At 69.8% G+C, this 57,671-nt stretch carries 48 protein-coding genes (1 of these 48 running past the window's edge); 17 read left to right on the top strand and 31 right to left on the bottom strand.

Going from position 1 to position 57,671, the window contains the following annotated elements; all coding sequences use genetic code 11:
• On the top strand, positions 1 to 605 hold the 3' portion of the coding sequence (locus AUC47_RS00240; protein ID WP_096713238.1) for an ABC transporter permease. Its footprint begins 223 nt before the window's first position; only the last 605 of its 828 coding nucleotides appear in the window; its start codon lies beyond the left edge, outside the window; it ends in the stop codon at positions 603 to 605.
• Between the two features lie 19 nt (positions 606 to 624).
• Here the strand turns inward: AUC47_RS00240 and AUC47_RS00235 are convergent, their stop codons facing one another.
• The 4 genes from AUC47_RS00235 to AUC47_RS00220 form a co-directional block, all read right to left on the bottom strand.
• Entirely contained in the window at positions 625 to 1,737 is a 1,113-nt protein-coding gene (locus AUC47_RS00235) for a fatty acid desaturase family protein (protein WP_306453238.1), read from the bottom strand.
• A gap of 158 nt (positions 1,738 to 1,895) precedes the next feature.
• The gene (locus AUC47_RS00230) at positions 1,896 to 2,180 is read right to left on the bottom strand and encodes a hypothetical protein (protein ID WP_143740674.1); all 285 of its coding nucleotides are present in this window, start codon (positions 2,178 to 2,180) and stop codon (positions 1,896 to 1,898) included.
• Between the two features lie 174 nt (positions 2,181 to 2,354).
• Positions 2,355 to 3,320, bottom strand: coding sequence for a dioxygenase family protein (locus AUC47_RS00225; RefSeq protein ID WP_096713235.1), 966 nt, complete (start codon positions 3,318 to 3,320; stop codon positions 2,355 to 2,357).
• 88 nt (positions 3,321 to 3,408) lie between these two features.
• Positions 3,409 to 4,554 (bottom strand): low temperature requirement protein A, encoded by a 1,146-nt coding sequence (locus AUC47_RS00220; protein ID WP_096713423.1) that lies wholly within the window; start codon positions 4,552 to 4,554, stop codon positions 3,409 to 3,411.
• 355 nt (positions 4,555 to 4,909) lie between these two features.
• On the opposite strand from AUC47_RS00220, the gene AUC47_RS00215 reads away from it, so the two are divergent.
• Together AUC47_RS00215 and AUC47_RS00210 are read left to right on the top strand one after the other, a co-directional pair.
• Entirely contained in the window at positions 4,910 to 6,442 is a 1,533-nt protein-coding gene (locus tag AUC47_RS00215; protein ID WP_096713234.1) for a sugar transferase, read from the top strand.
• Between the two features lie 4 nt (positions 6,443 to 6,446).
• Complete coding sequence (locus AUC47_RS00210) at positions 6,447 to 7,613, top strand: glycosyltransferase (protein ID WP_096713233.1); 1,167 nt, start codon at positions 6,447 to 6,449, stop codon at positions 7,611 to 7,613.
• A gap of 16 nt (positions 7,614 to 7,629) precedes the next feature.
• Here AUC47_RS00210 and AUC47_RS00205 read toward each other — a convergent pair whose 3' ends face one another.
• Complete coding sequence (locus AUC47_RS00205; protein WP_179297463.1) at positions 7,630 to 8,220, bottom strand: arsenate reductase/protein-tyrosine-phosphatase family protein; 591 nt, start codon at positions 8,218 to 8,220, stop codon at positions 7,630 to 7,632.
• A gap of 143 nt (positions 8,221 to 8,363) precedes the next feature.
• Between AUC47_RS00205 and AUC47_RS00200 the strand changes: the two genes are divergently transcribed.
• Genes AUC47_RS00200 through AUC47_RS00185 form a run of 4 tightly spaced genes read left to right on the top strand, consistent with a single transcriptional unit; the run spans position 8,364 to position 13,551 of the window.
• Positions 8,364 to 9,542, top strand: coding sequence for a glycosyltransferase (locus AUC47_RS00200; protein WP_096713231.1), 1,179 nt, complete (start codon positions 8,364 to 8,366; stop codon positions 9,540 to 9,542).
• A gap of 57 nt (positions 9,543 to 9,599) precedes the next feature.
• Positions 9,600 to 11,021, top strand: a complete 1,422-nt coding sequence (locus tag AUC47_RS00195) for a polysaccharide biosynthesis tyrosine autokinase (protein ID WP_096713230.1) — start codon at positions 9,600 to 9,602, stop codon at positions 11,019 to 11,021.
• On the top strand, positions 11,018 to 12,340 hold the full coding sequence (locus AUC47_RS00190; protein WP_096713229.1) for a lipopolysaccharide biosynthesis protein: 1,323 nt from the start codon (positions 11,018 to 11,020) through the stop codon (positions 12,338 to 12,340). Before AUC47_RS00195 ends, AUC47_RS00190 begins: the two co-directional genes overlap by 4 nt.
• A complete protein-coding gene (locus tag AUC47_RS00185; RefSeq protein WP_096713228.1) occupies positions 12,337 to 13,551 on the top strand; it encodes a hypothetical protein in 1,215 nt (404 codons plus the stop codon). The genes AUC47_RS00190 and AUC47_RS00185 overlap by 4 nt, the downstream gene beginning before the upstream one ends.
• Before the next feature lie 126 nt (positions 13,552 to 13,677).
• Here AUC47_RS00185 and AUC47_RS16965 read toward each other — a convergent pair whose 3' ends face one another.
• The 4 genes from AUC47_RS16965 to AUC47_RS00165 all read right to left on the bottom strand — a co-directional run bounded on the left by AUC47_RS16965 (position 13,678) and on the right by AUC47_RS00165 (position 21,879).
• Positions 13,678 to 19,266 (bottom strand): PKD domain-containing protein, encoded by a 5,589-nt coding sequence (locus AUC47_RS16965; RefSeq protein ID WP_143740673.1) that lies wholly within the window; start codon positions 19,264 to 19,266, stop codon positions 13,678 to 13,680.
• Positions 19,267 to 19,518: 252 nt separating this feature from the next.
• The gene (locus AUC47_RS00175; protein WP_096713226.1) at positions 19,519 to 20,166 is read right to left on the bottom strand and encodes a hypothetical protein; all 648 of its coding nucleotides are present in this window, start codon (positions 20,164 to 20,166) and stop codon (positions 19,519 to 19,521) included.
• A 62-nt stretch (positions 20,167 to 20,228) separates the two neighbouring features.
• Positions 20,229 to 21,146 carry a glycosyltransferase gene (locus AUC47_RS00170; RefSeq protein WP_096713225.1) on the bottom strand — a complete coding sequence of 306 codons (918 nt, stop codon included), beginning with the start codon at positions 21,144 to 21,146 and terminating at the stop codon, positions 20,229 to 20,231.
• Complete coding sequence (locus AUC47_RS00165; RefSeq protein WP_096713224.1) at positions 21,136 to 21,879, bottom strand: CDP-alcohol phosphatidyltransferase family protein; 744 nt, start codon at positions 21,877 to 21,879, stop codon at positions 21,136 to 21,138. The genes AUC47_RS00170 and AUC47_RS00165 overlap by 11 nt, the downstream gene beginning before the upstream one ends.
• A gap of 125 nt (positions 21,880 to 22,004) precedes the next feature.
• Between AUC47_RS00165 and AUC47_RS00160 the strand changes: the two genes are divergently transcribed.
• Entirely contained in the window at positions 22,005 to 24,218 is a 2,214-nt protein-coding gene (locus tag AUC47_RS00160) for a glycosyltransferase (RefSeq protein WP_096713223.1), read from the top strand.
• The gene (locus AUC47_RS00155) at positions 24,215 to 25,876 is read left to right on the top strand and encodes a polysaccharide deacetylase family protein (protein WP_096713222.1); all 1,662 of its coding nucleotides are present in this window, start codon (positions 24,215 to 24,217) and stop codon (positions 25,874 to 25,876) included. The genes AUC47_RS00160 and AUC47_RS00155 overlap by 4 nt, the downstream gene beginning before the upstream one ends.
• 47 nt (positions 25,877 to 25,923) lie before the next feature.
• Here the strand turns inward: AUC47_RS00155 and AUC47_RS00150 are convergent, their stop codons facing one another.
• Positions 25,924 to 28,539, bottom strand: coding sequence for a right-handed parallel beta-helix repeat-containing protein (locus AUC47_RS00150; protein WP_096713221.1), 2,616 nt, complete (start codon positions 28,537 to 28,539; stop codon positions 25,924 to 25,926).
• Positions 28,540 to 28,742: 203 nt separating this feature from the next.
• Positions 28,743 to 29,957, bottom strand: coding sequence for a glycosyltransferase (locus tag AUC47_RS00140; RefSeq protein ID WP_096713219.1), 1,215 nt, complete (start codon positions 29,955 to 29,957; stop codon positions 28,743 to 28,745).
• 125 nt (positions 29,958 to 30,082) lie between these two features.
• On the opposite strand from AUC47_RS00140, the gene AUC47_RS00135 reads away from it, so the two are divergent.
• Complete coding sequence (locus AUC47_RS00135; protein ID WP_096713218.1) at positions 30,083 to 30,541, top strand: adenylyltransferase/cytidyltransferase family protein; 459 nt, start codon at positions 30,083 to 30,085, stop codon at positions 30,539 to 30,541.
• Positions 30,542 to 30,554: 13 nt separating this feature from the next.
• Here AUC47_RS00135 and AUC47_RS00130 read toward each other — a convergent pair whose 3' ends face one another.
• Positions 30,555 to 30,947: an SIP domain-containing protein gene (locus AUC47_RS00130; RefSeq protein ID WP_096713217.1), complete on the bottom strand. Its 393-nt coding sequence runs from the start codon at positions 30,945 to 30,947 to the stop codon at positions 30,555 to 30,557.
• Positions 30,948 to 31,050: 103 nt separating this feature from the next.
• Here AUC47_RS00130 and AUC47_RS00125 point away from each other — a divergent pair, with 103 nt between their 5' ends.
• The 3 genes from AUC47_RS00125 (at position 31,051) to AUC47_RS00115 (ending at position 33,798) form a co-directional block, all read left to right on the top strand.
• Complete coding sequence (locus tag AUC47_RS00125) at positions 31,051 to 31,314, top strand: glutaredoxin family protein (RefSeq protein WP_096713216.1); 264 nt, start codon at positions 31,051 to 31,053, stop codon at positions 31,312 to 31,314.
• Positions 31,315 to 31,382: 68 nt separating this feature from the next.
• Positions 31,383 to 33,149 (top strand): aldehyde dehydrogenase family protein, encoded by a 1,767-nt coding sequence (locus AUC47_RS00120; RefSeq protein ID WP_096713215.1) that lies wholly within the window; start codon positions 31,383 to 31,385, stop codon positions 33,147 to 33,149.
• Positions 33,150 to 33,168: 19 nt separating this feature from the next.
• On the top strand, positions 33,169 to 33,798 hold the full coding sequence (locus AUC47_RS00115) for a hypothetical protein (protein WP_096713214.1): 630 nt from the start codon (positions 33,169 to 33,171) through the stop codon (positions 33,796 to 33,798).
• Positions 33,799 to 33,825: 27 nt separating this feature from the next.
• On the opposite strand, the gene ypfJ is transcribed toward AUC47_RS00115, so the two are convergent.
• Entirely contained in the window at positions 33,826 to 34,710 is an 885-nt protein-coding gene (ypfJ, locus tag AUC47_RS00110; protein WP_096713213.1) for a KPN_02809 family neutral zinc metallopeptidase, read from the bottom strand.
• 66 nt (positions 34,711 to 34,776) lie between these two features.
• Here ypfJ and AUC47_RS00105 point away from each other — a divergent pair, with 66 nt between their 5' ends.
• Positions 34,777 to 35,766, top strand: coding sequence for a malate dehydrogenase (locus AUC47_RS00105; protein ID WP_096713212.1), 990 nt, complete (start codon positions 34,777 to 34,779; stop codon positions 35,764 to 35,766).
• A 52-nt stretch (positions 35,767 to 35,818) separates the two neighbouring features.
• Positions 35,819 to 36,295, top strand: a complete 477-nt coding sequence (locus AUC47_RS00100; RefSeq protein ID WP_179297462.1) for a recombinase family protein — start codon at positions 35,819 to 35,821, stop codon at positions 36,293 to 36,295.
• 12 nt (positions 36,296 to 36,307) lie between these two features.
• Here AUC47_RS00100 and AUC47_RS00095 read toward each other — a convergent pair whose 3' ends face one another.
• The 13 genes from AUC47_RS00095 to AUC47_RS00040 form a co-directional block, all read right to left on the bottom strand.
• Positions 36,308 to 36,442 (bottom strand): methionine/alanine import family NSS transporter small subunit, encoded by a 135-nt coding sequence (locus tag AUC47_RS00095; RefSeq protein ID WP_096713211.1) that lies wholly within the window; start codon positions 36,440 to 36,442, stop codon positions 36,308 to 36,310.
• A complete protein-coding gene (locus AUC47_RS00090) occupies positions 36,439 to 38,061 on the bottom strand; it encodes a sodium-dependent transporter (RefSeq protein ID WP_096713210.1) in 1,623 nt (540 codons plus the stop codon). Before AUC47_RS00090 ends, AUC47_RS00095 begins: the two co-directional genes overlap by 4 nt.
• 70 nt (positions 38,062 to 38,131) lie before the next feature.
• On the bottom strand, positions 38,132 to 38,602 hold the full coding sequence (locus AUC47_RS00085) for a TY-Chap domain-containing protein (protein WP_096713209.1): 471 nt from the start codon (positions 38,600 to 38,602) through the stop codon (positions 38,132 to 38,134).
• Positions 38,603 to 38,605: 3 nt separating this feature from the next.
• On the bottom strand, positions 38,606 to 39,085 hold the full coding sequence (locus AUC47_RS00080; RefSeq protein ID WP_143740672.1) for a DUF6301 family protein: 480 nt from the start codon (positions 39,083 to 39,085) through the stop codon (positions 38,606 to 38,608).
• 69 nt (positions 39,086 to 39,154) lie between these two features.
• Positions 39,155 to 40,054 carry a hypothetical protein gene (locus tag AUC47_RS00075; RefSeq protein WP_096713207.1) on the bottom strand — a complete coding sequence of 300 codons (900 nt, stop codon included), beginning with the start codon at positions 40,052 to 40,054 and terminating at the stop codon, positions 39,155 to 39,157.
• On the bottom strand, positions 40,051 to 40,251 hold the full coding sequence (locus tag AUC47_RS16500; RefSeq protein WP_143740671.1) for a hypothetical protein: 201 nt from the start codon (positions 40,249 to 40,251) through the stop codon (positions 40,051 to 40,053). The genes AUC47_RS00075 and AUC47_RS16500 overlap by 4 nt, the downstream gene beginning before the upstream one ends.
• 227 nt (positions 40,252 to 40,478) lie before the next feature.
• Positions 40,479 to 44,582, bottom strand: a complete 4,104-nt coding sequence (locus AUC47_RS16615; protein WP_096713206.1) for a WXG100-like domain-containing protein — start codon at positions 44,580 to 44,582, stop codon at positions 40,479 to 40,481.
• Positions 44,583 to 44,586: 4 nt separating this feature from the next.
• On the bottom strand, positions 44,587 to 44,919 hold the full coding sequence (locus AUC47_RS00065) for a hypothetical protein (protein WP_096713205.1): 333 nt from the start codon (positions 44,917 to 44,919) through the stop codon (positions 44,587 to 44,589).
• Complete coding sequence (locus tag AUC47_RS00060) at positions 44,916 to 45,356, bottom strand: WXG100 family type VII secretion target (protein ID WP_143740670.1); 441 nt, start codon at positions 45,354 to 45,356, stop codon at positions 44,916 to 44,918. Before AUC47_RS00060 ends, AUC47_RS00065 begins: the two co-directional genes overlap by 4 nt.
• Before the next feature lie 53 nt (positions 45,357 to 45,409).
• Entirely contained in the window at positions 45,410 to 45,703 is a 294-nt protein-coding gene (locus AUC47_RS00055) for a WXG100 family type VII secretion target (RefSeq protein WP_060928559.1), read from the bottom strand.
• A 108-nt stretch (positions 45,704 to 45,811) separates the two neighbouring features.
• Complete coding sequence (locus tag AUC47_RS16960) at positions 45,812 to 46,474, bottom strand: FHA domain-containing protein (protein ID WP_096713203.1); 663 nt, start codon at positions 46,472 to 46,474, stop codon at positions 45,812 to 45,814.
• Between the two features lie 167 nt (positions 46,475 to 46,641).
• A complete protein-coding gene (locus AUC47_RS00045) occupies positions 46,642 to 50,979 on the bottom strand; it encodes an FtsK/SpoIIIE domain-containing protein (RefSeq protein WP_096713202.1) in 4,338 nt (1,445 codons plus the stop codon).
• Positions 50,976 to 52,004: a hypothetical protein gene (locus AUC47_RS00040; RefSeq protein ID WP_096713201.1), complete on the bottom strand. Its 1,029-nt coding sequence runs from the start codon at positions 52,002 to 52,004 to the stop codon at positions 50,976 to 50,978. Before AUC47_RS00040 ends, AUC47_RS00045 begins: the two co-directional genes overlap by 4 nt.
• Positions 52,005 to 52,078: 74 nt before the next feature.
• On the opposite strand from AUC47_RS00040, the gene AUC47_RS00035 reads away from it, so the two are divergent.
• Both AUC47_RS00035 and AUC47_RS00030 read left to right on the top strand, forming a co-directional pair.
• The gene (locus tag AUC47_RS00035; protein WP_096713200.1) at positions 52,079 to 52,738 is read left to right on the top strand and encodes a hypothetical protein; all 660 of its coding nucleotides are present in this window, start codon (positions 52,079 to 52,081) and stop codon (positions 52,736 to 52,738) included.
• Entirely contained in the window at positions 52,722 to 53,432 is a 711-nt protein-coding gene (locus AUC47_RS00030) for a hypothetical protein (RefSeq protein WP_096713199.1), read from the top strand. Before AUC47_RS00035 ends, AUC47_RS00030 begins: the two co-directional genes overlap by 17 nt.
• A 20-nt stretch (positions 53,433 to 53,452) precedes the next feature.
• On the opposite strand, the gene AUC47_RS00025 is transcribed toward AUC47_RS00030, so the two are convergent.
• The 5 genes from AUC47_RS00025 to AUC47_RS16490 all read right to left on the bottom strand — a co-directional run.
• Positions 53,453 to 53,812, bottom strand: coding sequence for a hypothetical protein (locus AUC47_RS00025; RefSeq protein WP_096713198.1), 360 nt, complete (start codon positions 53,810 to 53,812; stop codon positions 53,453 to 53,455).
• Between the two features lie 10 nt (positions 53,813 to 53,822).
• A complete protein-coding gene (locus AUC47_RS00020) occupies positions 53,823 to 54,593 on the bottom strand; it encodes a hypothetical protein (RefSeq protein WP_096713197.1) in 771 nt (256 codons plus the stop codon).
• Positions 54,594 to 54,620: 27 nt separating this feature from the next.
• A complete protein-coding gene (locus AUC47_RS00015; RefSeq protein WP_256999372.1) occupies positions 54,621 to 55,340 on the bottom strand; it encodes a hypothetical protein in 720 nt (239 codons plus the stop codon).
• Between the two features lie 5 nt (positions 55,341 to 55,345).
• Positions 55,346 to 57,013 (bottom strand): serine/threonine-protein kinase, encoded by a 1,668-nt coding sequence (locus AUC47_RS00010; RefSeq protein WP_096713195.1) that lies wholly within the window; start codon positions 57,011 to 57,013, stop codon positions 55,346 to 55,348.
• Positions 57,010 to 57,671 (bottom strand): FHA domain-containing protein (locus AUC47_RS16490; protein ID WP_143740669.1); only part of this gene is annotated, 662 nt, incomplete at its 5' end. The genes AUC47_RS00010 and AUC47_RS16490, both read right to left, overlap by 4 nt.

Below are 57,671 nucleotides of genomic sequence, written 5' to 3'. Positions count from 1 at the left end.
TCGCGGGCGGCATCCTGCTCTCCGGGGTGCAGGGGCTGTCCATCGAGATCGCGGTCGAGAAGAGCGACGGGACACTGAAGCGGCTCGGCAGCACGCCGATCTCCCCGGTGACGTACTTCATTGGCAAGCTCGGCGAGGTCTTCGTCACCGCGGTCCTCCAGATCGGCCTGCTGATGATCGTCGCGGTCGTGCTCTACGACGTCGATCTGCCCTCGGATGCCGAGTCCTGGGGGCGCTTCGCCTGGGTGTTCGTCTTCGGCCTGCTCACCTGCGCGCTGCTCGGCATCGCGCTGTCGGCGGTCCCCCGCTCCGGCAAGACGGCATCGGCCGTCGTCATCCCGGTCGTGCTGCTGCTGCAGTTCGTCTCGGGGGTGTACATAGCCTTCTCGACGCTGCCGGAGTGGCTGCAGAACGTCGCCGCCGCATTCCCGCTGAAGTGGATCGCCCAGGGGATGCGCGCGGCGATCCTGCCGGACTCGTTCGCGTCGGCGGAGCCTGCGGGCGACTGGCAGCTCGGCGCGATCGCTCTCGCCCTGGCGATATGGCTGGCGGTCGGCCTCGTGCTGAGCAGGGCGACCTTCCGCTGGATCCGTCGGAACGGATGACGCTCGCGAACCGCCTCCGCTACGCGCGACCGAACTGCGCGGCCGCGGGGCAGTCGAAGGGATCGCGGGCGGCGAGGCCGACACGGTTCAGGTAGTCGACGACGATCGCATACGAGCGCCCGAGGCTGGTCTCGGTGTAGTCGACGCCGTTCGCCGCGCAGTAGTCGCGCACGATCTCTCGCGCCTTCGACAGGTGCGGCCGCGGCATGCTCGGGAAGAGGTGGTGCTCGACCTGGTGGTTGAGACCGCCCATGAGCCAGGTCACCCAGCGCCCGCCGCGGATGTTGCGAGACGTGCGCACCTGCTTCGAGAAGAAGTCGAGGCGAGCGTTCGGGTCGATGATCGGCATGCCCTTGTGGTTGGGCGCGAAGGACGCGCCCATGTAGACGCCGAACACCGCCAGCTGCACGCCCATGAACGCGAACGCCATGCCCAGCGGCAGCAGCAGGAACACGGGCACGAGCACCGCGGCGAAGCGCGTCGCGATGAGTGCGATCTCGGTCCAGCGCCCCTTGACCTTGCGGCCGGTGGCGAGGTGCTTGAGGCCGAGGTAGTGCAGGTTCAGCCCTTCGAGGGTGAGCAGGGGGAAGAAGAGCCACCCCTGTTTGCGGGTGATCAGGCGCACGAGTCCTCGCGACTGCGCGGCATCCGTCTCGAGGAACGAGATCGTGTCGACCTCGATGTCGGGGTCCTTGCCCACCTGGTTCGGATTGCCGTGGTGACGGGTGTGCTTCGAGTCCCACCACGCGTAGCTGATGCCGACGATGCCCGCCGCGAGGATGCGGGCGAGGCGGAAGTTCGCCGGCCCGGAGGAGAGGATCTGCCGGTGCGCGGCCTCGTGCGCGAGGAAGGCGACCTGCGTGAGGATGATGCCGAGCGCCGCCGCGATGAGCAGCTGAAACCAGCTGTCGCCGAGGAGGATGAACCCGGTGATCGCGCCGCCCAGGGCCACCGCGACGCCCGCGGCGACGAAGCCGTAGAACCACGGCGTGCGCTGCAGCAGCCCGGTCTCCTTGATGACCTGCGACACCTGCTTGTAGGCCTGCGCCATGGGCGGGAACTCGGCGTTTCCGGAGTAGGTCTGGCGGATCGGTCCGAGGGTGCTGGTCGTGTCGACCTGTGCGAGGGAGATGCTGTCTCCTGACGATCGGGAGCCCTTGAGCTGTGGAAGCCAAGGGCGGATGCCGATCGCTGCCCTCAGGCTAACCCGGCCCGCATACGGCGCTCGGCATACGACTCGCTTTCCCAGGGCACTGCCAGAACGACTGTCAGCGCACGGTCAGACAGAGGTCACGCCCGGGCGCGGCGCGGCCTCCGGCGCAGCGCTCGGGGCAGGGCGAAAGGGAAGGTCGACGGACGCCGCTGGGGCACGTCGGCGCGCTCGAGAGCATGCCGAGCGGAGTCGAGCGAGTCGAACGAGCCGAGCTCGGTGCCGCGGTGATCGTGGGTGACGTGCGCCGAGCCGTCGAACTCGACGAAGCCGGCGAACTCGCCGTCACGGGTGGCGACGTGCACATCGGTGTCGGCCTGTTTCCAGGTCAGTGGATCGGAGGAGGAGATGGTGGTCGTGCTCATGGTGATACTCATTGCTGTGGGGCGGGCACGCGTCAGCGCTCCGCAGATCGTGAGATCGAGGGCGGCTTCCGCGCGCGTCGATGTGCGTGGTCCGTGATGGCCCTGATCAGTGGCTCCGCGGCGGCCGAGAGGGCGGCCATGTCACACGGTGCGTCCCGAGTCTAGCAGATCTGATCACCGCGCCGGGGGCTCGCCTCCGCCGCTCGGTCCTCCGGCGCCGCCGCCGGGCCCGCCGGACGCCGCCGCTCCGGCGCTCGGCGCGGTCGTCGTGTCGACCGAGACGACGAGGGTGGCGGTGTACCCGGCATCCGCGTCTCCGGTGATCGTCGCGAGCTGCAGCACGGCGGAATCGTCGCCGAACACGTTGTCGCTCGCAAGGGTCGTCTGCGCCAGGTTCTGCGCGGAGCCGCCGTACCGTGCGTCCGCGTAGACCGTGGCGCAGGTCTCCCCCGGCAGGGCCATCTGGGAGGTCGCGATGGCGTTCGCGGAGTCGGTGATGGAGTCGACGTCGGGATACACCTCGAAGTGGATGTGCGGCCAGCGACCCGAGTAGCAACCGGGGAAGATCGAGGTGAAGGAGACGTTGCCCTCGGCATCCGCCATCTGCACCCCGCGCAGATAGTCGACGTCCTCCAGGCCCGACGAGTACATCGAGTACTCGCCCTGGGCCGTGCAGTGCCACGCGTAGACCGCGACGCCGGCGAACGGGACATCGCCGTTCGCCCGGTCGAGGATCCGAAACGCGATCGTCAGGGGGATGCCGTCCGCGATCGCCGAGCCGTCGATGGAGGTCGTGATGTCCTGCCGGACGATGCCCGACTCCTCGAGCACATCCGGTCCGTTCGAGCCGTCTCCCGGATACGGGCCGGCCGTCTCATCGGGGATCTCTCCTTCGGCGGTCGACCCTGTCGCCTCCGACCCGGTCGTGGCCGATGTCCCCGCTTCGGTCGGTGCGCACGCCGCCAGGACCACGGCGCCCACACCGAGCCCGGCGAGTCCGAGGAGACCACGACGGCTGACGAGCGTGCGCAGGTCGAACGCCACGCCCTGGTCGACGACCTCCTCGTCGGCCCGGTCGAGCAGCCGGCCCTGGTAGACGGGACCATCAGGTGTCTGGACGGGCTCGGGGATGCGGCTCATGATCGGGGTCCTCTCGCGGGGCGGGTCGTCGTCGACCCCATGCTCACGGAGGATCCGGTCAGGAGGCTATGGTCGGCCTATCCAGAAGCTATGAAGCATGCGGTCCGCCATGGTGCGCGGCCGGCGGACGGAGGACGAGGACCACGACGATCGAGGCCATGACCGCCGCGGTGATCGCGACGGGGATCGGCAGCACCGGGTCCAGCAGCACCAGCACCGCGCCGAGCGGGACGACCGTGTTCACGACGCGGTCGGCGTTGTCGCGGATCGCGACCCACCAGATCGCGAGCAGGAAGAGCGCGATCGGGATCGTGACCGTCAGCGACGCCTCGACGATCGACAGATGGCTCTCGCCCGTCAGCACGTCGAGCTCGACCTCGATGCCCGCCGAGAAGGCGGCGGCCGCCGCGAAGACGAAGTAGTGCGTGTAGCCGAAGCGCAGCGATCGGCCGAACGTGGTGATGGCCCGGTGGTGCGGCGGCCAGAAGTAGATCCACCACAGCGACGCCGTCACGACGAGCGTGAGCACCGAGATCGAGATGAGCGGGACGAAGGACTCCAGCTCACGGCTCGCATCGATGATCGCGTTCGCGGAGGCCAGCAGGCTCTCACCGAGCACTATCAGCGTGAAGAGGCCGTAGCGCTCGGTGATGTGGTGCGGATGCCACGGCGTCTGCCGTCGATACTCGGCGAAGACCGGGATGCTGACCTCGAGCAGCGCGAACACGACGAACGCGATCAGCTGCAGCGTGCCGGACGGGATGAGCAGGAACAGCACCCAGAGCACCTGCACCGCGGCGATGCCGACCGCATAGCGACGGGTGGCCCCGCGCAGATCGCCGGCTCTTCGGGAGGCGCGGAGCCACTGGGCGATCATCGCGACGCGCATCACGACGTACCCGATCACGGGGACGGTGAAGTCGCCGTGCTCGAACGCGGCTGGCACGCCGGCCGCGAGCACCAGCACCCCACCCATCTGCACGATCGTCGTCACCCGGTACAGCCAGTCGTCGGTGTCGAACGAGGTGGCGAACCAGGTGAAGTTCATCCACGCCCACCAGATAGCGAAGAAGAGCATCGCGTATGACGTGATGCCGTGCACGAAGTCGCCGTGACTGAGGGCGTGATGCAGTTGCGCCGATGTGATGCTCACCGCCACGACGAAGACGAGATCGAAGAAGAGCTCGAGGCTGCTCGCCGCCCGGTGCGGCTGTGCGGGGTCGCGCGGCTGCATCGGATTCAGGAGGAAGCGGTGCGTGGAGGCGGTCGTCACGCCGGTCAGGATATCCCCGCCCGCGTCGGCGCCACGAGAGGACTGAAAACTCGTTCATCCAATCGGCGGAAATATCTTCCGCTGAGGGCGACCGATCCGCTAGAGTGATCGAAGTCTGCAGCTCCTGCTGTACGCATGCACCGTGTGGGACGGTGCGAGCACTTCCGTGATGTGGGATCACGGTTCGCGGCAGGACCCGAGGGGTCGGGTATGCAGACGATGCTGGGGACGTGGGGTCCCTGGTCTGGGGAACACTGGGGAAAAACATGTCGCACTGGGGATTTCTGCGCACATACACGGCTCACGAGGCCTCGGCATGACTTCCGTCGAGGATGCTCTGAGCATCACTCGCGCGGGTTCGGTCTTCGCCCCGGTCGCGGCCCCACGGGCCATCAAGCCGGTCACGCACACGGTGGTCACACCGCGCGTGTCCGCAACGCTGGAGCGACGCCGCCAGTGGGAGCGGCGTTATCGGATGCGACTGCGGATCTCGGATGCCGGGGTCATCCTTTCCGCGGTCGCGCTCACCGCAGCGATCCAGCTGATGACCGGTGTCGCGGGGGAAGAGGCCCTGCGCAACGGCATCCTGCTGGGTTCGCTCTGGTATCTGATGCTCAGCGCTCTGCATACGCGTGATGCAGCGCTGTTCCGCGCCAGCGCGACCGAGTATCGCGGCGTCGCGCACGCCAGCGGACTGGCGTTCGGGATCATCGCCATGGTCGCTGTCGTGCTCGGCTGGGAGTCGATGCAGCTCGTGCTGCTCGTCGGCCTCCCGTTCGGCGTGCTCACGCTGCTCGTCACCCGATGGACGTGGCGGCACTGGCTGACGGCGCAGCGTGCGCAGGGGCGGTTCGCCTCGCGCACGCTCGTCGTCGGCAATCGCGACGACGTGGAATACGTCGTCCGCACGCTCCACCCGATCGGCGCATCGGGCTATCAGGTCGTCGGCGCCACGTTGCTCGACGGCAATGCTCGGGACGTCGAGGTCGGCGGCACGCGCTTCCCGGTCATCGGCAACGTGAACACGGTGTCGACAGTGGCGGCCGAACTGGGCGCAGACACGATCATCGTGGCGAGTCGACCCGACGGCGAGCCGGACTTCGTGAAGAAGCTCAGCTGGCAGCTCGAGGGCACCGCCGCCGAGCTGGTGCTGTCGAGCCGCCTGACAGATGTCGCCGGACCACGCATCTCGTTCGCTCCGGTCGAGGGGCTACCCCTCATCCAGGTGCAGATCCCCTCGTACGAGGGCGGGCAGCACCTGCTCAAGCGCGCGCTCGACATCGCCGTCGCGACCGTCGCACTGATCCCGATCGCAGTGATCACGCCCCTCCTCGCCCTGCTGGTGAAGCTCGACTCGCCCGGTCCGCTGTTCTTCTTCCAGGAGCGAGTCGGACGAGACGGACGAACCTTCAGGATCGTCAAGTTCCGCTCCATGAAGACGGATGCCGAGCAGCAGCTCGCCGCACTCAAGGAGCAGAACGAGGGTGCCGGCCTGCTGTTCAAGATGAAGGCCGACCCTCGCGTGACGCGCGTCGGCCGCGTCCTGCGCAAGCTCTCGCTCGACGAGCTGCCGCAGTTCTGGAACGTGCTGGTCGGCGACATGAGCGTCGTCGGTCCGCGTCCCCCGCTTCCCTCCGAGGTCACGGCGTACGACGGAACGGTCTACCGCCGCCTGTACATCAAGCCCGGCATCACGGGCCTGTGGCAGGTCTCCGGACGCAGCGACCTGTCGTGGGACGAGAGCGTGCGCCTCGACCTGCGGTACGTCGAGAACTGGTCGGTCATGAACGACCTGCAGATCATGTGGCGCACCGCCAAGGTCATGGTGCAGCCCGCCGGGGCATACTGAATCCATGAGCAAGGGGAACGCCCTCACCATCGCGATGGTGGGGACGCGGGGGGTGCCCGCAGCATACGGAGGATTCGAGACGGCGATCGAGGAAGTCGGTCGCCGTCTCGCTGAGCGCGGCCATGATGTGGTCGTGTACACGCGCGGATCGGAGCGACGCGAGAAGGAGTACCTCGGCATGCGCGTCGTGCACCTGCCCGCGGTGCCCGTGAAGCAGGTCGAGACGCTCAGCCACACCGGTCTGTCGACGCTGCACCTGATGCTGCATCGACGCCCGGACGCGACGTTCGTGTTCAACGCCGCCAACTCGCCCTTCCTGCCGCTTCTCCGGCTGCGGCGCGCTCGCGTCGCCCTGCACATGGACGGCCTCGAGTGGCGTCGTTCCAAGTGGGGCCCTCGCGGCAAGGCGTACTACCGGTGGGCCGAGCAGTTCGGCGTGCGCACGGCAGATGCGTTGATCGCCGATGCTCCGGGCATCGCCGACTACTACGCGCATCAGTTCGGTGTGCCGACGGAGCTCATCCGATACGGTGCGCCCATCCTCGATGAGCCGCCCGCCCGAGGTGTGGGCGAGCTCGACCTGAAACCCGATGGCTACCACCTCGTCGTCGCACGCTTCGAGCCGGAGAACCACGTGCGCGAGATCGTGCAGGGGTACCGCGACAGCGATGCGACGCTGCCCCTCGTCGTGGTCGGTTCGGCGCCGTACAGCGCGGAGTACACGCAGGAGATCCAGCGACTGGCCGACGGCGACGACCGCATCCGACTCATCGGCGGCGTCTACGACCAGGAGCTTCTCGACGCCCTGTACGCGAACGCCCTCACGTACGTGCACGGCCACTCCGTCGGAGGGACCAACCCCTCGCTGCTGCGCGCGATGGGCGCCGGCACCGCGGTGATCGCCTTCGATGTGCCCTTCAACCGCGAGGTGCTCGACGGGGACGGATGGTTCTTCGCCGACGCCGACGATGTGGCCGCGAACGTCGCCGCCGCCGAAGGTGACCCGGACCGCACGCGAGATCTCGGCTCACGGGTGCGCGACCGAGCCCGCGGCGCGTTCCGCTGGGACGACGTGGCGGACGCGTACGAGGATCTCGCTCGACGCCTCGCCGCGGGCGACAGCGTCCACTCGACCGCGCGGAGGGCGCGCCGGCGCGCAGAGGAGTGGTGACCGTCTCGCGGACGGGTCAGGTGCGCGCCGCGAGATCGCGACGCAGCCGAGAGGCGAGGAGCCGGGCGTCGATCGCCGCCCTCTCGAGTCCCTTCCGGTGGGCGCGCGGCCCCATCTGGTGCACGTCGACGACGTCGAGCGGCTCGGGTCCGCGCCGCCACGGCAGCGACGACGGTTTCGGGAGATCGAGTGTGCCTCGCCTCGAATGGAGCGCTGCCGCGTATTCCGTGATCGAACCCGCGTCGATGGGCTGCTCTCCCAGCAGAACCGCCTCGCGCAGAGTGAACGTTCGCGAACGCGCTTGCGGACGCATCCGGGCGACGATTGAGCGCTCGTCCAGCGATGCGACGATCACGATATCGGCGACGTCGAGATCATCGGCCTCGAGCCGCACCGAGTGGTGGGTCGCCGCGGCCGGCTCGAGCCCCGAGGCGATGCGACATGCGCGATGCCCCTCGGACGCCACGGTGCCGACCGACTCCACCTCCCATTCGGAAGGCCCGAGCCCCAACTCGCCCTCGGCGCGGAGCGCCTCCTGGAAGGCCGCAGCCATCAGCGGCGAACGGCACACGTTCTGCGCGCAGACGAACAGGACGCTCTCGCTCATCTCGAATCCCATCCCCAGCAGTCTCCGTCGGCTCCCCGAATCCCGGCGGCTCACCCAGCGCCGCACCGACACGGTAAGAATGATCTCACACACCGATGGAGCGGGCTCCCGCGGATCGGATGGACGCGAGAGGGGAAATCCGCATGCGTGTGCTCGTCGTGCATCCCGGCGCTGAACTGTACGGAGCCGATCGCGTCACCCTCGAGTCCGCCGCCGGTCTGGTCGCCGCCGGTCACGATGTCGTCGCGGTGCTCCCCGAATCCGGCCCATTGGTCACCGAGCTGGAAGATCGCGGGGTGAACGTCGCCGTCAGTCGCATGTTCGTGCTGCGCAAGCACCTGCTGCGACCCCGCCACTGGCCGTCGCTCATCTCCTCGGCCGCTCTCGGCCTCATCGAGTCCTGGCGCCTGATACGGCTCCACCGCCCGGATGCCGCGTATGTGAGCACGGTGATCCTCCCCCAGTGGCCGCTCCTCCTGCGCCTGCGCGGGGTGCCGACCGTGACCCACGTGCACGAGGCCGAGTCGGACGCGCCGTGGGCGGTGCGAGCGGCACTGTACCTCCCCCAGCTGTGGGCCCATGCGGTGATCGCGAACAGTCGCTTCACCGCTGAACTGCTGAGGCGCTCTCTGCCGGCCCTCCGTCGGCGAATCACCGTCATCCTCAACCCGATCGGGGGGCCGGCTGCGCCCGCGCCGCTCCGAGATCGACTGGATGACATCAGGATCGGTTACGTGGGGCGCCTCTCGCCGCGCAAGGCTCCCGACGCCGTGGTGGGAGCAGTTGCCGCGCTCCGCGAGCGGGGTCACGACGCCCGCCTCGACATCGTCGGCGACGTCTTCCGCGGGTACGAGTGGTACTCGGCCGAGCTCGCCGAGCAGATCGATGCGCGCGGTCTCGCGGACTCGGTCGCACTGCACGGATACGACGCCGACGTATGGCCGCACCTCGCCCGGTGCGACCTCATGATCGTGCCCTCCCGCACCGACGAGTCGTTCGGGAACACCGCCGTCGAAGCGGTTCTCGCCGGCCGACCCGTCGTCGTGAGCGATCTCGCCGGACTGCGAGAAGCCGTCGACGGGTATCCGACGGCGCGGATCGCCGCCCCGGGCGACGCGGCATCGATCGCCGATGCGGTGGAGACGATCGTCGAGGGCTGGTCGAGCATCGTGACAGAGGCGCCGGGCGCGGCAGCCACTGCGTCGGACCGGCACTCGACGGAGGGCTACCACCGGCGAGTGGCGGCGACGATCCGGCGTGTGGCCGGATCAGATGATTCCGGGGCGCGGGAGGATTTCCCGCCCCCGAACAGGGGAGAATAGGGCTGGACCGGGCTTCATCGCGAGAGGGGTCCGGCCCGGCAGGGGGAAAGAGAGAACATGACACTGCAGGACTACATCGACGCGCTGCGTCGGCAGTGGATCGTCATCGTCGCGCTGACCATCATCGGCGCCGGGGCGGCCTTCGGTTACGCGCGCACGCTGCCGGCCGAGTACAGCTCGACCGCCGCGGTGATGGTGATCCCTCAGCGCGGCGACAGCACGAACGAACTCGTCCAGGGGTCCAGTTACGTCCAGAGCCTCGTGCAGACGTACGCTGTGCTCGCCTCGTCGCCTCTGGTGCTCTCCCCCGTCATCGAGGACCTCGATCTCGACGAGACCGCGACGCAGCTGGCCAAGCGGGTGTCGGTGGTGAACACTCTGAACACCGTCGTGATCGAGATCTCGGTGACCGACAACGATCGCGTGCGCGCCCAGGAGACGGCAGCCGCGATCACGGACTCGCTCATCTCGGCCGTGGCCGATGTGTCGCCGAGCGACGCCGAAGGCGCTCCCGCTGTGCGCCTCGAGACCATCGCCCCCGCTCGCGAGCCGCAGGCCCCGATCGGCCCGAACACGAGGCTCTTCGCCCTCATCGGCGCCGCGATCGGCTTCGGCCTGAGTGTCGCGTATGCGCTGTTCCGACGCGTGCTCGGCACGCGCATCAGCGAGCGTTCCGACATCGCATCCATAACCGACGCTCCGGTCATCGGCGAGATCGTCGCGTGGCGCCGCACCTACACGATCCTCTCCACCATGCTGCGCAGTCGCGACAGCAGATCAGCCGAGTCGTTCCGCGCTCTCGCTGCGAATCTCAAGTACGTCGCGGTCGACCGCGACCTGCAGGTCGTGATGATGACGTCGTCAGCACCGCACGAGGGCAAATCGTCGGTGAGCATCGGCCTGGCCGCCGCGCTCGCGGAGTCGAATCACGATGTCCTGCTCATCGACGCCGACCTGCGGCGGTCCTCGGTCGCGACCGCTCTCCAGCTGGAGGGGTCGGTCGGCGTCACATCGATCCTCGTGGGCGACGCGACGTTCGATGAGGCGGTGCAGCACTCCGAGGCGGTGAACATCGACATCATCGCCGGTGGGGCTGCTGCTCCGAATCCCGGACAGCTCATCACGTCGCACCGGCTGCGCGAACTCGTGGCCGAGGCCCGCGAGCGCTATGAATACGTCATCGTCGACAGCGCACCGGCTCTCGTCGTGTCGGACGCTCTCTGGCTGGCCGATCTGTCGGACGGCGTGCTCGTGGTCGCGCGATCGGGACGAACGCGTCGCAAGCAGATCAGTGCGGTGCTCAGCACGCTGAAGTCGACGAAGAAGGATGTCGTGGGCATCGTCCTCAACGCCGTCAAGCGCAACGAGAGCAGTCCCTACTACGCTCCCGATGCCCCGAAGCGCTTCCTGGGGCGCCCCGTTTCGCGCAAGGCGGCTCGGACCGCGAAGGAGATCGGCGGCGGCGCCGTCGACGCATGAGCGTCTTCCTCGCACTGGGGGCGAGGGCCGTGTCGATGGCCATCTCGCTGGTCTGCGGCGTCCTCACGGTGCGCCTGATCCTGGGCGGATCCGGCGTCGAGTACTACGCGCTGTATACGCTGGTGGCCTCCCTTCCCGGCTTGATCTCCTTCTCCGATCTCGGCTCGGGAGCCGTTCTCGTCAACAGCATCGCGGTCAGCGACAACCCCCGATCCGACCGTCGGATCCGCGCGCAGCTCACCACCGTAGGGCGGATCATGGTCGCCTTCGCCGGTGCCGGCATGGTGGTCAACGCGGTCCTCTACCTCACCGGCGCATGGGGCGCGATCCTGGGTGAGGCGGGCAGCATCCCCGGCGCCGATCTCGCCGCTTTCGTGTCCCTGATGATCTTCTGCCTCGGGATCCCGTTGGGGATCTGGCAGCGCGTGCTCCTCGGCCTGCACAAGAACCACCTGATCATCCTGATCCAGGCCGCACAGGGTCCGCTCAACCTGCTGCTGGTCTGGCTCCTCGTGTCGTTCGCGCCGCCGTCCGCCGGCACGTTCCTCGCGCTGTCGTCGATGGTGTCCGGATTCGTAGTCGCTGCCGCCGGGTTCGGGTTCGCTCTGGCCGCACTGGCACCTCTTCTCGGCACTGCGCTGCGAGACGTCCCGGGCGTCCGGCGCGTACCCGGCGTGCGTGTCATGCACGTGGGTTGGCCCATGCTCGTGCAGCTCGTCTCCGCACCGCTGTCGGTCGCCCTGCTCCGATATGTCCTGGCGCAGTCGGGCAGCACCCATGAGGTCGCCGAGTACGGAGCGGTGGGCCAGGTGTTCTTCGCCATCAACGGCGTCGTGGCAGCGGGCGGCCTGGCGCTGTGGCCCTTGTTCACCCGCGCTCGCGCGCGCGGCACCCTCACCCGCGGGCCGTACCTCGTCGCGGCGATGTTCGCCGGCGGGGCAGCGGTGGTCTGCGCGATCGTCTGGGCCGTGTCGCCCTGGCTGTTCGCGTTCATCACCGACGGAACGCTCGACGTCGCCGGCACGACCGTCCTCGCCTTCGGGGCGATGGTGGTGTGCCAGGCCGCCCTGTATCCGCTGGGCATGTTCCTGATGGACGAGGCCGGGATCCGGTTCCAGATGATCCCCGTGGCGCTGATGACGGTGTCGACCATCGCGCTCGCTCTGATCGTGACGCCGCCGCTGGGCGCAGCCGGGCCCGTGCTCGCGAATGCCTTCTCCGTCCTCGTGTTCCAGGTCATACCCTTCGCCGTCTACATCTCGCGGCACCGCGAACGACTCCTGGGCGGACCTTCGTCGCAGGAGGAGGCTCCGGAGTGAAGATCCTCGCCGCCCTGGCCTGCATCATCATCGCCGCGCGAGTGACGCTCGTGCAGGGCGTCACCGCGGGGATCGTCCTGAGCCTGCTTCTGCTGCCCGTCTGGATCGTTGCGATCTGGCGGATGCGCGGGGGGCGGGCGACGGTCGTGGTCGGGGGTCTCGCGATCATCAGCGGGCTCGTCCTCACAGACTTCTTCGCCGCCGATCACCCGACGAACGATTCGATGATGCAGCAGAACACGTTCGCGCTCGTCGGACTCCTCTGCGGGATCGGCGTCGTGGTGTGGGCGCGCACGATCCTGGGGACCGCTCCGACCGCGTTGGCATACGGGGTGGGACTCTCGGCCTCGGTCGTGCTGCACGGCGTCGACAGCGACAACATCTGGAAGTTCGACCTGTCCGTTCCGGCGACCGTCATCGTCCTCGCCCTCTGCATGCTGAGCCGCAAGCTCTGGCTCGAGGTCCTCGCGCTGCTCCTGCTCGGCGTCGTCTCCGCGCTGAACGACTCCCGTTCGGCCGGATCCATGCTCCTGGTCGCGGCGGCACTCGTCGTCTGGCAGGCCGTGGGCGCACGACTGTCGAAGAGCTCGTCCACGGTGCGCACTCTGGCCGTCTTCGGTTTCGTCGCCGTCATCGGGTACTCGGCACTGCAGGCCTTCATCCTCGAGGGGTGGTTCGGGCGCGCCGCCGCGGTTCGCTCGGAGGCCCAGATCGCGCAATCCGGGTCGCTCATCCTCGGGGGTCGGCCGGAACTGGGGGCTTCGACCGAGCTCATCGCGGCGAATCCCTTCGGACTGGGGTCGGGGACGATCGCGAACGGCATCGACCTCACGATCGCGAAGACCGGCATGGCGAGGCTCAACTACGATCCGAACAACGGCTACGTCGAGCGGTACATGTTCGGAAACGGCTACGAGGTGCACTCGATGCTCGGCGACCTCTGGATCCGGTTCGGATTGTTCGGGGCCGCGCTGCTCGTGGTGCTCCTCGTCATCGTCGCACTCGGCACCGCCGGCCAGGTCGCGCAGCGACGAGCGAGCGGACTCACCATCTTCCTCACCATCCAGGTCTTCTGGGACTCGCTCTTCGCTCCCTTCTTCTCCACGTCGATCGCGACCCTCATCCTGGGTGTGGCACTCGTCATGGTGCCGCGCCCGGATCGGACCGCTGAGGCACCCGCCCGCACCGACTTCGTCAGCTTCCAGCGCTGAGCCGCCAGCCGCCGACCGCGCTGGCCGAGCGCAGCTCCGCTGCAGGGGGTCAGGCATCCCTCGTCGACCGCTCCCGAGTACGCCGAAGGCCCCGCGATCTCTCGCGGGGCCTTCAGCCGTCGACGGCTACTGCTTGGTGATGCTGAGGTCGTCCCACGTGAAGACGGTGGACGGGAGCGTGGATGCTCCGGAGACCGTGTTCATGAGACCCACCGTGCCTGCGGCCTGCATGGCGGCGGTGGTGTCGGTCGCCGTGACCTGCCAGGCGGCGGGCTCGACATCCGTCGCCTTCCAGACCTTGGCGGACAGCGTCGTCGGGTTCGTGCCTGTGACCGAGAGAGCCACGTTCAGCACGGTTCCCGGCGTGTAGGTCACGCCCGGCATCAGGTACGAGCCAAGGGCGGTCTCGTCACGCAGCAGGTAGAGCCGCACGCCGCCGCCGACCTCGAATCGGACTCGAGCGGAGTAGTTCGATGCGCCGACCTGGCGGCCGATCACGGTGCCCGTCGCCGCACCGCCGGTGGCGACCTGATCGGCCGCGATCGAGACGCGGATCACTGCATCCGTTCCCGACAGCCCGAGCCGCGCCGTGCGCGTCTGCGACGGGGCCATCGAGACGAGACCCGCTGTCCCTGAGACGGAATAGGATGCTGATCCACCCTGGAGCGTCCAGGCTCCGCCGAGGTCGGCGGAGCCCCACCCGCCGGAGGGAACCGTGCGGGTGAACGTGTCGGTGACCAGTGGGGCGTTCGCCGGAGGTGCCGTGACCGCGACCTGCTTGACGATCGCGTTGGTGGCGCCCTTGTCGTCGGTCACTGTGAGGGTGACCGAGTAGGTGCCCGCCGACGCGTACGTGTGCGAGGCCGTCGCACCGGTGGCCGTCCCCCCGTCGCCGAAGGTCCACGCGTACGACTGGATCGTGCCGTCGGGGTCGGACGAGGCCGACCCGTCCACGGCGACCCCGAGGCCGGTGGCCGTCGGCGTGAACGCAGCGACCGGTGCCTGGTTCGGCGCCGGAGCGACGGTCACGGCAGTCGTCTTGGTGGCGACAGCGCCGCGGTCGTCCGTCACGGTCAGGGTGACCGAGTAGGTGCCCGCCGTCGTGTACGTGTGCGAGGCCGTCGCGCCGGTGGCCGTACCCCCGTCGCCGAAGGTCCATGCGTACGACTGGATCGTGCCGTCCGAGTCGGTCGACGCCGATCCGTCGACCGTCACCTTGAGACCCGCCGCGGTCGGCGTGAACGCCGCAGTCGGGAGCTGGTTGGGAGCGGTCGGAGCGGTCGGGTCTACCACGGCGAAGGACTTCAGACTCATGGTGGCGTTCGGCGTGGCCGAGGTTCCGCCCAGGTAGGTCAGGAGTCCGACGGAGCCGGCGGCCTGCATCGCGGCCGCGGTATCGGTGCCCGAAAGCTGCCACGACGTGGGCTCGGCATCCGCCGAGCGCCAGACCTTGGTCCGCACGGTGGTCGGCGAGGTGCCGGTCACCTGGAGTCGGACAGAGAGCTCCGTGCCGGCCGTGTAGGTGCCGGGCAGCACGTAGGAGCTGCCGATCGCGGTCTCTCCGCGGAGGATGTAGACCCGCATCGTGTTGCCCGCCTCGAACCGCACGCGAGCCGAGTAGTTGTCCGAACCGACCTGACGGCCGATGAGCGTCCACGAGTACCCGGCTCCCGTGCGGTCGACCGAGAACTTCGTCGTGATGTCGGAGTTCTTGGACGAGACGCCCGTCAGCAGCACGCTCCGCGTGTCGTAGATGTTCGAGACGATCCGCCCGGTCGTGCCGTCGACGGAGAAGGCGGCATTACCACCCGAGGTCGTCCAGGCGCCGCCCTTGTCAGCGGTACCCCATCCGGCTGCCACCGTGCGCTGGAACTGGTCGTTCGCCAGCACCGTGAACTTCGGCGGTTCGACGGCGGTCAGCTGCTTGGAGGCGGATGCCGTCCCGCCGCGGTTGTCCGTGACCATGACCGTGACCGTGTAGGCGCCACCTGCGGCGTAGTCGTGGGCCGCGGTCGGGGTCGTCGTGGTCGCCGTCGTCGCGTCGCCGAAGTCCCACGCGTACGAGACGATCTGGCCGTCCGAGTCCGTCGACGCCGAGGCGTCGAGCGCGGCAGACAGGTTGGTGATCGTCGCGGTCAGTGCTGCACTGGGCAGGACGTTGGGCGCGAGCGCCGCGGTGACCTGCTTGCTGGTCGTCGCGCTGCCGCCGCGGTCGTCGGTCACGGTCAGGGTGACCGTGTACTCACCCGGCGTCGTGTAGGCGTGCGCGGCCGTCTTGCCGGTGGCGACAGCCCCGTCACCGAAGGACCAAGAGTATGTCGCGATGGTGCCGTCCGAATCCGTCGAGGACGACGCGTCGACCGCCACGTTCATGTGGGTCGAGGTCGCGTCGAACGCGGCAGCCGGAAGCACGTTGGCCGCCCGCACCGTGACCGTCTGCGTGATGCTGTCGGTCGCACCCCGGTCATCCTTCACGGTGAGCTTCACCTGGTAGGTGCCGCCCGAGGTGTACGTGTGCGCCGCAGTCGGGCCATCGGTCGACGTCGCACCGTCCCCGAAGTCCCACGCGTAGGAGGCGATCGAGCCGTCCGGATCGGTGGAGGTCGTCGCATCGAACGCGACGGCCAGGTCGGTCGGGATGGAGCTGAAGGCCGCCGCCGGGGTCTGATTCACCGAGCCGAAGGCGCCGAGCTGGTAGTGCTCGCTGACCTGCGTCGCGGTCAGCGCCTTTCCGTACACGGCGACCTCGTCGATCGTGCCCGTGAAGGTCGTCGCTCCGGCCCATCCGCTGTCGTTGCCGACTCGCCAGTAGCCGCTGTAGTCCTGCGCGACGGTGTTGGCGTTCGTCCCGACGAGTGCGCCGTCGACATAGAAGGCCATGCCGTCTCCCGAGAGCGAACCGACCACGTGGTGCCACTGTCCGTCGTTGTACGAACCCGGCGTGCTGATGGTGAACTGCGCGTTGTTCCAGACGCCGAAGTTCAGCACGCCGTTCGGCGTCATGAAGATATGACGGTCGTTGCTGCTGCTGAGTCCGCTGTTGCTGTCGCCGAAGCCGAGGATCTTGCCGCCGGCCGTGGTCGTCGTCTTGAACCACGCCTCGGAGGAGAAGACCTGCGGTGCGACGTACTGCTTCGTCCCGGCGAGGCGCACGGTCGTCGAGCTGGTGGTCGGCGCCCAGCGCACAGCCTTGTTGCTCACACCCGAGATCGCGCCGGTCTGGTTCTTCACGAGCACGCTCGTGTTGCCGGTGTAGGTTCCGGTCGACCCGTTGATACCCGAGTCGGCGGCCGTGGTACCGGTGCCGGTCTCGTTCAGGCGCCAGTAGAGCGTCGGATCGAGATCGAACACGGACTTGCCGTAGGAGTCGGCCGGAGCCGCGGGAATCGTGCTGGTGCGGCCGCTGGCCACCCAGTGCGCGTCGATCTCCTTGCGGGTGAGCGCGCGGTCGTAGATCGCGACGTTCGAGATCGATCCGTTCAGGTAGGCGCTGGATCCGACGTTCGGCCAGGATCCGAAGTTGTCGCCGCCGATACGCCAGTAGCCGGTGTAATCCTGGGCGGACGTCGTGTCGGAGCGTTCGCCGATCTTCACGCCGTCGACGTAGAGCACCTGCCCGGCCGGACTCAGCGACGCCACCACGTGGTGCCACTGGTTGTTGTTGAAGCCGGTGCCGCTCGTGATGGTGCGGGTCGCGCCCGGGTAGACGCCGAAGGTGACGCGGCCGGAGTTATCGAGGTACACGTGACGGTCGTAGCTGCCGGAGTTGCCCGTCGCCGCGTTGCCGAACCCGAGGATCTTGCCGCCCTGGGTGCTGCCGGTCTTGAACCACGCCTCCGCCGTGAAGGTCTGCGGCCCCTGGATGCTGTTCGCGGTCCGCGCGCCGGAATTCGAGGACCCGGAGAACGTCGTCGCCGTGGCGGTGCCGACCGGACCGGCCGTGCCGCGGGTCGCGTTGGCGACGACGAGGTCGTTGCCGCCCGACCAGTCGAAGCCGGCCGCGCCGCTGCCCTCGTTGAGGGGCCAGTAGTCCACGGGCGCACTCGTGAGCACGGCGTCGTCGTAGGCGGTCGAGACACCGGCAGCCGCTGTCGTGACCGGGGTCCAGTCGCTCTGGGTGCTGTTGCCGAACGCGTCCGTGGCTTTGACGCGGTAGTTGTAGGTCGTGCCGGGCACGGCCGTGTTGTCGCGATACGACATCGCGGGGCGCGTCCAGAAGTTCGAGAGCTGGTCGGTCTCGTAGATGGGCGTCGTCATGCCCTTGTCCTGCCGGAACACCTGGTACTTGAGGCTCTGGTTGTCGCGGTCGTAGTTCGCGGTCCAGGAGAGGCGGTTCACGCCGGTCTGGAAGGAGGTGGCGCTCAGCGACCACGCTCCACCCTGGACCTGCGGGCCCTGCTTGTTGGGTGCGACGGTCTTCGTCGCGAAGCGCACGATGCCCTGCTGGCCCGCGCCGTTGACCTTGAGGAACTCACCGCCGACGAGGAGGTAGTTCCCGAATGCCGTGACCTGCCACGGTCCCTGCGACTGACCGGTGTACGTGCCCGGGACGTACTCCGGGTACCACTGGAGCAGGTCGCTCGTCGGCTGACCGGCGAAGTTGCGGTAGCCCTGCGTGTCGTTGGTGATCGCCTTGCCGTTGGGTGCCTTGGAGAAGGCGAGCGAGTGCTTGAACGAGCGCGGGTTGGTCTCGGGGAACCCGTTGACGTTGCCGCAGTAGTGCGGGTGGCCGACGACGTAGGTGGTGTCTGCGGTGGGGGCGATGTCGTAGCTGTCGCCGTGGCAGTCCTCCATCCAGACCAGGCTGCCGTCGCTCCAGTTCGCGCGGAATCCGCCCTCGAAGCCGTCCTGCGAGGTCCCGCCGAAGTCGAACCCGGTGCCGTAGACGCTGTCGCCGTCGGAGGAGAGCGAGTACATCGCGGCAGCGGTGCCGCCGTTCCGCAGGACGCTGTTCATGGCCCAGGGCAGCAGCGTGCCGGTGCTCGCATCGAGGGCGGTGATGCCGCGTCCGGGGTTGGTGGAGCCGTTGACGGAGGTGAACGATCCCGCGATGACGACCTTGGACCGGTCGGGGGAGACGACGATGCCCTTCGCACCGTAACCGCCCTGCACGTCGGCCGAGAAGTCCGTGACGGCGCCGGTGCTCGCGCTCACCGCCGCGACCTTCGTGCGCTGGGCGCCGTTGACGGTGGTGAACTCGCCCGCGAGGTAGATCGACGAGTCGGTCACGGCGACGGAGTCGACGCGCCCGTTGGTCTCGGGCGCCCAGTTCGTGATCAGGGCGCCGGTCGCGGTGTCGAACGCGGCGACACGGTAGCGCCAGGCTCCCGCAGCCTGCGAGAACATGCCGGCGACGTAGATGCGCGACCCGTCGGCGGACTTCTTGATGTCGAGGACGGTGTTGTTCGTCCCCGGGTTCCACGAGGAGATCAGGTTGCCGGTGGTGAGGTCGTAGGCGAGCAGGTTCGCGCGAGGTGTCTCGTTCGTGCCGGCGGGCGCGCCCGCGGGACGGGCCTTGCTGAAACTGCCACCCACGTAGACGGTGTTGCCGACGACCTCCTGGGCGTAGACCACGCCGTCGATCTGCACCGTCGGCAGCGCGTCACCGGCGACCGTCTCCGGCGTTCCTGCCGCCGGAGCCGTGTCCGCCGAAGCGGCTGCGGGTACGACGAGCGCGCCGACCGTCAGAGCGAGAGCGGTGACGACGGCTCCCATCAGCTGCGCCACGCGGGGGCGGCGAGCGCTCCCCTTCTCAGCCGCGACAACACGGCCACCCCAATTGATGTGCACTTTTTCTCCCCAGAGTTCTGCACTGCGCGCGTCAAGACGGCGCTTGATGAAGGCCGCCCCCCATAGGCGACCCATTCCCCTGCGCTGATCGTAGCGGCATACCGGTCACGTTGGCAAGACGCAAGTCGCGGGGATCTCTGGAGTGTCCGACCTCCGGCCGGACCGGACGGACTTCAGTCAGCCGACAGCGCCGCGGAACGCGAATGCGGGCTGCCCCGCGCGGTAGTCCACAGTCAGGGTGACGTCATCCCGCTGGTTCTCCGGAATCGTGTAGACGTAGACGCCCTGGGCCGTCTTCCCCGGTTCGAGCGAGCCCTCGAACGGAGCACCTCCGGGTCGAACCAGACCGCCCGCGGGCGTCCGATCCTCGCCGATGTAGGCGTTGACCGCGACGAATCCCAGGTCGACGGCGGCGTCGGTGTCGTTGGTCAGCTCCAGGGTGAACTGCACGGCGGGGCCGCCGATCTCACCGGCCTGCACGGCTTCGCCCTCGACTGCCGCCATCTTCACGATCCGAGCGGTGAGGCCCTCGCCGTTCTCGGCGGTCTCGTCGGGCGACACGGGCGCGAGCTCGGGCATCGTCTCGGATGTCGCCGAGGGATCCGGAGTCGGATCGGCCGCGGGATCGTCCTGCTCCGCCGGGTCCTCCGTCGCGCCGGCCGACGTCGTGGGACGAGGCGACGCGTCGCCGTCCTCCGGAGCGCCGGAGGACGTCACGGCGAAGTACACGATCACTGCGACGGCGAGGACTGCGATCCCGGCGACCCACCACCACATCGCACGACGAGGAGCTCGTGCGGTGTCGTTCGTCGACTCTTCCGTCATATTCGTTCCATCCCCTGGTGCATTCGCTCACGATCGCGGCGGTCGGGGTGGATTCTATCCCGTCACCCCCGAAGCGACCGTCTGGCGATACGGCGCCCGTCGCGCCAGCCCCGCCACACCGCTCGCAGCGGCCGCCACGGTCGGAGCAGCTGTCTGCGTCCCCCGCGGAGCAGCACCTCGCGCGCGGCCGGGACGGATGCCGTGTCCCACCGGGTCACGACCTCGGGATCGAGGAGCTTCAACGCCAGCAGCATGCGGTTCCGGACGTTGTAGTAGTAATACACCGGCGATTTCGCGTGCACGTCGGGGTCGCCGATGCCCTGCGTGCCTCCCTCGTCATGCACCGCTCTCGCATCTTCCACGAGCACGAGCGCCCCACCGGCATCCTCCACCCGCATCGAGAAGTCGACGTCCTCCCAGTAGAGGAAGTAGTCCTCGTCGAAGCCCCCGACAGCGCTCCAGGCGGCGTCGTTGATCATCAGCACCGCGCCGGTCAGCCAGCGGCGCACCGGCGCGTCAGGGTTGCGTCGTGCCCAGGCGCGTCCGTGGGTCGACCCGTCGCGCAGATCGAGGACGTGTCCTGCCGACCACGTGCGTCCTGCCCCGTCCTCGATCACCGGGGCGGCGACGACGGGAGCGGCGCCGTCCACCGCGTCGAGCAGCCTCTGCGTCGATGAGGCGTCGATCGTGGCGTCGGGGTTGATCAGCAGGAACCGGGTGCGGCCGTTCGACCGCGCAGCCTCGACGCCGCGGTTGACCCCGACTCCGAATCCCGTGTTGTCCTGCTGCAGCAGCGCGGTCCACCCCTGCCGAGCAGCGAGGCGCGACACCCGTGCGGCCTCGGCGTCGCTCGACCGGTTGTCGACCACGAACACCGCAGCGCTCGGGAGGGCGTCGCTCACCGGCACGAGGTTGCGCTCGAGCAGGTCCGAGGATCCGTAGTTGACCACCACGATCGCGAGCGCTGCGTCAGCGACCATCGGCGATTCCGCTCGAGAGTCGGCTCATCGCGCGGAACCAGCGCACGGCGGCCAGCAGGCAGAACGCGGCGGCAGCCGCGAAGAACAAGGCGTAGACGACGGCGAACACGGACGTCCACCCCCACAGCACGTACACGAGGCACACGATCCCGTAGTCGACCGGAAGGAGCAGGATGGCACGCAGAGAGCTGCCACCCCCCGACTCCGCCGCGGACGCGATTCCCTTCGACGACTTCAGCAGGTCGTTGAGGATCATGCCGAAGAACGTCGCCGTGGCGACGATCGCGAACCCCAGCGGTACGAGCAGGTAGGCGTCGGCCAGATCCGTGAAGCGGAAGATCGCGACGGCGGTGGCGATCGGCAGCGTCACGATCTTGATCGAATCGATGAAGTGGTCCAGCCACTCCCCCGCCACCGAGCCCCCGCCCCGCAGACGGGCGACCTGGCCGTCGGCCGAATCCAGCGCGTAGCCGATCGCGAGCAGCAGCCAGACGAGGATGCCGGTCCACCAGACCGGCTCGACCAGAGCCAGCACGAGGATGCCGGAGAACGTGAAGACCGCGCTGACGCCCGAGACGCCGTTCGGAGTCATCCCGAGTCGGTACGCGATCGCGGCGAAGACGCGTCCGACGGGACGGTTGACGTAGACGCTGTAGCCGGGCGCACCCTTCGCGCGTCCCTTCTGCGCCGAGGCGAGACGCCTCATGGAGTCGGCGAAGCTCTCCGTGGTCATTCGGCGTGTCCCCTCCGTCGAACCCCGCAGAGAGGGCGTCGATCACCAGATAGAGTATGCCTTGGCCGAGGGGGCACGCATCTGGGGAGCGCTGTCGACGCCTCGGCGAAGGGGAGGACCATCTCATGACCGTCGTCGACCCTCCGCGCGGAGACCGCAGGCCCCGTGTCCTGATCAGCGCGTATGCGTGCGGCCCCGACCAGGGCCCCGAGGCGACCGCCGGCTGGGCGATCGCCCGCGCGGCCGCCACGACCGGCGACGTGTGGATCCTCACCAGGGAACGGTTCCGTGAGTCGCTCTCCGCGGCTCTCTCCGCCGACCCGGCACTGGCCGCCAGGGTGACGGTGGTGCACATCGACCTGCCGGCACGGATCATGCGATGGAAGCGTCGCAGCTGGGATCTGTACTGGTACTACGCGCTGTGGCAGCGCCTCGCGGGGCGCACCGCGGCACGCCTGCACGCCGAGGTGGGCTTCGACCTCGCGCACCACGTCACCTTTGCGAACGACTGGATGCCGTGCGGCATCGCCGACCTCGACCTCCCCGTGATCTGGGGGCCGGTGGGCGGGGCGAGCCGCGTGCCCGTCCGAGCGCTGCGACGCTGGCTCGGACCTCGTGGCACCGCGACCGAGGTCGCCCGCACGATCCTCACCGCGATCCCGCGGGCGATGTGGGGTGACTCCACCGCTCGGCGGGCCGCGCTCGTCGTCGCCCAGAATCCGGACGTCGCACATCGGTTCCGTCGCGCGCGTCGCGTCGTCGTCGAGCCGAACGCGGCGTTCGCGGAGGAGATCCCCGAGCACCGGGGATCCTCGTCCGGACGGACGGCGGTGTTCGCGGGCCGCCTGCTCGCCTGGAAGGGAGCCGCGCTCGCCATCGAGACCATCGCCCAGCCCGAGGCCGAGGGCTGGCGTCTGCTCGTCCTCGGGGAAGGGTATGAACGACGACGCCTGCAACGGCTCGCGTCGACCCTCGGTGTGACGGACCGCGTCGAGTTCCGCGGCCATCTGCCGCGCGACGAGACGCTCGAGACCCTTGCGAACTCGGACGCACTGCTCTTCCCGTCGATGCACGATCAGGCCGGCTGGATCGTGGGCGAGGCGAGCTCGATGGGGCTGCCCGTGGTGTGCCTCGATCTGGGCGGCCCGCCGACGCTCGCCGACGTGAACGCGCGGGTCGTTCCCGCGAAGGCGCCCGACCTGCCGCGCAGCCTCGCACGCGCGCTCCGCGACACCGCGTCGACGCCCGGGCGGCCGCACCGCCGATGGGCGGAGGACCGACTGCCCGCCGTCGTCGCCGGCTGGTACGCCGCGGCACGGGCTGACAGGCGACGTCCGCTCGTCGTGATGGAGTCGCTCACGCAGCTGCGCCCGACCACGAATCCGTACCTCGTCCAACTGTGCGAGTCGCTCGACCGGACGCCGGACGTCGAGCTGTCGTTCTTTCGATGGAAGCGAGCGCTGCTCGGACGCCTCGATGTGTTCCACGTGCACTGGCCGGAACTCCTGGTCGGCGGGCACCGCCTGTCCGGCCGCATGGCCCGTCGACTGCTCACCGCGCTGTTCCTGCTTCGCCTAGGCCTGACGAAGGTCGCCGTCGTGCGCACGCTCCACAACCTCGAGCGCCCGTCCGACATGGCACGGATCGACCTCGCGCTGCTGGGCGCCCTCGATCGCCTCACGACGCTCACGGTCACGCTCAACGACGACACCCCGCTCCCCGCCGGTCATGCGCGTCGCACGATCCTCCACGGGCATTACCGCGACTGGTTCGCTCCACATCCGACGCCGGACGCGATCGAGGGGCGACTCGGCTACGTCGGACTCGTGCGCCGTTACAAGGGCGTGGAGCAGCTGATCGGCGCCTTCCGCGAGCTGAATGCCGCCGGAACCACGCTGTCGATCGCCGGGCGCCCTTCCACAGACGACCTCGCCGAGGAGCTGCGCGGCCTGGCCGGGGACGACGAGCGCATCGACTTCCGCTTCCGTTTCCTCGACGACGCAGAGCTCGTCGCGCGGATCTCCGAGGCCGAGCTGATCGTGCTGCCCTACCGGCACATGCACAACTCCGGCACGGCGCTCGCCGCCCTCTCGCTCGCCCGCCCGATCCTCGTTCCCGACAACGAGGTCAACCGGGCGCTTGCCGAGGAGGTCGGTCACGGCTGGGTGCACCTGTTCGAGCACGAGCTCACGGCATCCGACCTCGCTCGGGTGCGCGAGGCGGTCACTGCAGGTGTCGAGGGGGCTCCGGACCTCAGCAGACGGGATTGGGCTGCGGTCGGCCACGAGCACGCGGAGGCGTTCCGCGCCGCCCACGCCCTGCGACGGGCAGGTCGATGACCACGGCGATTCGCATCGCCGTCGCGATACCGACGTTCCGTCGTCCCGATCGACTTCGGGACCTGCTCGCGGTGCTGCCCCAGCGTTTCGACGAGCTCGAGACCCCGGCCGACATCGTCGTGTTCGTGATCGACAACGACCCGAGCCGCAGCGCGGAGAGCGTCGCCGCTGCGCCGTCGCCGGCGCGGATCGTCTACTCCCCAGAGCCGACACCCGGTATCGCCGCAGCCAGACAGCATGCGCTGGACGTCTCCGACGGCTTCGACCTCCTCGCCTTCATCGATGACGACGAGGTGCCGCATCCCCAGTGGTTGCGAGCACTCGTCGACACGTGGCGTCGCACGGGAGCGGCAGCGGTCGCGGGGCACGTGCACACCGAATTCCCCCGCGGGACCGACCCCTGGGTCCTCGCCTCCGGGCTGTTCGTCCGCCCTCGCCGCACCGACGGCGAGAAGCTGCCCGCGGCCGGAGCGGGCAACCTCCTGCTCGATCTCGACCAGATCCGTGCTGCCGGGCTGTCTTTCGATGTGTCGCTCGGTCTCTCCGGCGGAGAGGACACCCTCTTCACCCGACAGATCGTGCGGGCGGGCGGTACCGTCGTCGCCTGTCCCGCCTCGATCGCCGAGGATTCCCTCGAGGAAGGTCGCGCGACTCGCGGGTTCGCGCTTGCACGCGCCCGCCATCACGGCCAGACCCAGTCGATGGTCGAACTGCGCTTGGCGACCGGGTTCGACTCTCGTCTCGTCTCCCGCGCGCGCAACATCGTGAAGGGCGCAGGCTGGGCCGTTCGGGGCGCTCTGCTGGTCCTCCGTGGACGAGTCGCGGGCTCGCTGCCTGACCGAGCCCGCGGCGCCCGCGAGGTGCAGCGCGGTCTGGGCCTCGTCCAGGGAGCGCTCGGAGCCGGCACGCCCGAGTACGCGCGGGAGGGCAGCAGGCGTCAGCTGCTCCGCTCTGCGGCTGCCCGCGCGGCGCGGCGCGTCTCACCCCTGTTTCGTTCGGTCGTCGCCGTGCGCACCTCAGAACCTGTCGTCATCCTGACGCTCGACGACGGCCCGGACCCGGAGTGGACGCCCCGTATCCTCGACCTGCTGGCTGAACGAGGCGCCACCGCGACGTTCTTCGTGCTGCTCACGCGCACCCGCCGCCATCCCGAGCTGCTTCAGCGCATCGTCGAGGAGGGACACGAGGTGGCGCTCCACGGTGAGGACCATCGGCGGCTGACTTCGCTCAGCGCCACGGAGGTGCAGCGGATGCTGACCGAGGGGCGCTCGGAACTCGAAGCGCAGGCGGAGGCGACCGTCGCCTGGTACCGCCCGCCCTACGGCGCCTTGTCCGTGCCGACGTGGCGCGCGGTGCGCGATGCCGGCATGATGCCGGTGCTGTGGACGACGAGTGTGCTGGACGGTCGGGATGCCGCGCACGAGGAGCGGCTGCGGCGCGCGCTGTCCGGCATCCGACCGGGAGCGATCGTGCTGGCCCATGACTCGCGTGCGGGTGCCGACGACGGCGTGGACGACGGTCCCGTCACCCCGTTCGACCGCGCGGCCCTGATCGCCGACGTGATCGACTCGTACGCGAAGCGAGGCCTGACGACCGTGTCGCTCGGTCACGCTCTGCGGTCCGGGCGCCTCGTGCGCCGCATGCTGCTGGTCGGCTGACGGACGGCGCGTGACGGGCGACGGGCCCCCGGCCCCGTCGCCCGTGCTCACCTCGCGGTGACCGGGGGCCTCGGAGCACCGACCGTCGTCGCCGACGGGACACCCAGCAGCGTCGCGACCGCTCCGGGCAGTGAGTAGGTCGCCGGCACCGGGGAAGCGCCGGTCAGCTGCCAGGTCGTCGGATCGATCACCGGCGCTCCCTGCGCCAGCACCGATCGGGCGTCGCCGCCGGTGTGTCCGCGGAACTCCTCGATGGTCGTGAATCCGCGGGTGCCGCGTGGGCCGTCCGCCCAGCACGCGAAGTTCGACGGCGACGACGCCGAGGTGCGATGGTACAGATTCGCGTCCTGCGATACGCCGAAGTCGTTACCGGACCATCGGTTCGTGAGGTCCTGCGTGAGCATCGGGCACGCCTGACCGCCGTAGGAGAGGATGTTGTTCCGCACCACGACGTCGCTCGTGATCCACGGGATGAGCCCGCGCAGGCTTCCCACCTCCTGCCTCCGTTCGTCCTGCATGTACGTGATCGTGCGGCCGTTGCCGGCCATGGTGTTGTTCCACACGTCGACGTCGCCCGAGTCGAACACGAACAGCCCACTGTTGCCGTTGCCGATGATGTAGTTGCCCGCCACCAGCGCGGTCTGACTCAGCTCGATCTCGACGCCCTCGCGACCGTTCCCCTGGAACACGTTGTCGGTGATGGTGAGGTTCGAGCTCGAGACGTCGAACCACAGTCCCGTCGAGCCGACGTTGTCCGAGATGATGCTGCGCGTCACGGTCACGTCCGACGCCCGAGACATCTTCACCCCGCCGGCGACCGGCGTGTAGTTGAACCGGGCGGCATTGTTGCCGGTGACGACGGAGTTCTCGAGCCGCAGATCGTCGACGTCGTTCACGGCGATCCCGAGGAGGCCGTTGCCCGTCGCCGTGATGTTGCGGAAGACCTTGTCGTCGTTCCACGCGAAGAGTCCGACGGTCGCGTTGTCGCGGATCACCATGTTCTCGAGCGTGATGCCGTCGACTTCGGCGCTGACTGCTCCGAGCATCGCGACCGTGGTGGCGTAGCGCTGCACGCCGATGCCGCGGACGGTCGTCCCCTCCCCCTGGATCTTGATGGCCTTCGCGAGCGAACTCGCCTCGACCGCGCGTCCCGTGGGGTCGGACCCGACCACGAGCTGGCGCGAGTTCTGATCGACGAAGAACGTTCCGGCCGTCACGGCCGACCGGCTGCCCACCTGCGTGAGCGGCGCGCCGTCCACCCAGACCTGATCGGGGAACCCGGCGAGCGGCGCCGACGGGTTCACCCACCAACTCGTCTCGTCGCGCCCCTGGCTGAAGGAGACTCGCGAGTCGAAGAACGTGCTCCATGGCGCGACCCACGCACCCCCGGACGCAGCCCACCCCGTGACGGGACGCGATCCGTCGAACCACACGGCCTCACCCGGCGCCGACTGGATGGTCAGCTTCTTCGAGAACGGCACGGAGACGCTCTCGCGGTATGTGCCGCCGTGGAGCACGATCGTGGAGCCGCTTCGTGCGGAGTCGATCGCCCTCTGGGCCCCGGCAATGGGGTCGGCCGCGCCGCCGGAACCGGATGCGCGCGAACCCTCGGGCACCACGTGGATCGCCCCGGCCGGGATCGGATAGGAGGTGGTACCGACCGGCGCCGATCCTGCCGTCCCGGTTCCTGCGGGCGGGGTGGTGGGCGGAGTCAGCGGCGGCAACGTCGGTTCGACCGTCGGAGTCGGACTCGGCTCGACGGTCGGCGTCGGAGTCGGAGTCGGGCTCGGCTCGACGGTCGGCGTCGGAGTCGGGTTCGGAGCAGGCTCCTCGGAGGGGTCCGGAGAGGGCGACGGCTCGGTCGTCGGCTCCGGACTGGGCTCGGGCACGGGAACGGGCAGCGCGTCGGTGGACACCACGGTGAGGTCGTCGACCGTCACCGCCAGCGACGGGTTGCCCGGTGACATGTACGTCGTGATGCCGGATGTCCCGACCGCGCGCACCGCGTCGTCCGCTGTGTCCTCTGCAGACGTCTGCCAGTCCGGCTGCTCGGTGCCGACGATCCAGGCCCTCGCTCGGATCGTGACGGGGTCAGTGCCCACGGTCTCGATCTCCACACGCACGGCGGCACCGGCGGACACGTCGTCGAGCACGAGGAGATCCTGACGGAGCACTGTCTGCCTGTCCTGCGCGTCATATCGTGCGATCGACAGGATTCCGCGCGACTTCGTGTCGAGCCGGAATCGCGCACCGTACGAACCGTCGTCACCGTTCCTCGCCGTCACGATCGCCGTCGCGCCGTACCCGGCGTCAGGCACTCGTTCGAAGCTGAGAGTGGCGCCGACGACCCCGTCGGCCGCCCGCCCCGTCGTCGCGGAGAGGATGCTGCGGTGACCGCCGCGGAGGCGCAGGACGCCCGCCCCGTCCTTCACGGAGGCGACGTAGGCAGGGGTCGAGACATAGTCGTCACCCCAGCCCCACCGGTTGTCGCGCGTGAACGCGTCGTCCCACACCGTGGCCGGGTCACCCGTCGCGTTCGCTACGACGGGATCGTCCGGGGCGGACGGATCGGCGGTCGCTGCCGAGGCGGCCTGCGGCGCGAGAGCGAGGGCGACCACGAGGGTCGACACGACGAGGGCATGGCGGGGGAACGCATGACGCATGAAGGCACCTATCGGGAGGAGGCGGCCACCACCGAATGTCAAGATCCGGTAACGGTGGTCCTCATCAAACACACTGGTCTGAGGATCCTCAAACCCTGCTCATATTTCTTTCAGGAGATTGTCAGGTTCATCGACGAGGATACGCCGCGCACAACCCTGAGATACGAGGAAACCGCGCGACCGGTCTCCGTCGTGAATCGCTCCTAGAGCTCTCCCGGCTTCATCGCCTCCGCGTCGATCGCCTTGATCACGCGCAGCGTCGCCGTATCCGGCTTCGGTTCGGATGCCGCGTCGCCGCGCCGCGAGCGCTTCGGCGCGTAGACGACGAGCGAGTGGAACAGGAACCGCGCGAAGAAGGCGACGATGAGCGAGAGCCCGGTCGCGAGAACGCTCGAGATGTGCCAGGTCTCGACCATGAGCGCCATGAGCGGGATGCGCAGGGCCGCCTCGACGTTGTTGAACCCGAACGACGCGGCGAATCGGAGTCCGAGCCCCCGGGCGTCGGTCCGCATGTCGGCGAAGACGAAGCGCTCCTGCAGCAGGAAGTTGCCGATGATGGTCACCTCGGCGCCGATGATCGCGGCCCAGATATAGGGGACGCCGAAGGTGGTCAGCAGCCACATGATGCCGAGGTTCGCGACGGCTCCGATCGCGCCGATCAGGGCGAACAGCGACATCTTGCCGAACCGCAGCCGGGCGAGGTGCGCGATGAAGGTGGTGCCCTGACGCAGGCTCGCCTTGGACGTGCCGTGCCGCCGCTCGCCGAACTCCATCGGCACCTCGGCGATCCGCAGGTCCGTGCGAGCGAGGATCTCGAGCAGGATCTTGAACCCCTGCGGCTTCAGCGTCGGGAGGTCGAGGCGCCTGCGGTCGACGAGGAAGAACCCGGTCATCGGGTCGGTGCTGCGCGCGAGGCGGATGGGGAACATCGCACGGGTGAGCCAGGTCGCGGCGCGCGAGACGCCGAAGCGCACCGCGGTGCCGAGACCGCTCGTGTCGCCCCCGCCGACGTACCGCGACCCCGCGACGACGTCCGCCCCGCCCTCCGCATGCCGGGCCAGCAGGGCGGGGAGCAGCTCGGGCGGGTGCTGCAGGTCGCCGTCCATCACGATGCAGAGGTCGGATGCCGCGGCGCCGAGCCCTACGACGACGGCGCCGCCCAGGCCGCCGGTGTTGTCGTCTCGGTGGATGACCCGCACGGGGAGGGGCGCGTCAGCGGCGACCCGGGCGATCTCGGCGGCGGTGTCGTCGGAGCTGTCGTCGACGAAGAGGATCTCGGCGTCGTGCCCTGCGAGCGCGTCGGCGGTGCGTGCGACGAGCTCCGCGACGTTGTCGCGTTCGTTGAACGTCGGCACGATCACTGTGACCGCTGTGTGCACGGGCTCCCCCTTCGACGCGACGGCGTCGCTCTGCGGCATCCATCGTTCCACGGGTTCCTGTGCACCGTGAAACCGGTTCCTGCTACACTGCACGAATGCGACTGTGGGAGTCGCTGGGTGGATGGGGATCCGCCCTCTGGGGAACTACTTGATCTGGGGAGATCATGCAGACGCGCATCGGCTATGCCGTTGGTGCCTTCGACCTGTTTCACGTCGGGCATCTGAACCTTCTTCGTCACGCCAAGCAGCACTGCGACTTTCTGATCGCGGGCGTGGTCAGCGACGAGATGCTCCGCCAGGTGAAGGGCATCGAGCCCGTCATCCCGACCGCGGAGCGTGCCGAGATCGTCAAGCACATCTCGTTCGTCGATGACGTGTACGTCGAGACCAGCCCGTCGAAGATGGACTCGTGGCGCGACGTGCATTTCACGCACTTCTTCAAGGGTGACGACTGGCGAGGCACCGACAAGGGCCTCCGCCTCGAGCGGGAGTTCGCCGAGGTCGGCGTGGAGGTCGTGTACTTCCCGTACACCGCGCACACGTCGAGCTCGTCCCTGCGCCGCGCGCTCGACGCGATCACGGCCGGCGCCTCGGTACAGGCTCCGGCGCTCGCGACCGTCTGAGCGCCGCGCTCCCCTAGTTCGCGACGCCGAGAAGGCTCCGCGCCATGCGCGCGACGTGCGGCGGCGTGTGGGGTCCCAGCCAGACGGTCCACTGCGCCGGCGGCTCGGAGCACGTCCACTCCACGCACCAGGAGTGCACCGCGTTCGCGAGTCGCTCGCCCTTCGCGTGCTGGCGGAGGCCGTCTCCCCGCAGCAGCCACCGTACCGACACCCCTTCCGGGACGTCGATGTGTCGGAACTGGATGCGGGCGGCCGCCTCGATGAGGATCACGCCCTCGGCATGCCACGGCATGCGCGCGGCGATCGCGGCGATCACTCCCGCATCGGCGGCGTCTCCCGCGACGAGCACGGCTCCCTCGATGCGCTCCCAGTCCGGATCCTCGAGGTGCTCACTCGCCGTCGTCATGCGACCAGTCTAGGTAAGGGTTGCCTAACCTGACAACCATCGACTGCGTCAGTCTGCGTACCGCACCGGCGCCCGCTCCCCCGCGCGGACGTACCCTGGATTCATGACCTCTCCTGCAGCATCCACGATCACGATGTTCGGCGCCGACTGGTGCCGCGACTGCATCCGCACCAAGAAGCAACTCGACGAGCTGGGTGTCGAGTACACGTACGTCGACCTCGTGGCCGACCCCGCCGCCGCCGACGTCGCGAAGGAGATCTCGGGCCGCACAAACATTCCTGTCGTGCTCTACCCCGATTCCTCACACCACGTGGAGCCGTCGAACGCCGACGTCGAGGCGAAGCTCCGCGAGCTGTCGCTGATCTGACCTCGACGTGACCACTCGCGGGGCGGGTGCGGCGGCCTAGGCTGGAGTCCCGTCCGAAGGAGACGCCGATGACTTCTGCGACCACGTCCGCCTCGCCCGGTACCGATTCCGGGAAGCCCGCCGACCTCGACGACGCGGAGCGCGCCCGCCTCGACACCGCGATCGGCGAGCTGCACACCGGTGCCGCCACCTGGTCGGCGCTCACGCTGGCCCAGCGGGTCACCCTGCTGCGACAGGTGCGGACGAGCGTCGCCGCAGCGGCGGAGGACTGGGCGGTCACGGCCGCTGCGTCGAAGCGGCTCGACGGACGCCACCCCCTGCGGGGAGAAGAGTGGCTGAGCGGCCCGTACAGCGTGCTGGGAGCGCTCGATGCGTACATCGATACGCTCACCCGCCTCGCTGAGGGTCGCAACGCGCTCGACGGCGTGCGCGTGAGCCGCGCGCCGGGCGGACGCACGCGCGTGCACGCCTTCCCTCTCACGGGCATCGATCGGTTCCTGCTGTCGGGCTTCACGGGCGAGGTGTGGCTCGAGCCGGGCACCACGCCGAACGGCGCGCGGGCCGGCGCCGGGCTCGCGCAGCGCGCGCCCACGGCATCCGGAGGTGTGGGCCTGGTGCTCGGCGCCGGCAACGTCACGTCCATCCCGGTGCTCGACGTGCTCTACGAGCTGCTCGCGCACAACCGCACCGCGCTGCTCAAGGTGAACCCGACGCAGGACGCCCTGGTGCCGGTGTTCAAGCGCGCGCTCGCTCCCCTGATCGGGCCGGGATTCCTGCGCATCGTCCGCGGCGGTCCCGCCGTCGGCGCCTACCTCACCGGGCACCGCGACCTCGCGCACGTGCACATCACGGGCTCGGCCGCGACCTTCGACGCGATCGTCTGGGGGACCGGGCCGGCTGCGGCACGTCGCCGCCGCGAGAACCGTCCGCAGCTGAAGAAGCCGATCACCGCCGAGCTCGGCGGTGTCTCGCCCATCATCGTCGTGCCAGGCGCGTGGACCGACGCCGACCTCGCGTACCAGGCCGAGCACATCGCGACCATGCGCCTGCAGAACGGCGGGCACAACTGCATCGCCGGTCAGGTCGTGATCCTCTCGGCGGACTGGGCGCAGGCAGACGCCTTCCGGGCGGCACTGCGCCGCGCCTACGCCAAGGCTCCCGAGCGGCCCATCTGGTACCCGGGCTCGGACTCCCGCATGGACGCCGCGACGGCGGACTATCCCGACGCCCTCGTGCTCGGCGATCGGCTGCTCGTCGAGATCGCCGAGGACCAGGATGCCGCAGCGCTGCAGACCACGGAGTACTTCGCCCCCGTGCTCGGCGTCGTCGCGCTGCCGGGCTCCGGGCAGGCGTTCCTCGACACCGCCGTCGCGTACGCGAACGACCGCCTGCAGGGAACGCTCGGCGCGAACCTGCTCATAGACCCCGCGACCGAGAAGTCGCTCGGCGCCGGGTTCGAGCGAGCGATCGCCGCACTGCACTACGGCTCGATCGCGATCAACAGCTGGACGGCGTTCGGATTCATCATCCCGACACTGACGTGGGGGGCGTTCCCCGGCAACACGATCGGCGATGTGGGCAGCGGGATCGGCGTCGTGCACAACGCGCTGCTGCTCGACGGCGTCGAGCGCTCGGTCATCCGCGGCCCCTTCCGCCCGTTCCCGCGCTCGCTGCCGCTGATCAACGGCGGAGGCCGGTTCACGATCCTGCCGACCCCGCCGTGGTTCGTCTCCGCGCGCACGGGGGCGCACGTGAGCGAGGGCCTCACGCGGTTCCGTGCCGGCGGCGGCGTGCTGGGACTTCTGAAGACGCTGACCGCGGCGCTGCGCGCCTGACGCCCGCTACCGTGGACGGATGAGCTTCACGCCGCTGCGCTCCAAAGCACGAAACCTCTACTCCTGGTTCGCGACGCGTCCTGACCTGTTCGAGTCGGAGCGGTCGCCGCGCAAGACCGCCGGCTGGGCGATCGTCGCGGGGATCATGGCGGTCGTCGCGCTGCTCGTGTATCTGAATCCGACGGCCACCGCCGAGATACTCGGAGGCCGGGTGCGCGCGGGCCTCGCGATCGCCGGAGCGTTCGCGCTCCCGCCGATCATCATCGTCGTCAGCGTCGTCATGATCTTCGTCGGCGCCCGGCGATGGCGAGTGAAGGGCGGCGGGGTGCTGCAGAACCCCGTCATCCACGGGTTCAGCGCGCGCTTCCCGGTCGACCAGGCGGTCGCCGCGCTGCTTCGTGGCAGCATCGACAGCGCCGGCGTGATCGCCGCGCTGTCGGCGATGCAGAAGGACGCCGGCGACGAGCGCCTGCTCACGATCTGGTCATCGGATGCCGATCGCGCGATGTACATCGGAGTGCTGCGGGTCGACGGCAACACGCAGTGGATCGACAGCGAGCCCGTGCGGGTCGAGCCCGCGAACTACTTCGACGCGAAGAAGCACGACCTCGCCGCCACGCTGGGCAAGACGAGCGTCGCCGACGTCTGAGTCGCGCGCTGACTCAGGTCGCGATCCTCAGAGCTGGTCGCCGGGGATCGTGAGGGGGTCGGCGCAGGAGTCGAGGCCGTTCTGGTAGCCGTTGGCGAACCAGAACTGGCGCTGGTCGCTCGATCCGTGGGTGAAGCTCTCCGGGTTCACCGTGCCGCTCGACTGCTCCTGGATGTTGTCGTCGCCGACCGTGAACGCCGCGTTCAGAGCATCCTGCCGCTCCGCCTCGGTGCTGGGCTGCAGGTAGGGCACCCCGTTCTTGTCCTTCTCCTCCTCCATCTGCCCGATCCACGCGCCGGCGTAGCAGTCCGCCTGCAGCTCGATGCGCACGCCGTTGCTGTCCGGACCGGTGCCGTTGTTCGGATACCGCTCCATGTCGCCGGTGATGTACTGGATGTGGTGACCCCACTCATGCCCGACGATGTAGAGCTGCGCGAGATTGCCCGCCGACGCGCCGAACTGCTGCTGCATGAGCTGGAAGAACGTCGGATCGATGTACACCGTCTCGTCGGGCGGACAGTAGAACGGCCCCACCGCGTTCGACGCCGTCCCGCACGAGCTGGCCGTCGCGCCATCGACGATGATCAGCTGCGGGGGGCGGTAGTTCTCGACGTGGTCCTCCCAGTAGCCGTCGAGGGCGAGCTGCGAGCTGGCGACCCGGCAGTCGACGTTCTCGTTCGCGTCCTGCCCGGTCTCGCAGTTCTCGATCACGCTGCCCTCTGAGGGCTCGGAGCCTGTGCCACCGCCGCCCGTCCCGCCGAGGAGCCCGGAGAGGTCGATGCCGAGGAGCGGACCGGCGATGAGCGCGATGATGCCGAGCAGGCCCACACCGCCGGCGCCGGCGACGACCGCGCCGCGGCCCTTGCGACGGGCGGTGTTGCCGGAGACATCGGCCTCGGGGTTGAAGGTCATGCCACGAGGGTACTCCGCCTGGCAGCCGCCCTCCCGCATCACGGACGCCCGTCGTAGGCTCGGGGCATGAGCACCACGATCACGATCACGGGCGCGGGCGGACAGATCGGCTACGCGCTGCTGTTCCGCATCGCCGCCGGAGACCTGCTCGGGCTCGACGAGAAGGTGCGGCTGCGGCTGCTCGAGATCCCGCAGGGGATCGGCGCCGCCGAGGGCGCGGCACTCGAACTGCAGGACGGTGCGTTCGGGCTGCTCGAGCACGTCGAGGTCACCGATGACGCGGCGGTCGCGTTCGATGGGTGCGACCTCGCACTGCTCGTCGGCGCTCGCCCCCGGGGGCCCGGCATGGAGCGCGGCGACCTGCTCGCGGCCAACGGCGGAATCTTCGGACCTCAGGGCGCGGCGATCGCCGCGAACGCCGCGCCGGACGTCCGCGTCACGGTGGTCGGCAACCCGGCGAACACCAATGCGCTCATCGCCGCGGCATCCGCCGACGGAGTGCCGGTGAGCCGGTTCACGGCTCTCACGCGCCTCGACGAGAACCGCGCCCGCGCGCAGCTCGCCCAGACCCTCGCGGTGCCCGTCGACACCGTGCGTCGCGTGCCGATCTGGGGCAATCACTCGGCCACGCAGTTCCCCGACGTCTCGCACGCGACTGTGGCCGGCAGACCGGTGCACGAGGCGCTCGAGGCCATCGTGGGCGACGTGCCCGCGTGGCTCGATTCGACGTTCATCCCGCGCGTCGCCAAGCGCGGCGCCGAGATCATCGAGGTACGGGGGTCGTCGTCGGTCGCCTCGGCCGCCAACGCGACGCTCGACCACGTTCGCGACTGGGTGCACGGCACCGGCGACTGGACGTCGGCGGGTGTCGTCTCGCAGGGCCAGTACGGCGTGCCCGAGGGTCTCGTCTGCTCGTTCCCCGTGCAGTCGATCGACGGCGAATGGCAGGTCGTGGAGGGACTCGAGGTGAGCGACTGGGCGCGGCAGCGCATCGACGCATCGGTGGCCGAGCTCGTCGAGGAGCGCAACGCGGTGAAGGCGCTCGGACTGCTCTGACCGGTCACCGTTCCCGTCGCATTCAGGGCAGAATGGATGCCGGAGGTGCGCGATGAGCGAGACGATCGATCCCATGAGGGCGGCGGCATCCGTCGAGGAGCCGCTGACCAGTCCGCTGCATCTGCCGCACGCGGCGGCCGAGTGCCCGAAGTGCTTCACCGAGCTGCAGCAGAACCGCGATTTCTGGCTCGCGCGACCTGACGGCTCGCGCCTGGTCGGTCTCGTCGTCTCGCGCGACGACATGCCGTCGGTGGTCGAGCAGCGCGACGATCTCACCCGCTTCGGCGTGCCGATCGAGGGCTTCCGCCACCCCGCACCCGACATCCTGGAGAGCTGGAACGACCGGCTCACCCGTCTCATCGCGACGCTGAACAAGGGCGACGTGCTGGTGGTCGCGAACATCCGAGCGCTGGGTCGCGATGCCGACGAGGGAGCTCGCACGGTCGCCGAGCTGCGCCGTCACGGCATCATCGTCAAGGTGCTCAGCCACAACGCCCGGCACCTGGCCGACGCCGCCGCCACTCGCTGAGTTCGGCTCCCGTCACAATTCGACGGGCACCGCCGGCTCGGCATCCTCGGCCTCGGGATGCCGCGCGAGGTTGACGATCGCCGCGATGAGCCCGCCCCACACCGCGACCATGGCGACGATCATCATGATGATTGCTGTCGCGGTCATGCGACCGTTCCCTTCTCTTCCGAGCGCTGGATCCGCACGGCACCCGTCTCGGGGTCGGGCGCGTAGTGCTCGACGACGAGGAACTCGTCGTACTCCGGATCGTCCTTCGCGTGCGAGCGCCTGCTCCACGGCAGCAGAGACAGCAGAATCCCGATGATCACGAGCGCGATCACCATGCCCCAGCCGAAGACGCCGACGAACCAGACGGGGTAACCGCCGTACGGCTCGGAGACCTTCGCGATGACTTCGGTGACGAGCAGGTAGCCGAGCACGATCGGCGCCAGACCACCCACCGCGATCTTCCAGATCCGCCCGACGGGGAAGCTGGAGCGCTTGTTGAGGTGCTCCTGCAGCACGGGGAGCTTGTGCAGCATCCACGCCACGACGACGACGGCGACGAAAGCCACCGCCATGATGCCGAAGGCATTGACGAACGCGTCGGCGGTGTCGAGGACGGAGAGCGCCGTCGTCGTCGAGAACAGCGCCACCGAGATGACGGCGAGCGGAACCGAGACGGTGAGCGTGGTGCGGACGCGTCCCCAGCCGAGCTTGTCCTGCAGAGACGCGACGATCACCTCGATGACCGAGATGAGCGAGGTGATGCCGGCGAAGACCAGCGCACCGAAGAACAGCACGCCGATGATCGACCCGCCGGTCGCCTGCGAGACGATGGTCGGGAAGGCGATGAACGCGAGACCGATGCCCGACGTCGCGACACCCGCTACATCGGTGGCCTGCGCCTGTGCCATGAAGCCGAGAGCGGCGAACACGCCGATGCCGGCGAGGATCTCGAATCCGGAGTTCGCGAAGGCGACGACGAGCCCGGATCCGGTGAGGTCGGTCTTCCGCTTCAGGTACGACGAGTACGTCACCATGATGCCGAACGCGACCGACAGCGAGAAGAAGATGTGGCCGTAGGCGGACGCCCAGACCCCCGGGTCGGCGAGCGCCTCCCAGTTCGGGGTGAAGAAGGCGTTGAGGCCGTCCATCGCACCCGGCAGGAAGAGCGCCTGCACGACGAGCACGGCGAACATCAGGGTGAGCAGCGGCATGAGGATCATGTTCGCCCGACCGATGCCCCGCTTGACGCCCAGTGCCATGATGCCGATGACGACCAGCCACACCCCGATGAGCGGCCAGCCCGCCTGCGGGACGAACTCCGTCGACACGCCGACCTCGGCGACATCCGCCGACCTCAGGAAGTCGACGAAGAAGAAGTCGTTCTCGTTGCCCGCGCCCCAGGTGAGCTGGGCCGAGAACCACGTGTACATCCCGGCCCACGCGACGATGACGGCGTAGTACACCGCGATCACGACGCAGATGAGCACCTGCCACCATCCGAGCGGCTCTGCGGCCCGATGCATGCGCCGGAACGCGAGCGGCGCGGAACCGCGGAAGCGGTGACCGATCGCGTAGTCGAAGAAGAGCAGCGGGATGCCCGCCGTCAGGAGTGCGCAGAGGTACGGGATCAGGAACGCGCCGCCGCCGCCCTCATAGGCGACGTAGGGGAATCGCCAGATGTTGCCGAGCCCCACGGCGGATCCGATCGCCGAGAGGATGAAGACGTTCCGCGACCCGAAGGCCTCACGTTTCGGGGACTGAGTCGCTGCGGTGGTCATGCCGGTGAGACTACCGGAGTCCGACCGCGCTGTGTGACGGCGGGGGTGCGACGGCGGCACCTCGGAGATGTCAGTCGGCTGAGATGCCGAGCGAGGACAGAACGACGGTATCCGCCCCGGAATCGAGGGCGGCGATCCGCTCCTCCGACCATGTGACGCCAGCGGGCATCTGCTCAGCCTCCCGCCACGCACGATAGGCCAGTTCCTCCGGAGCACCGATCCCGTACGCATCGCGCAGAGCAGCGACGCAGCGCGATGCGAGGTCCGCGTACTCTCCACTGAGGGCCGGCAGCGCGAGCGAGGACGTCCAGTTCGGCTGCTCGGTGGTCGGCCCGACCCACCCGGAAGCGCGCAGCACGGACTCATCGGCATCCGAGACGACGTCCGCTCCCGGCGCCTCGGCGTCGAGCCGCGACGGCTGCCCTGCGAACTGCACGTAGCGCGTCGGGTCGGCCTCTGCCGCGATGATCACGAACACACGATCCGTGACGTCACGGAACACGCGAGCGAGCGCGCTCTCGAACTCATCCCAGGTGGACATACGTCAGCGTCCCAACCGTTGGTCGAGGGCCACGCCTTGCGGCGTCTCGAAGCGAGCGGCGAGGCTCTTCGGCGCGCTGCTGAAAGAGATCTGTCCTCCCGAGTCGGTCGTCCACGACGCGATCGTCGTTCCCTTGACATCGCGCAGCGACGCCGTGCCCCAGCGACGCTCACCCTCGCGCACCGCGAGAGTGAAAGCATCGCCGAGGAAGGCGGTCGACTCGGGCGTCACTTCGCGGATGACGTCGGAGATACGCAGGGTCAGGTAGCTCAAGGGGTCTTCGCCGATGGTCGAGACATCGGGGATCGTGAAGTTCGAGACGGTGTTCATCAGGTACGCGGTGCCGTCCTCCTCCTCGATCGTCCACCCGAACCGATCGACGGCCAGACGCAGCACCTCGTCACGGGTGAGCGGCCACGGAGCTGCGGCCCAGAAGTCCATGAGGTCGCACGCCTCGCTCGGAGTCATCGCTTTCCACGTCATATCTGAAACCCTATCCGGCTGCTGGTCACGACTGCACGGGCGGCGGGAGCTCGGCGGCGACGCGGACCATCACACATCTCCGGAAGCATGCGTCTCCGCAACGATGTCGGTCTGCTCTTCCGCGAGGTTCGTCACCTCGTCGGCTGCGACGACGCCTTCGTAGACCCCGGCGTCCGACTTCGCGAGACCCAGCGATTCGGCGTCGATGGCATCGTGACCGAGGAAGACGATGTGCGCGCGATCTCCGGACTCGCCGCGCTCGACGCCGACGAGTTGGACACGACGATTCTGCCAGCGCCCTACGACTCGAACGGCGAAGAGCCGGTCGATATCGTCGGGACCCGCTGCGCGCCACCAGATCCCGCGGGCGGACTGACTCATCGCGTCACGTTGCTGCGGCGAGCAGACGATGATCCGACCATCGGGAAGCACGTCGGCCAGCATGCGCTCCCCGGCGACCTCCGCCCACACTCCGACGAGCTCGGGCGAGCGAGGCGGCACGGACGGAAGATGGAAGTCGGGGCGGACGGAGACCCAGCCTTCGGCGACGTTCGCATATCCCGCGAGGATCTCCTCCCGACCATCCGCATGCGTGCGCCAGAGACTCGTCCCGGCCGGCAGCGCGCTCGGCGCGAGCCACCAATACGGAACCATGGCCGATGCGGTCTCGACGAACCCGGTGCCGCTCAACGGAGCATGGTCACGGAACGGAGGGACGACATCTCGCGTCCCCGGAGACTGCAGCGCCAGATAGGACGCTGCGGGGATGCGCAGGGTGTCGATGTAGGGGGCGTCGGCCGTGAACGGCGATCCCGGAAACCCGAGGCCGAGCTCGGCGAACAGGGAGGAGGGCGTCGTGGCCGCGAGCACGTCATCGCGGCGGACGACATAACCGGCCACCCACCCCAGGCCCTGACTCAGCCAGGCGCGGCCCCGCGCAGGCGTGACGGCCTTGATGAGTTCGGTCATCGTCTACCTCCGGGATCGGAACGCAGCCAGGGCGCAGGCACCGGCGTTCGCGTGGCGGTGAAGCGCAGCTCCCTGTCGGTCTCCGGAACCAGCTTCACCCACTCGTCGCGCTCAAAGCTATCAAACCCGTTGTCCCGCGCTCGCGGGTCCTTCGTGATCGCCATGAGCCGGCCCTGATTGCTCGGCGAGACGGTCACCGGCATGCTCCGGTATGTGCCCGCATAGGAGAGACGGAAGCAGTCCAGCTTCTCTCCGGGGGCTACTCTCCGCTCGAATCGAGCGCCGGCACGCTTGGTCGCTCCCGCCTTCTCGAAACCCGAGGTCGCCCTGTCCGCTCGCAGGACCCAACCACCGCCGTGATGTGCGATGGCATACTCGCCTCCTCGAAGCCGTGCGTAGAGGCCCGGCGCCTGCTCGATACCGCTCACGCGCCGAGACGGGGCCGGAGGAAACCGTGACCCGGGATATAGATGCCCATGAGGCGTGGGCCGTCGGGAGTGACCGCCCACAGACGCGCACCCTCGGAGAGGCTCATCCGATCCGATGCCTCATACTCCGGTCGCCACACGTCGTCGCGGTTCAACAGGAGCCCAGACCCGGCGAACGGCTGATCGTACTCCGCGGTCCCGCCGAACTCAGGCGAGAAGGGGATTCCGAGCAGGTCGACGTCTGCGGTCTGGAATTCGACGAAGCCGTAAGAATCGGCACCCGGGGTCGTGTAGGGGTTCGTCCCCCCGTTGTTCGGCACGTAATCGAGTCGTGCATCGGCGACGACCTGGTCGAGACCGCCCCACGGGTTCAGATCAGTCGCCCGGGCGACGAATCCGCCCACCTGCGGGCCGTACTGCCCGTAGAGGTACCTGTTGACGTCGTCGAACGGAATGACCTTCACCAGACGCGTGTCGGGCGTCGGTGCCTCGATCAGCCCGCGCAGCTCGAGGAGCATGGCGCGCTGATCCTGATCGAGCTGCGATGCCGGCGTGCGGCGCAAATCGTGCAGTTCCTGGTTGGACAGTCCGTTCGCCTCCGCGAAGTCGCGAATGATCTGGTCGGAGCTGAGGTCCGGCCCGCCGTGACCGGTGCTGTCCGCGGGGTCGGTCCCGGCGCCGCCCACCTCATCGTCGCGGCCGCCGTCCGATTCGCCAGTCGCCGCATCAGCGTCGGTCGTCGCGTCAGCCTCGGTCGAGGAATCCGTGTCGGTCGCCGAATCCGTGTCGGTCGCCGAATCCGTGTCGGTCGAGGAATCCGTGTCGGTCGCCGAATCCGTGTCGGTCGCCGAATCCGTGTCGGTCGCCGCATCGGTCGTACCGGCATCCGCGTGTCCTGCTGAGCTCCCCGCCGAGGCATCCGGTGTGACGGCGGTACCGCCGCCCGGGGTGACGGGACGGTTGTGGGGTGCGTCGGGCGTCGCCGCGGCGTCGCCGTCGATCCGGCCCGGAAGACGCACCCGATCGGGATCGATCTGGAACTCGGTCACGCGGACGTCGCCGTTCGGACGCGCCTCGACCAGCTCGTAGCGCACGTCGAGAGTGCCGTTGCGGATCGCCTCGACCACCCGAGGGTCGGCGTCGGGGCTCTGCATATACGCGTCGAGCTGTTCCTGCAGGCGGCCATCGCGAGCAGCGATGTCGTTGAGATATGCGGTCGTCCCCTGCTCCGCACGCACGCCGTCGACCGTGCGGTACCCGAGAGAGGAGTTACCGCCCTTCGCTTCGTACACGTGCAGGGTCGGCGGGTTGCCGGAGATGGTCACGTGGTCGAACTGGCCTGCGCCGGCGCCGCCGGGAGCGATCAGCGTGGTCTCGCCGCGGGCGGCGGACACGGCACCGGCGGCCTGGTCTCCCAGCGTCTCCGACGAACCACGAAGCGCGTCCGCCGCCTTGCGCTCTGCATCGAGAGCCGCGCGGATGCGATCGGCCTCACGCTCGGAGAGGTGCCCGTCATCGACGAGGTCGCGAATCGTCTCATCGACGTCTCCCGACCTGCCGTTCAGGTCAGCGGGGTCGACGCCGGCCTGACGAGCGAGGTCGTCGACGCGCTGCTGCGCGGCATCCGACTCCGTCTTGAGCTCCGTGCGCTCGTCGACCCGCGCCTGGTGCTCGGCCTGGGCGTCGGAGTCGAGCGTGATCGTCTCCGTCTCGCCGCGAACCGCGCGGTCGACCGGCAGGTCGGTCTCGGGCTTGTTCGTGTCGGTCGCGAAGTGGTGCGTGTCGGCATCGTGCAGTCGACCTGTGCGGTCGCGGTACGTGTTGTCGGGGTCGCCGTCCAGGGTGCGGCGTCCGTCGGGGCCCTCGAGATACGGCCGACCATGCGAGTCGTGGCTCGGCGCAGGTCCGTCCCACTCCTGGCGAGGCTGCTCTGACGTCGTCTGATCCGCGGTGCCCTGTTCGACGGGTGCGTGCGGTGTCGCATCGTCGGCGTCCGCACCGTCCGGCGTCGAGTCCGCGCCGTCTGCGCCGGTGCCGTCCGCATCCGCGCCATCGGCCGTGGGGTCCACGCCGAGGTCGCCGTCGGGGTCCACCGGCGGCGGACCGTCCGTATCGGCATCCGGGGAGGTCGTGCCGTCGCCATCCGGGGACGTGGTGGCTCCCTCACCAGGAGATGTACCGGTGGGAGCGGAGTCGCCCGCCCCTGCGCCTGTGCCGGTCGCGGTGCCTGCACCGGTTCCCGCACCGGCTCCCGACGAGGTCGAATTGCCGGCATCGCTCGACGACGAGGATCCGCCGTCGACGCCCTGCGGCGCAGCCGGGGTCTCGGACGTCGAGGAACCGCCGCCCGATCCGGTCGTGGACGAGTCGCTGCCCGAGGTGGAGCCCTCCGGCGTGGTCGCCGGAGGCTCCGGAGTCGTCGCGGGGGATTCGGGCGTCGCTGCCGGCGCATCAGTCGTCGACGACGAGCCGTTGCCGCCGTCGCCGGAGCCGGCCGTCGAGCCGTTGCCGCCGTCGCCGGAGCCGGCGCCCGTGCCGGCATCCGATCCACCCGCTCCCGAGCCGTTGCCCTCGGGCGTGACGTGGATGTCGGTGGCCGTTGGCGCATCGCCGTGATTCGAGGAGGCGGAGCCGCCCTCGCCACCGCTGCCGCTGACGTCGCCGCCCTGACCCGACGGACCGTCGTAGTCGGAGCGCGGAGCACCGCCGCCGTCGCCGCCCGACGAGCTCGCGTCGCCGCCCTGACCGGACGGGCCGTCGTAGTCGTTCACGTGCACGCCGCCGCCGTTGCCGCTGCCGCCCGAGCCCGGAACGCCGCGGCGTCCGGGGAGACGCGCGGAACCCGCGACGCCGAGTCCGGCACCCATCGCGATCGCCGAAGCGCTGATGTCCTCACCGCGGACGCCGAGGTCGACGACGGTTCCGCCGGCACCGCCCGCGCCGTTCGCGAGGGCCTGCACGACGAAGCGCTCGCCGGCCTTGCCGAACGGCGCCACGATCGCGGCGGTGAGCGAGCTGCCGGCGAAGCCGGAGAGGAAGGCGGCGCCGTAGTTGGCCTCGCTGCCCTGCACGGTCTCGGCGATCACCGTGGCACTGGTACCCGAGACGACCTCGATGCCGGCGCGGGTGAGCTTGGGGAACTTCGTCGCCGCACGGGCGAGACCGGGGACGATGGCGCGCAGACGTGCGGCCAGACGCGTCGCCGTCGCGACGCAGCGCGCGACGAGCGCGCCGATGCGTCCGCCGATCGCCACGATGCGCGCCGTGATGGCAGCGGCACCGGCGACGCCGGCCGCGCCGAAGGTCACGAACGAGAGCGCGACGCTGAGCCCGGCGCCCGCGACGACCTCGATCACCAGCTGGATGAGCATCTGCCGGGTCTCCTCGAGGGTGTCCCGGATCTGCTGCGCGTACTCCTTGCAGATGTCGTCGATCTGACCGATGCCCTCGTCGTCGCTGAGGAAGGTCGTCAGGCCGTCGGCGAAGTCGTCGATCTTCTGCGTGATCGCCGAGATCTCGCCGCTGTCGAGGCCCGCGAGGGCGTTGTCGCCCATGCGGATGTCGTTGCGGAGGCTGCGGATGTCGGAGAGGATGCCCCTCCACGCGCGCCCCGCCTCTTCGAGCTTCTCGGGGTCGCCGTCGGGGAACAGCGTGCCGATGAAGTTGAGGATCTGATCCCACACCCACACGGCCGCGCTGTCGAGTCCCTGCACCATGGTGTCGGGGCGACCGCCGAAGGCGGAGGGCGGAGGGGCGACGCTCGACTCGGCGATCGCCGGACGCAGCACGAACTCGGAGGCGGCGTCGTACACGATGCGCTCGGCGTTCGCGTTGGCCTGGGCGTGCGTGCCGCCGGTCGCCATGAGCGTGCGGTCGAGACCGCGCGCCGCGACGGCGATGTCGTACAGCGTCTGCAGAGCGGCGGCCGCCATCGCGTCGTAGGATTCGGCGAACGATTCGCCGCCCGGGTCGGTGCCGGCGATACCGCCGAAGCCGCTGAGGTCACCGCGCGCCGAGATGGCGTAGTTCAGCGCCTGCTGCGAGATCGTGTCGTATGCGTCTGCCGCGGTGGAGTACTTCGCGGGATCGATTCTCACCATGAGGTCACACCGCCGTGGATCCGCCGCCGCCACCGGCGCCACCGCCGCCGCCCCACATACTGCCGGTGGAGGACTGCGCGGTCTCGTACTGGGTCGCAGCGTCGCCGGCCCACGTGGCGAGGTACTCGGCGAAGGACGTGAGGATCGTGGCACCGACCTGCCAGGTCTGCACGGTGTTGACGAATTCGTTGTTCGCGATGCCGCTCCACTGCGCGCTCACGGCGCCGGTCGCCCCGGACGCGTGGGCCTGCAGCTCGCCGCAGTAGCCGTGCAGCTGCTTGAGCGCGGACTCGAGTCCGCGGATGTCAGCCGTCTCGTAGGTGTGCAGCCCGCTCATGCGGAATCCCCCTTGGTGACCCGTGCGTCGATGGTGACATCGGCGGGCATGGCCCGCACCTCGGCCGCCTCGAAGGCCGCCGGCTCGGCGGACGCCTGCGCGCCGCCGTTGCCCCCGCCGACGCCGGGAACGCGGATGTTGACGTTCGAGGAGCGCGAGGCCACGGTGAGCTGGGCCTCGTTGCCCTCGTAGGTGCTCTGCCCGCTCTGCAGTCGGGCGGCGATGCTCATGAGTGCCTCGCGCGTGACGCCCGCGCTGGTGAGGAAGGACGTCCATTCCTCGAGGAACGCGTCGGCAGCGCTCCCCGTCCAGGTCGAGCCGACGACCGCGTTCACGGCGGCCGTGACCTGCGCGAGCTGCGCATCGAACTGCGCGACCGCACCGGTCATCGACGCCGCGGAGAACCCCAGCGCCGGCGTGGATACGTGGAACTGCACCACGAGGCATCCCCCCTCACATCAGCGGACCCGGTGTGCCGGGCCGAACGGACTTACGAACGGAAGCTGTTGCCGATGTTGTTCTCGGACTCCTCGTAGGCCAGCGCAGCCTTCGAGAGCTGGTCGCTGATGCCGTTGAGGGACTCCTTGAGCTGGATGCCGGCGGCGTCCCACTGCTCGTAGAGCTCGTTGAAGGTCTGCGAGGCGGAGCCGCCCCAGTCGCCGGCGATGAGGCCCTGAACGAGCGACTTCAGGTTGCCGAGCTGCGACTCGATCGACGTCGCGCCCGATGCGAGCTGGTTGGCGACGCCTGCGAGCGACTCCGAAGTTACCTTGATCTCAGCCATGTCATACCCCCTGTTTGTGCGGCGACGCCGCGGAATAGGTCCGGGTACTTTCTAACACGCACGAGGGCGCCGAGCCGATGGGGAGAACTCCCCATGCCGTACGGATCGTCAGGTGATGTGCAGCACGGCGTCGCCGAGCAGCAGTCGGTCGCCGGGAGTCAGAGCCGTCGGGGTGCCCGCGACGAGCGCGTACTGCACGCCGTCGCGGTCGAGCAGGGTGCCGTTCGCCGACCCGGGATCGGTGGCGATCACGGCGCCCGCGGTCGGGCCGAGCACGAGGTGGACCCGCGACATCGCCCGTGCAGGATCGTCGAGGCGAACGGGGTCGCCCTGATAGGCGCCTGCTCCGCGTTCGGGAGAGCGGCCGAAGACGAGCACCCGGTCGAGACCGAGGCGCTTCCCGTCGGGGAGCGTGACGGTCGTCGGCAGTGCCGGAGCCGGCGCGGATGCAGGTGGCTGCTCGGCGGCGGGCTGCGGCTCGGGGTCCCTGGGATCGGGGGATGCCGGCTGGGCAGCGGCCTGCGTCGGCTGCGGGGCGGGGGCGGATGCCGAGGGCCGTGGCTGCTCGGCGGCCAGCGGAGCCGGCAGCGGCACCGGGGGCAGCGGCTCGGTCGGGCGCTGCTCGGCGGGCGAGCCGGATGTGGTCGGGGTGGCGCCTCCCGGGAAGGGCGGCACGGCGTTCCCCGGCATGCCGATGAGCTGCCCGCACGACGGACAGAACATGCTGTCCGGGCGCACGGCCTCGCCGCAGAAGCGGCACTGAGTGCTCATCCGACTGATCCCCCGTCTTGGTGCTCCCGTGCCGCGATCGCGGTCGCGGCACCCGCGTCAGTCTATCTCCCCGAGTGGACGTGGGATCGTGTCGCAGACGAGCGTCGGTGTCGCAGAGTCGCGCGGGATCTCTGCGACCCCGGCGCGAATCCGCGACGCGAGCGTCGTCAGGCGGTGAGGTCGGGCACCTGCACCGGCATGTACGACCCGTCGCTGAAGAACACGCCGTTGCCGGGCGCCGCCCGACCGATATGGGTGCGAGCGAGCTGCACGCCGAACACCTGGGTGCCGACGATGGTCGAGGGCGGCGACAGCAGGATGCCGGTGCGTCCCTTCTTCGCCTCGGTGAGCGCCACGGTCAGCGACGAGCCGGCCGACTCCGCCCCCACGCCGACGATGAAGCGGGCGTGGCCGCGAGCGCCGCCCAGGGCCCGGTCGAGTGCCGTGTCCCTGATCGACTCGCTGTCGTCGACGACGACCGTGAGCGGCTGGTCAGTCGGGGCGAGCGCCGCCGCGATCTCCTCCTCCGGCGTCCGCGGCGAGAGCACCGTCACGCCGTGACTCTTCGCGACCTCGGCGAGGATCGAGCCCTCGCGGGCCACGATGACCATGGGCGTCTTGTGCCAGCCGAGCTGGTGGGCGAGTGCCGCGAGCGTGTGCGTCTTGCCGCTGCGGCGATCTCCGGCCACGACGAACCCGCCGATCGACGGCCAGTCGATCGTGATGCGCGACAGCTGGTCGCCGCCGACCGCGACGACGGGCGTCTCCGCCGTCGACCCCGACAGCAGGGGCAGCGAGGGCACGACGCTGAGGCCGATGCGTGAGGGCAGCGGGTCGACGCGCATCGGCTGCGGGAGCTCCGCCAACTGCGGGAACTGGCCGAAGTGTCCGCGCACGTACTCGACGATGCCGCGTGCGGCGGCTGTCTGCGCCTCGCCTCCGGCATCCGCCGACAGCACCGCGATCTGCGCCTCGGTGCCCTCCGAGCCGAAGAGCGCACGGCCCGGTGGCATGTTCGGCGCGAGGTCGCGGATCATGATGCCCGCACCCCGGTAGTCGTTGATGTCGCGCATCCGCAGCGCGTACTGCGTGTCGATGAACGTCGAGACCTTGTCGGACGAGATCGACCGGTCAGCCGTGAGGATGAGCCGCAGACCGACGGCCGGGCCCTCCCGCAGCAGACGCATGACCTGATCGCGCACGAGCACCATGTCGTCGGCGCTCATCGAGGCGCCGAGGCGCTCCCATCCGTCGATCACGACGATGTTGTACGGCAGGGCGTCGCGGGCGTCGACCTGCCGCCGCTGCTCGGCGATGCTGCCGACTCCGGCGCGCGCGAGGGTCGCCTGGCGTCGAGACAGATCCATGCCGAGCCGGTCGAGCAGGCGAGGCAGTCGAGCGGCGTCCTGCGGCGTGACGACGGCGCCGGTGTGCGGCGCATCGGCGAAGGGCAGCAGCGCCCCGGTGCCGTAGTCGACCGCGTAGATGTGCAGATCGGCCGGGGTGAAGCGCTGCACGGCCTGCGCGAGCAGGGTGCGCACGGCGGTCGTCCGACCCGATCGGCTGCCGCCGAAGAAGAGCAGGTGCGATCCGGTCAGCACGTTCCAGACGAGCGGGCGCTGGTTCTGCTTCGACGGCACGTCGACGAGGCCGAGCACGAGCCCGCCCTCGGGAGCCGACGACTCGTCGAAGCGGTCGAGGGGCAGCAGGTCGGGCAGCGGCAGCAGCCAGGGCGACGGGCTGCGCTCGATGCCGAGAGCGGTCGCTGCCTGATTGGCGAGCTGCACGAGACCGCGCAGGTCGGTGTCGTCCTGGTCGGGACGGTGCGCGGCGGTCTCGACCGCGGGGAACCGCGGCGGCAGGCCCACCGTCTGCCAGTCGTACCGCGCGGCGGGCGGCAGCACCCGGGTGGTGCGCTGGTGGCCGATGCGCAGCCCGGCGACGCGCGCCGTCTGGAACGGTGCGGGCGCGGCATCCAGTCCCGCTCGCACATAGCCGCGACCGGGGGTGGACGCCGAGATGAGCGCGGCATCCGGCACGCCGATGATGTCGGTGGAGTCGGCGCGGTCGGTCACGCGCAGGGCGATGCGCAGGTTGATGTTCGACTGCATCTCCGGCGTGATGACACCCGAGGGTCGCTGCGTCGCGAGAACCAGGTTGACGCCCAGCGACCGGCCGACGCGGGCTATGCGCACGAGGCCGTTGATGAAGTCCGGCAGCTCGGTCTTCAGCTCGGCGAACTCGTCGACGACGATCATGAGGCGGGCGAGGCCCAGCCTCGCGGCGGCCTCGGCATCCTTCTCCCACGCCGCGTCCACGTCCTTCGCGCCGATGTCGTCGCGGAGCACGCGCTCGCGGCGCTTGAGCTCGGCGTCGAGCGAGGCGAGAGCGCGTTCGGTCTCGCGGGCATCGAGGTTCGTCACCATGCCGACCGTGTGCGGCAGGCGTGCGCAGTCGGCGAACGCCGAGCCGCCCTTGTAGTCGATGAGCACGAAGTTCAGGGCGTCTGGTCGGTTCGCGAGCGCGAGCGAGATCACGAGCGCCTGCAGGAACTCGGACTTTCCGGAACCGGTCGTCCCCGCGACGAGCGCGTGCGGGCCGTCGGTCGCGATGTCGATCGCGTACTCGCCCTCGGCGCCCGCCCCGATCACCACGTACGACTGCCGCGGCACGACCTGCCACTGGTCGATGATCGGCTGCGGGTCGGCGAGGTCGATGCCGAGCAGCTCGGTGTAGCGCACGCTGTTCGGCACGGTCGCGTCGTCGCCCACGCCGCGCACATGCTCGATCGAGCACAGCGCCCGCGAGATCTCCTCGGCGTACGCGACGCTCACCTGGTCGAACAGCACCGGCGAGTGATACGCCTCGCCCGACTCGACGCGGCCGAGCAGCGGGTCGCCCGGGTCGGCGACGACGACCGTGGTCGCCTCCTCGGGAAGGCGCGAGCGGTCGGAGTCGATCGCGATCACGTGGATGCCGTACGCCGCGCCCTGCTCGAGGATCGTCACCATGCCGGGGAGCATGCGGTAGCGGCGCGCGCCGTCGACCACGAGGACGATCTGCGACTCCGTGTCCAGCCGGCGGTCGCGGCCGATCCGCATGCGGATGTCGAGCAATGTGCCGATCTCGCGAATGCGCTCACGGCGCGTGAGGTCGGTGTTGCCGATGAGCGCGACCGGTCCGACGCCCGGCTGCGCGTGCGGCAGCCACTGCACCCACGACCAGGCGTGCTCCTGGTCGCGGTCGCACAGCACGACCACCTGCAGGTCGCGCGGCGAGCGCAGAGCGACGAGACCGGTGAGCATCGCGCGGGCCACGCCGCCGGTGACATCGGCGGGCCCGGCCACTCCGACCGGGCCGGAGGCGAGATCCACCGCGACCGGCGACGGCGACACGCCCACTCGCCGATCGCTGCGGCGCTCCTTCTGCGGGCCTCCCTCGAACCGCACGTCGAGCGGCACGTCGGCGACGCCCACCCTGGCGCGCAGCGCGTCCTCCTCGCTGCGCCGCCGCTCCCACAGCCGCGAGAGCGGGCGGGTCACGACGTCGCGGATGTACACGGGGTCGAGGTGGTGGTACCAGCTGGTGAGCCGCTGCTGACGCACGTGCACGGCGATGCGCTTGCGCGCGTCGTCGATCTCCTCGATCCAGTCGGCCTCGCTGCGCTCGCCCTTGCGGCGGGCGAGCTTCTTGTTCGCGAAGAAAGAACCGATCACCATGACCGGCGAGGCCGCTGCCATGAGGAGCATGATCGGGCGCTGGAACACGAACGCCAGCGTGATGCCGAGCACGACGGGCACGATGGCCGACAGCCACGGCAGGGGCGAGGCGTCCTGCTCCTCCGGCTTGTCGCCGGGCAGCGGGATCACGGGCGGCACCTGCGAGGGGCGGATGCGCGACGGCCTGTTGAACGCGCGGGCGCCGACCTCGTCGATCGTGATGTCGGCGTCGGATGCCGGGGCCGCGCCGATGCGGATGACGCTGCTGCCCAGCTGCACGAGGTCGGCGGGCACGATGTCGGCGGAGCGCTCTCCGCTCGATCCGTTCACGACCAGATCGGCGTCGGAGGTGAGGAGCTCGATGCGCGCGGTCACGGGGAGGAGCGAGCCGTCTTCGGCCAGACCGCCCGAGACGGTGATCGACGCGTGCTCCTCGCCGAGATGCGGGTCGGCGACGCGGACGGCCGCGGTCGAGCCGCGTCCGATCGTCGTCGCGACGCCCGGCGACATCGGTACGGACTCGCCGGCGAAGGGACCGGCGACGAACTCCAGTCGCAGGGTGCCCGGGTCGAGCATCACCTGACGCCGGGAGGGCACCACCACACCGCTGCGGATGCCGGTGGCCGTGAACGCCGAGGCGGGGTCGGTGCCGGGTGCGAGCTCGTCGACGGGTACGTCGAGCGACTCGCCGATCTCCGAGATCGTGGTCGCCTCGTCGATCTTCACGATCCACGACTCGGGCTGCGGTGCCCCTGGGCGGTCGGCGACGGTCAGCCGAAGGCTCATGATGCGGGTATCCCTTCCAGAAGCTGCGCCAGACCGGCGAGCGGCACGACGTCGTCGGCCTGCTGCTCGTCGACGGGGGCCGACACGAGCGACAGCGGCGCTTCACTCTCCCACGAGGGGGCGGCGAGCGCGATGTCATCCGCGTCCGGGTCGTCGGTGATGCTGCCCCAGGTGAAACGGCCGTCGTCGGCGACCACGCGGAACAGCAGCTGCGAAGGTCCGGTGCCGGTGCGCTCGACGCCGCCGTCGGGGGTGCAGCGGAGACCGATCGACTGAGGTGCGCTGCAGACGATCGCGGCGTCGCCGCCCCAGATCTGATCGACGACAGGGATCGCCGTCGCGTCGCCGACGACGTGCAGGCCGCCGATCGTCGGATCCGGCGCAGCGATGACCGAGACGGTGAGCTCGATCGACACCGCCTGCCCCGCGTCGTCGGTGACGGTGATCGGCACGACGGCGTCGCCGGGCGTCGTCGTGCGGAGCGCCAGGTGCGTGCTGCTGACACCGGCCGAGAGGCCGGCGGGCGGATCGTCGACCCGTATGGTCGCACCGCCGTCGTCGGTGCACACCGCGCACGTGATGGCGAGGGCAGACAGGGGAATGAGCGCCTGCTCTCCTACGGCGATCGGCAGGTCGAGACGGTCGACGCCCACCTCGGGGGCGGGCGGCGGTTCCAGCCGCACGCGGTAGTCGACGGAGAGACGGGTGGCGCCGAAGACCTGCGGCACCGTGAGCGTCTGAGTGCCCAGGTCGGTGTCGAAACCCGCGGAGACGAGCTCGACCCTGTCCTCCGCGCACGTCACGGTGATGCCTTCGAGAGCGCCGACGCCGGAGCAGTCGATGAGCCACCCCTCGCCAGGGCGGATCTCACTCGCGTCCGAATAAGACACCTCGACCGCCCCTCCCGACTCCGGTGCGGACGCAGCGAGGGCGCTGGGGGCGACCAGAGGCGACCCGAGCAGCAGGGCACCGGCGAGGGCGGCGAGAGCGAGAGCTCCGCGCCGGCGTCGGTGCGTCGAGGTCATGGGACTCCAGGGTCGGCGACAGGCCATGACTAGGATAGACGCGCCCGACCACGACGGAGAACCTCGGTATATCCATGAGCGACATCCCGCGCACCCGCCGCCAGCAGAACGCTGCTCCGGGCGCCGAGCGCCCCGCGAACGCCATGATCACCGAGGCCCCCGTGCCCTGGACGCAGACGCGCACCGCGGCTCCGGCCGCGCTCGACGGCCAACTCGGCTGGGACACGCCCCGCCCGAGCATGCAGATGGCCCCCGGTGCGATCCGCACCCTCGAGACCTCGGGCGACGTTCTCCCCGAGCTCGAGGAGGCGCCCGAGAGGCAGCGGCCGCTGTGGCGGCATCCCGCGTTCCTCATCTCGGTCGGGACGACCTTGCTCGCCCTCATCGCGTTCGTCGTGTTCGTCATCCTCGGCGGCCTCTCGAGCGGATCAGCGGCGACGGACCTGAAGCTCGAGGTGACCGACAACGTCGTCCGCGCCGACTGGTCGGGCCCGGACGTGCCGTATCAGGTGATCGTCGTCGACGGCCCGTCCGGCCCCACGCTCGACGTGTCTCAGCTCGTGACCGGCACCGAGGCCTGGCTGCCGCGCGCGGCGGCCATCGTCGACGACGGGTCCTGCATCGTGGTGCGCCCGGCCTCCGGCAACGAGACCGCCGAGGTCAAGCTCGACAGAGAGACGCTCGACGCGCAGGGCGCGGTCTCGGGATGCGTCGCCGATGTCCCGGCCGAGTGACCGGCGGCTGATCGCCGTCCTGCTCGGAACGGCACTGCTGCTGACGGGGTGCTCCGGACCGACGACGCCCGCCGACCCCGTGCCGTCGCCCACTCACATCGACCTCGACGCGTGGGACCAGGAGACCTCGGGGAACGGACTCGTGCTGCTGGATGCCGACGCGGCGCGCGCCACGGTCCTCTCCGCCGTGCGGGAAGCGGGGACGGCGACGATGACCGGCACCTACACGAACGGCGCCGGGCGCGTCCTCGCGGTCGAGGTGCACGGGTCGAGCGAGCAGACGGTCGCCGCGTTCACGGTGGACGGCGCGACGACGACCGTCGTCGTCGCCGACGGCCAGGCGTACGTGAACCCCTCGGCGACGACAGCCGTCGACGACATCCGAGCCGGCGTCTTCACGTGCGTCGCGACCGACGACACCGCACTCACGCGCTGGGGTGCGCTGCTGCATCCGCTCCAGACGATCGCGGAGTACAGCGCCGACGCATCGAAACTCGCGGCCCCGTCGGGCGACGCGGTCGACCTCGTGCTCGGGGTCGACGGCACCCTGGGAGCGCTCCGCGTCAGCACCGAGGGGGCGGCCCTGCCGTCGACTCTCACGCGCGCCGATGCGGCCGGCGCGCTGCAGCTCGAGTTCTCCGGGTGGGGCGAAGACGTCGAGCTGCCCGATCTCGGCGCGCCCGTCGGCTGCTGACCCGCGCTCGAACGGCTCGGTCAGGCGAACTCGGACCCCTCCGGCACGGCCCAGCCCGGCAGCCCAGCGCACGCCGTAGCCAGCCGGTGCAGGCCGAACTGCGGGTGCGAGAAGGCCTCCCAGATGCCCGCCGTGCTCTTGGCCTGCGCGGCCTCGATCATCGCCGTGAGAGTCGCGGGCGCACCTGCTGCCCAGGCCACGTAATCGTTGTCCCCCACGCCGGCGGAGCCGAGCTCGGCGATGTCCCGCACATCCTCCGCCGCCGTGATGACGTCGGTGAACGTGTGCGGGAGACGCTCGTTGCACCCGACGACCGCAATCGTGAGCGCCGTCACGGGTGCGGTGAGCTGCTCGCAGCGGCTGGCTCGCAGGTCGGCCATGATGTTCCCCTCATCCCTGCCCTGCGGCCGTCGGAGACGTCGTCTCCGGGCCGAGCAGGGCGACTGTTCTCGTGTAGATCCTGGAGCGGTCGGCCGTGACCTCGACCTCGACGCCCGCGCGGCGCCCGGCGATGCAGATAGCCGCGAGCGAGGCGAGTACGTTCTCGGGGGCGACCATGGTGTCGAGCGGCAGGCGGATGCCGCCGTGGTGCTCGATCACCTCGAAGAGAGCGCGGAGGTCGTGCGGAGCTCCGTCGCGCAGTGCCCGCACGCCGCGCACACCGAACACGAACTCGGACTGCACACGGCCCCCTGATCGTTCGATCGCGGCGGCGGGGCCGCGCAGCAGCGGCACCGCGGTGCCCCGGTCGTCGAAGCCGACTCCGCCGATGACAGCGCTCCACGGCAGATCGACGTGTCCGGCGAGCCGCAGGCCCTCGGCACTGACCACGAGGTAGTCCTCGCCGGCGCCACGGCCGATCCGCAGACGTCGGCGCAGCAGCGCGAAGCGCAGCACCAGCATCGCGGCGGCCAGCATCAGGAGGGCCAGCAGCAGCACGGTCACGGGTCCGCCGAGATGCAGCAGGAGCACCGCGACGAAGGTCACGACCGCTGCGATCAGCACGACGACGGCCACCGCGATCACGGCGGCGTTCGCGCGCCGACGTGCACGCACTCGACGGCGGTCGAGCGGTACGGCGAACACCCGTCCGCTCGCGAAGAAGTCGCGCCACTCGTCCTCATGCCGCGGCGAGAGCCCGAGGGCGCTCAGCTCGTTCACCGGCTGTCCTCCTCCGGGCGGCGGCTCTCAGGCATCCTCGTCCTCGCCCGAGGCGTGCGGGCGGTCCAGCTCCACGAGGTCCTCCTTGGTCACGAGGCGCGTGGCGATCGTGTACTCCACCAGCCGCGCCCGTCGGTTCGTCGCGAACGAGCGCTGGCCGCCGCGCATACCGGGCACGCCGATGCGGTCGAGCTTGTCGCACACGTTGTCGAGCTTGCGATTGAAGCGCGTCACGGTCCATCCGAGCCGCGCCGCGGCCCTCGCCGACGTGGGGATCTCGCTCATCCCCGTTCCGTCACGGAGCAGCTGCGGTTCGGCGAGCGCGAGGATGAGCAGTCGCTGACTCTCGGTGAGCGGCACGTCTCCGATCGTCGAGTCGCCGCTCGTGACCTCGCGCTGCGTCGCGCGGAAGGCCGGCTGAGTGGCGTGCACGACGAGCTCGTAGGTCGTGGGGCCGGCACTGAAGACCACAGTCGTCGCCTCGAACACGAGTGGCAGTCGTGCGCCCGGCGACAGCCACGCCTGCACCCCGCCGGCGCTGTCGGTGACGGATGCCGTGAGGCGGGACCCGATGTTCGACAGCCACCACAGTCCGCCCACCTCGAAGATCTCGAGGAAGTGGCGGTGCAGGAACAGGTTGTCGTCGATCGCCAGGTCGCCCTCCCGGCCGACCGTGAAGCGGCTGCCCGACTCGATCGGGAAGTACTCCCCCGCGAACTCGACGGTGACCACACCGACATCCGTCACGTCCGTCATCCCACGCACCCCCGTACCGGTTCCGACGCCCGACCGTCCTCCCTGCGCAGGGAGACGTCTATGCACACCTGCCCTGCGGCGGCGCCCGTGATCGTCGCCGTCGTCTCGGCCGTGGTCGACGGCGTGCCTGCTCCGCTGAGGTCGACCGGCATCCAGATGAAGCTGTCGCCCTCGAGCGGATCCGTGTTGGTCCACGTGAACGTGACGCTGTCACCCGAGCGCGTGCCGCTGAGGTCGGAGACCTTGGGCACCACGTCGGAGACGATGTCCTGCGGATCGACCTCGTCCTCCGTGGCGACGGGTTCCGGGGCGGGCATGTTCGCCACCAGGACGTTGAGTCCGACGATGGCGCCGGCGACGACCACGACCCCTGCTGCCGCCAAGCCGACCCAGAGACCCCTGCGACTGCGGGTCTGCTGCGGCGACGCGGGCGCGGCATCCGCTCGCTCCGCGTCCGTGGGCGGATCCAGGCGCGGGGGCTGCGCGGACACGGAAGGGGATGCCGTCGGCACGGCGGATCCGCCCGCATGCGGCGACACCACGACGGGCCCGCGAGCGATCGTGCGATCCTCGTCGTCGTCGGCGGTAGGAGTCGGGACGGGCGGACGCAGCTGCGTCGCCTCGTCGACCGGCTCAGGACTGTCGTACCGCGGAACCTCCGGCGGCACGAACGACGGGCCCTTGGGCTGAGTCGCGGCCGACGGCCGGGTGAAGGCTGCGATATCGGGATCGATGCTGACGATCTCGCGGACCCGGGTGAGTCCGTCGTTGTCGTCGTCGAGGTCCTCGGCGGGCGGGTGGTCGTCGACGATGTCGATCGGCGTCACGGAGTGCGACAGCTCGATCTGCACCTTCTGCAGGGCTCGGGCGAACGCCACGGCGCTCGGGAAGCGGTCATCGGGGTTCTTCGCCATCGACCGATCGAGCAGTCGCTGCAGACTCTCCGGTGAATCCGGGCGTCCGAGCGGGGGCAGCGCGGCGCGCTCGATGCGCTCGATGAGGTCGGCGCTGGAGTTGCGCTCCCCCGGCCTCTCGAACGGGGAGCGCCCGGCGAGCAGCGTGTACAGCGTGGCGCCGAGCGCCCAGACGTCGGTGCGGGGCCCGCTCTGCGGCGGATCCGCGAAGGACTCGGGCGGGGACCACGGGATGGACATGCCCGACGCCTCGCCGGTCGCGCCGGTGGTCGACGCGATGCCGAAGTCGGTCAGCGCCGGACGGTTGTACTCGGTGACGAGGATGTTCGCCGGCTTGATGTCGCGGTGCAGCACGCCAGCACGGTGCGCGGTCTCGACGGCACCGGCGACCTGAACACCGACCCGGAGCGCTTCGGCGACCGAGAACGGCTCCTTGCGAGCACGGAGCTGCAGGTTCGGGCGCGGGCAGTACTCCATCACCAGGTACGGCCGACCGTCGCCCGCCACGCCCGCCTGATAGATCGTGACGATCGCGGGATGCGTCGACAGCATGGCCATGACATTGGCCTCGTCGGCGAACTCCTGGGCGGCGCCCGTGGCGAGGCGGTCGGCGAGCAGCACCTTCACGGCGACCCGCCGCCGCGGCATCTGCTGCTCGTAGAGGAACACGTCGGCGAACCCGCCCGTGCCGAGCGGCTCGACGTAGGTGAAGCCCGGGAGCTCGGGCGGCGGCGAGGGGCGACGACTCACGGGAGATCCTCGAAGGCGACTGTCACTCCGTCGCCGAGATCGATCACATCGCCCGAGAGCACGATCGTCTGCTCACCCGGGTGCAGTCGCACCGGGTCGGCGCCCGAGCGGAGCAGTGTCGACCCGTTCGTCGTGTGCAGGTCGATCACCACGACCGTGTCGCCCTCGGGACGCACTTCGAGGTGGCTGCGCGAGATGTCCTGCTGCGGGCTCTCGACCGCGACGAGGTGCGGCAGACTCGCCCCGCTCGCGCGCGTGGAACGCGGACGCCGGCCGATGATGACCGTGCGGTCGAGTGTGACGACCTGTCCGGTCGAGACGCGGATACGGCCGGAGCTGCCGACCACGGGGAGGGCGACGGTGGGCGCCTCCGGCGAGACCGACGCGTCACGGCGCATGGCGCGTGCCTCGGCGGCCGAGATCGTCGCCCCGTCGTGGTCGCCGGTGATGGCGGGGTCGACCGGGTCATCGGCGACGGGCGCAGGGTCGAGAGGTGACGCATCGTCGGCGGCGGGCCGATGGATCGTCTGGCCGAAGAGCAGGTCGAACTCGTCGACCTCCTCGGTGGAGTTCACGTCCTCGGGCAGGAGAGTGTCGGTGAGGTCGGGCTCGGGCTGGCTCTCGGGCTCGGGCTGCTGCTCGGGCTCGGGCTCGGGCT

The sequence above is a fragment of the Microbacterium sp. SZ1 genome (assembly GCF_002362255.1).
Lineage (GTDB): Bacteria > Actinomycetota > Actinomycetes > Actinomycetales > Microbacteriaceae > Microbacterium.
This window is presented reverse-complemented; position numbering and strand designations above follow the sequence as displayed.

Excerpts from the sequence above, each read along its gene's own strand:
- AUC47_RS00230 (WP_143740674.1), bottom strand. The coding sequence starts at position 2,180 with ATGAGCACGACCACCATCTCCTCCTCCGATCCACTGACCTGGAAACAG.
- AUC47_RS00225 (WP_096713235.1), bottom strand. The coding sequence starts at position 3,320 with ATGAGCCGCATCCCCGAGCCCGTCCAGACACCTGATGGTCCCGTCTAC.
- AUC47_RS00220 (WP_096713423.1), bottom strand. The coding sequence starts at position 4,554 with ATGCAGCCGCGCGACCCCGCACAGCCGCACCGGGCGGCGAGCAGCCTC.
- AUC47_RS00215 (WP_096713234.1), top strand. The coding sequence starts at position 4,910 with ATGACTTCCGTCGAGGATGCTCTGAGCATCACTCGCGCGGGTTCGGTC.
- AUC47_RS00210 (WP_096713233.1), top strand. The coding sequence starts at position 6,447 with ATGAGCAAGGGGAACGCCCTCACCATCGCGATGGTGGGGACGCGGGGG.
- AUC47_RS00205 (WP_179297463.1), bottom strand. The coding sequence starts at position 8,220 with ATGAGCGAGAGCGTCCTGTTCGTCTGCGCGCAGAACGTGTGCCGTTCG.
- AUC47_RS00200 (WP_096713231.1), top strand. The coding sequence starts at position 8,364 with ATGCGTGTGCTCGTCGTGCATCCCGGCGCTGAACTGTACGGAGCCGAT.
- AUC47_RS00195 (WP_096713230.1), top strand. The coding sequence starts at position 9,600 with ATGACACTGCAGGACTACATCGACGCGCTGCGTCGGCAGTGGATCGTC.
- AUC47_RS00190 (WP_096713229.1), top strand. The coding sequence starts at position 11,018 with ATGAGCGTCTTCCTCGCACTGGGGGCGAGGGCCGTGTCGATGGCCATC.
- AUC47_RS16965 (WP_143740673.1), bottom strand. The coding sequence starts at position 19,266 with ATGGGAGCCGTCGTCACCGCTCTCGCTCTGACGGTCGGCGCGCTCGTC.
- AUC47_RS00175 (WP_096713226.1), bottom strand. The coding sequence starts at position 20,166 with ATGACGGAAGAGTCGACGAACGACACCGCACGAGCTCCTCGTCGTGCG.
- AUC47_RS00170 (WP_096713225.1), bottom strand. The coding sequence starts at position 21,146 with ATGGTCGCTGACGCAGCGCTCGCGATCGTGGTGGTCAACTACGGATCC.
- AUC47_RS00165 (WP_096713224.1), bottom strand. The coding sequence starts at position 21,879 with ATGACCACGGAGAGCTTCGCCGACTCCATGAGGCGTCTCGCCTCGGCG.
- AUC47_RS00160 (WP_096713223.1), top strand. The coding sequence starts at position 22,005 with ATGACCGTCGTCGACCCTCCGCGCGGAGACCGCAGGCCCCGTGTCCTG.
- AUC47_RS00155 (WP_096713222.1), top strand. The coding sequence starts at position 24,215 with ATGACCACGGCGATTCGCATCGCCGTCGCGATACCGACGTTCCGTCGT.
- AUC47_RS00150 (WP_096713221.1), bottom strand. The coding sequence starts at position 28,539 with ATGCGTCATGCGTTCCCCCGCCATGCCCTCGTCGTGTCGACCCTCGTG.
- AUC47_RS00140 (WP_096713219.1), bottom strand. The coding sequence starts at position 29,957 with ATGCCGCAGAGCGACGCCGTCGCGTCGAAGGGGGAGCCCGTGCACACA.
- AUC47_RS00135 (WP_096713218.1), top strand. The coding sequence starts at position 30,083 with ATGCAGACGCGCATCGGCTATGCCGTTGGTGCCTTCGACCTGTTTCAC.
- AUC47_RS00130 (WP_096713217.1), bottom strand. The coding sequence starts at position 30,947 with ATGACGACGGCGAGTGAGCACCTCGAGGATCCGGACTGGGAGCGCATC.
- AUC47_RS00125 (WP_096713216.1), top strand. The coding sequence starts at position 31,051 with ATGACCTCTCCTGCAGCATCCACGATCACGATGTTCGGCGCCGACTGG.
- AUC47_RS00120 (WP_096713215.1), top strand. The coding sequence starts at position 31,383 with ATGACTTCTGCGACCACGTCCGCCTCGCCCGGTACCGATTCCGGGAAG.
- AUC47_RS00115 (WP_096713214.1), top strand. The coding sequence starts at position 33,169 with ATGAGCTTCACGCCGCTGCGCTCCAAAGCACGAAACCTCTACTCCTGG.
- ypfJ (WP_096713213.1), bottom strand. The coding sequence starts at position 34,710 with ATGACCTTCAACCCCGAGGCCGATGTCTCCGGCAACACCGCCCGTCGC.
- AUC47_RS00105 (WP_096713212.1), top strand. The coding sequence starts at position 34,777 with ATGAGCACCACGATCACGATCACGGGCGCGGGCGGACAGATCGGCTAC.
- AUC47_RS00100 (WP_179297462.1), top strand. The coding sequence starts at position 35,819 with ATGAGCGAGACGATCGATCCCATGAGGGCGGCGGCATCCGTCGAGGAG.
- AUC47_RS00095 (WP_096713211.1), bottom strand. The coding sequence starts at position 36,442 with ATGACCGCGACAGCAATCATCATGATGATCGTCGCCATGGTCGCGGTG.
- AUC47_RS00090 (WP_096713210.1), bottom strand. The coding sequence starts at position 38,061 with ATGACCACCGCAGCGACTCAGTCCCCGAAACGTGAGGCCTTCGGGTCG.
- AUC47_RS00085 (WP_096713209.1), bottom strand. The coding sequence starts at position 38,602 with ATGTCCACCTGGGATGAGTTCGAGAGCGCGCTCGCTCGCGTGTTCCGT.
- AUC47_RS00080 (WP_143740672.1), bottom strand. The coding sequence starts at position 39,085 with ATGACGTGGAAAGCGATGACTCCGAGCGAGGCGTGCGACCTCATGGAC.
- AUC47_RS00075 (WP_096713207.1), bottom strand. The coding sequence starts at position 40,054 with ATGACCGAACTCATCAAGGCCGTCACGCCTGCGCGGGGCCGCGCCTGG.
- AUC47_RS16615 (WP_096713206.1), bottom strand. The coding sequence starts at position 44,582 with ATGGTGAGAATCGATCCCGCGAAGTACTCCACCGCGGCAGACGCATAC.
- AUC47_RS00065 (WP_096713205.1), bottom strand. The coding sequence starts at position 44,919 with ATGAGCGGGCTGCACACCTACGAGACGGCTGACATCCGCGGACTCGAG.
- AUC47_RS00055 (WP_060928559.1), bottom strand. The coding sequence starts at position 45,703 with ATGGCTGAGATCAAGGTAACTTCGGAGTCGCTCGCAGGCGTCGCCAAC.
- AUC47_RS16960 (WP_096713203.1), bottom strand. The coding sequence starts at position 46,474 with ATGAGCACTCAGTGCCGCTTCTGCGGCGAGGCCGTGCGCCCGGACAGC.
- AUC47_RS00045 (WP_096713202.1), bottom strand. The coding sequence starts at position 50,979 with ATGAGCCTTCGGCTGACCGTCGCCGACCGCCCAGGGGCACCGCAGCCC.
- AUC47_RS00040 (WP_096713201.1), bottom strand. The coding sequence starts at position 52,004 with ATGACCTCGACGCACCGACGCCGGCGCGGAGCTCTCGCTCTCGCCGCC.
- AUC47_RS00035 (WP_096713200.1), top strand. The coding sequence starts at position 52,079 with ATGAGCGACATCCCGCGCACCCGCCGCCAGCAGAACGCTGCTCCGGGC.
- AUC47_RS00030 (WP_096713199.1), top strand. The coding sequence starts at position 52,722 with ATGTCCCGGCCGAGTGACCGGCGGCTGATCGCCGTCCTGCTCGGAACG.
- AUC47_RS00025 (WP_096713198.1), bottom strand. The coding sequence starts at position 53,812 with ATGGCCGACCTGCGAGCCAGCCGCTGCGAGCAGCTCACCGCACCCGTG.